The sequence below is a fragment of the Companilactobacillus kimchii DSM 13961 = JCM 10707 genome (assembly GCF_001435445.1).
In the GTDB taxonomy this organism is placed as follows: domain Bacteria; phylum Bacillota; class Bacilli; order Lactobacillales; family Lactobacillaceae; genus Companilactobacillus; species Companilactobacillus kimchii.
This window is the reverse complement of record NZ_AZDH01000009.1, coordinates 115,344-162,552: the sequence shown is the minus strand read 5'-3', so window position 1 is coordinate 162,552 and position 47,209 is coordinate 115,344. Positions and strand designations below refer to the sequence as shown.

The 47,209-nt window shown below is 34.9% G+C and carries 42 protein-coding genes (1 of these 42 running past the window's edge); 7 read left to right on the top strand and 35 right to left on the bottom strand.

Annotated elements, in window-relative coordinates; genetic code table 11:
- Positions 1–68: 68 nt before the first annotated feature.
- From FC97_RS05075 to FC97_RS05015, 13 genes are all read right to left on the bottom strand, one after another.
- Complete coding sequence (locus FC97_RS05075) at positions 69–854, bottom strand: hypothetical protein (RefSeq protein WP_054642899.1); 786 nt, start codon at positions 852–854, stop codon at positions 69–71.
- Positions 855–893: 39 nt separating this feature from the next.
- Positions 894–2,021: an AI-2E family transporter gene (locus FC97_RS05070; protein WP_054642898.1), complete on the bottom strand. Its 1,128-nt coding sequence runs from the start codon at positions 2,019–2,021 to the stop codon at positions 894–896.
- A gap of 78 nt (positions 2,022–2,099) precedes the next feature.
- A complete protein-coding gene (locus FC97_RS05065; protein WP_056967896.1) occupies positions 2,100–2,963 on the bottom strand; it encodes a helix-turn-helix domain-containing protein in 864 nt (287 codons plus the stop codon).
- Positions 2,964–3,183: 220 nt separating this feature from the next.
- Positions 3,184–4,089: a glycine betaine ABC transporter substrate-binding protein gene (locus FC97_RS05060; RefSeq protein ID WP_056967894.1), complete on the bottom strand. Its 906-nt coding sequence runs from the start codon at positions 4,087–4,089 to the stop codon at positions 3,184–3,186.
- 10 nt (positions 4,090–4,099) lie between these two features.
- Positions 4,100–4,963 (bottom strand): ABC transporter permease, encoded by an 864-nt coding sequence (locus FC97_RS05055; RefSeq protein WP_054642896.1) that lies wholly within the window; start codon positions 4,961–4,963, stop codon positions 4,100–4,102.
- Positions 4,956–6,167, bottom strand: a complete 1,212-nt coding sequence (locus tag FC97_RS05050) for a quaternary amine ABC transporter ATP-binding protein (RefSeq protein WP_054642895.1) — start codon at positions 6,165–6,167, stop codon at positions 4,956–4,958. The genes FC97_RS05055 and FC97_RS05050 overlap by 8 nt, the downstream gene beginning before the upstream one ends.
- A gap of 471 nt (positions 6,168–6,638) precedes the next feature.
- Positions 6,639–7,052 carry a MerR family transcriptional regulator gene (locus FC97_RS05045; protein WP_054642908.1) on the bottom strand — a complete coding sequence of 138 codons (414 nt, stop codon included), beginning with the start codon at positions 7,050–7,052 and terminating at the stop codon, positions 6,639–6,641.
- A gap of 104 nt (positions 7,053–7,156) precedes the next feature.
- Positions 7,157–8,419: a D-alanyl-lipoteichoic acid biosynthesis protein DltD gene (gene dltD, locus FC97_RS05040; RefSeq protein WP_054642894.1), complete on the bottom strand. Its 1,263-nt coding sequence runs from the start codon at positions 8,417–8,419 to the stop codon at positions 7,157–7,159.
- Between the two features lie 3 nt (positions 8,420–8,422).
- The gene (dltC, locus tag FC97_RS05035; RefSeq protein ID WP_371125783.1) at positions 8,423–8,662 is read right to left on the bottom strand and encodes a D-alanine--poly(phosphoribitol) ligase subunit DltC; all 240 of its coding nucleotides are present in this window, start codon (positions 8,660–8,662) and stop codon (positions 8,423–8,425) included.
- Between the two features lie 22 nt (positions 8,663–8,684).
- Entirely contained in the window at positions 8,685–9,896 is a 1,212-nt protein-coding gene (gene dltB / locus FC97_RS05030; RefSeq protein WP_056967891.1) for a D-alanyl-lipoteichoic acid biosynthesis protein DltB, read from the bottom strand.
- Positions 9,889–11,409 (bottom strand): D-alanine--poly(phosphoribitol) ligase subunit DltA, encoded by a 1,521-nt coding sequence (dltA, locus tag FC97_RS05025; protein WP_054642893.1) that lies wholly within the window; start codon positions 11,407–11,409, stop codon positions 9,889–9,891. Before dltA ends, dltB begins: the two co-directional genes overlap by 8 nt.
- Positions 11,410–11,427: 18 nt before the next feature.
- Positions 11,428–11,577: a teichoic acid D-Ala incorporation-associated protein DltX gene (locus tag FC97_RS05020; protein WP_025085928.1), complete on the bottom strand. Its 150-nt coding sequence runs from the start codon at positions 11,575–11,577 to the stop codon at positions 11,428–11,430.
- Between the two features lie 700 nt (positions 11,578–12,277).
- Positions 12,278–13,150, bottom strand: a complete 873-nt coding sequence (locus tag FC97_RS05015; protein WP_054642892.1) for an ROK family protein — start codon at positions 13,148–13,150, stop codon at positions 12,278–12,280.
- A 288-nt stretch (positions 13,151–13,438) separates the two neighbouring features.
- Here FC97_RS05015 and FC97_RS05010 point away from each other — a divergent pair, with 288 nt between their 5' ends.
- A complete protein-coding gene (locus tag FC97_RS05010) occupies positions 13,439–14,191 on the top strand; it encodes a WxL domain-containing protein (protein ID WP_054642891.1) in 753 nt (250 codons plus the stop codon).
- Between the two features lie 149 nt (positions 14,192–14,340).
- Here the strand turns inward: FC97_RS05010 and FC97_RS05005 are convergent, their stop codons facing one another.
- The 7 genes from FC97_RS05005 to FC97_RS04975 form a co-directional block, all read right to left on the bottom strand.
- Positions 14,341–15,729, bottom strand: a complete 1,389-nt coding sequence (locus FC97_RS05005) for a glycoside hydrolase family 1 protein (protein ID WP_056967889.1) — start codon at positions 15,727–15,729, stop codon at positions 14,341–14,343.
- 3 nt (positions 15,730–15,732) lie between these two features.
- Entirely contained in the window at positions 15,733–16,620 is an 888-nt protein-coding gene (locus tag FC97_RS05000) for an ROK family protein (RefSeq protein WP_054642890.1), read from the bottom strand.
- Between the two features lie 2 nt (positions 16,621–16,622).
- Positions 16,623–18,107, bottom strand: coding sequence for a sialate O-acetylesterase (locus FC97_RS04995; protein ID WP_054642889.1), 1,485 nt, complete (start codon positions 18,105–18,107; stop codon positions 16,623–16,625).
- Positions 18,100–18,441, bottom strand: a complete 342-nt coding sequence (locus tag FC97_RS04990; RefSeq protein ID WP_054642888.1) for a PTS lactose/cellobiose transporter subunit IIA — start codon at positions 18,439–18,441, stop codon at positions 18,100–18,102. The genes FC97_RS04995 and FC97_RS04990 overlap by 8 nt, the downstream gene beginning before the upstream one ends.
- 14 nt (positions 18,442–18,455) lie before the next feature.
- Positions 18,456–19,886, bottom strand: coding sequence for a PTS sugar transporter subunit IIC (locus tag FC97_RS04985; protein ID WP_054642907.1), 1,431 nt, complete (start codon positions 19,884–19,886; stop codon positions 18,456–18,458).
- A 1-nt stretch (position 19,887) separates the two neighbouring features.
- On the bottom strand, positions 19,888–20,196 hold the full coding sequence (locus FC97_RS04980; protein WP_054642887.1) for a PTS sugar transporter subunit IIB: 309 nt from the start codon (positions 20,194–20,196) through the stop codon (positions 19,888–19,890).
- Positions 20,197–20,443: 247 nt separating this feature from the next.
- A complete protein-coding gene (locus tag FC97_RS04975) occupies positions 20,444–21,139 on the bottom strand; it encodes a GntR family transcriptional regulator (protein ID WP_054642886.1) in 696 nt (231 codons plus the stop codon).
- A 193-nt stretch (positions 21,140–21,332) separates the two neighbouring features.
- On the opposite strand from FC97_RS04975, the gene FC97_RS04970 reads away from it, so the two are divergent.
- Both FC97_RS04970 and FC97_RS04965 read left to right on the top strand, forming a co-directional pair.
- Positions 21,333–22,409 (top strand): GDSL-type esterase/lipase family protein, encoded by a 1,077-nt coding sequence (locus FC97_RS04970; RefSeq protein WP_056967887.1) that lies wholly within the window; start codon positions 21,333–21,335, stop codon positions 22,407–22,409.
- 152 nt (positions 22,410–22,561) lie between these two features.
- Positions 22,562–23,284, top strand: coding sequence for a UTRA domain-containing protein (locus FC97_RS04965; RefSeq protein WP_054642883.1), 723 nt, complete (start codon positions 22,562–22,564; stop codon positions 23,282–23,284).
- 50 nt (positions 23,285–23,334) lie between these two features.
- Here the strand turns inward: FC97_RS04965 and FC97_RS04960 are convergent, their stop codons facing one another.
- The 7 genes from FC97_RS04960 to FC97_RS04930 form a co-directional block, all read right to left on the bottom strand.
- Positions 23,335–24,066, bottom strand: a complete 732-nt coding sequence (locus FC97_RS04960) for a GntR family transcriptional regulator (protein WP_054642882.1) — start codon at positions 24,064–24,066, stop codon at positions 23,335–23,337.
- 62 nt (positions 24,067–24,128) lie between these two features.
- Complete coding sequence (locus tag FC97_RS04955) at positions 24,129–25,778, bottom strand: alpha,alpha-phosphotrehalase (RefSeq protein WP_082397529.1); 1,650 nt, start codon at positions 25,776–25,778, stop codon at positions 24,129–24,131.
- Positions 25,779–26,537: 759 nt separating this feature from the next.
- Positions 26,538–28,268, bottom strand: a complete 1,731-nt coding sequence (locus FC97_RS04950) for an ABC transporter ATP-binding protein (RefSeq protein ID WP_054642881.1) — start codon at positions 28,266–28,268, stop codon at positions 26,538–26,540.
- Positions 28,265–30,031, bottom strand: coding sequence for an ABC transporter ATP-binding protein (locus FC97_RS04945; protein WP_054642880.1), 1,767 nt, complete (start codon positions 30,029–30,031; stop codon positions 28,265–28,267). Before FC97_RS04945 ends, FC97_RS04950 begins: the two co-directional genes overlap by 4 nt.
- Before the next feature lie 45 nt (positions 30,032–30,076).
- The gene (locus FC97_RS04940; RefSeq protein WP_054642879.1) at positions 30,077–30,673 is read right to left on the bottom strand and encodes a MarR family winged helix-turn-helix transcriptional regulator; all 597 of its coding nucleotides are present in this window, start codon (positions 30,671–30,673) and stop codon (positions 30,077–30,079) included.
- Positions 30,674–31,038: 365 nt separating this feature from the next.
- Positions 31,039–31,722, bottom strand: a complete 684-nt coding sequence (locus FC97_RS04935; protein WP_054642905.1) for a GTP pyrophosphokinase — start codon at positions 31,720–31,722, stop codon at positions 31,039–31,041.
- Between the two features lie 74 nt (positions 31,723–31,796).
- Positions 31,797–33,233 carry an MFS transporter gene (locus FC97_RS04930; protein WP_054642878.1) on the bottom strand — a complete coding sequence of 479 codons (1,437 nt, stop codon included), beginning with the start codon at positions 33,231–33,233 and terminating at the stop codon, positions 31,797–31,799.
- Between the two features lie 70 nt (positions 33,234–33,303).
- On the opposite strand from FC97_RS04930, the gene FC97_RS04925 reads away from it, so the two are divergent.
- Entirely contained in the window at positions 33,304–33,834 is a 531-nt protein-coding gene (locus FC97_RS04925) for a PadR family transcriptional regulator (RefSeq protein ID WP_054642877.1), read from the top strand.
- Positions 33,835–34,002: 168 nt separating this feature from the next.
- Here FC97_RS04925 and FC97_RS04920 read toward each other — a convergent pair whose 3' ends face one another.
- Positions 34,003–34,581 (bottom strand): TetR/AcrR family transcriptional regulator, encoded by a 579-nt coding sequence (locus tag FC97_RS04920; RefSeq protein ID WP_054642876.1) that lies wholly within the window; start codon positions 34,579–34,581, stop codon positions 34,003–34,005.
- A gap of 185 nt (positions 34,582–34,766) precedes the next feature.
- On the opposite strand from FC97_RS04920, the gene FC97_RS04915 reads away from it, so the two are divergent.
- Entirely contained in the window at positions 34,767–37,091 is a 2,325-nt protein-coding gene (locus FC97_RS04915; RefSeq protein WP_054642875.1) for an ABC transporter ATP-binding protein/permease, read from the top strand.
- A 97-nt stretch (positions 37,092–37,188) separates the two neighbouring features.
- Here FC97_RS04915 and FC97_RS04910 read toward each other — a convergent pair whose 3' ends face one another.
- The 6 genes from FC97_RS04910 to FC97_RS04885 all read right to left on the bottom strand — a co-directional run bounded on the left by FC97_RS04910 (position 37,189) and on the right by FC97_RS04885 (position 44,981).
- Complete coding sequence (locus tag FC97_RS04910; RefSeq protein WP_054642874.1) at positions 37,189–38,037, bottom strand: DegV family protein; 849 nt, start codon at positions 38,035–38,037, stop codon at positions 37,189–37,191.
- Positions 38,038–38,039: 2 nt separating this feature from the next.
- Entirely contained in the window at positions 38,040–38,576 is a 537-nt protein-coding gene (locus FC97_RS04905; protein WP_054642873.1) for a DUF1836 domain-containing protein, read from the bottom strand.
- Positions 38,577–38,883: 307 nt separating this feature from the next.
- The gene (locus FC97_RS04900) at positions 38,884–40,677 is read right to left on the bottom strand and encodes an ABC transporter permease (RefSeq protein WP_054642872.1); all 1,794 of its coding nucleotides are present in this window, start codon (positions 40,675–40,677) and stop codon (positions 38,884–38,886) included.
- A gap of 78 nt (positions 40,678–40,755) precedes the next feature.
- Positions 40,756–42,384, bottom strand: a complete 1,629-nt coding sequence (locus FC97_RS04895) for an APC family permease (RefSeq protein ID WP_054642871.1) — start codon at positions 42,382–42,384, stop codon at positions 40,756–40,758.
- Positions 42,385–42,696: 312 nt separating this feature from the next.
- On the bottom strand, positions 42,697–44,319 hold the full coding sequence (locus FC97_RS04890) for an APC family permease (RefSeq protein ID WP_054642870.1): 1,623 nt from the start codon (positions 44,317–44,319) through the stop codon (positions 42,697–42,699).
- Between the two features lie 107 nt (positions 44,320–44,426).
- A complete protein-coding gene (locus FC97_RS04885) occupies positions 44,427–44,981 on the bottom strand; it encodes a TetR/AcrR family transcriptional regulator (protein ID WP_054642869.1) in 555 nt (184 codons plus the stop codon).
- 128 nt (positions 44,982–45,109) lie between these two features.
- Between FC97_RS04885 and FC97_RS04880 the strand changes: the two genes are divergently transcribed.
- Positions 45,110–46,162 carry an ABC transporter permease gene (locus FC97_RS04880; protein WP_054642868.1) on the top strand — a complete coding sequence of 351 codons (1,053 nt, stop codon included), beginning with the start codon at positions 45,110–45,112 and terminating at the stop codon, positions 46,160–46,162.
- Positions 46,162–46,830 carry an ABC transporter ATP-binding protein gene (locus FC97_RS04875; protein WP_056967883.1) on the top strand — a complete coding sequence of 223 codons (669 nt, stop codon included), beginning with the start codon at positions 46,162–46,164 and terminating at the stop codon, positions 46,828–46,830. The genes FC97_RS04880 and FC97_RS04875 overlap by 1 nt, the downstream gene beginning before the upstream one ends.
- Positions 46,831–47,147: 317 nt before the next feature.
- Here FC97_RS04875 and FC97_RS04870 read toward each other — a convergent pair whose 3' ends face one another.
- Positions 47,148–47,209: the end of a DUF3021 domain-containing protein gene (locus FC97_RS04870; RefSeq protein WP_054642867.1), read on the bottom strand. 346 nt of this gene lie beyond the right edge of the window; only the last 62 of its 408 coding nucleotides appear in the window; its start codon lies beyond the right edge, outside the window; it ends in the stop codon at positions 47,148–47,150.

Here is a 47,209-nt window from a genome sequence, read left to right as displayed (position 1 = left end):
AAAAGTGCTCCTAAAATTGTTAGATTATGTCTAACAATTTTAGGGCACTTCAAATCGGAAGTCTCTTTTTATATAAATCCCAATATCTTAATAACAACCATAGACAAAACAATACTAACAATAGCATGAAACATAAACAGAATTGAAAATGCTACAAAGTAAATTGCCCCAGTCATAACGACAGTCCTCAAGTTAAACAAATATAATACTGACCCTAAAACTAGTAGAACTACAATCCATGGCAAAATGCCTTTATTGACGGTAATAAAATCATTCTTACTCAAATCATACCCGGTACTGGCTATCATAATAGTCAATAGCACGTACACAAGAATCATCCACCATGAAGCATTAGCAAAGCTTGATTTCATATTATCCAAAACTGAATCAAAAATTACGCTAATGGAAACACTCTTGTTAACATTCAAACTCTGAATCAATGTACTAAAACTAAACTGAGCCTTTAACAAGAACTTCTGTAACAAGTACAATGCCAACGAACACATGTAATACGGTGCCAAGCCGATAAAGAAGTTTCCCAGCATCTGATAAACATTACGATCATTCCACTTATGATCTACAGATCCCAATGAACCTGATTGACGATAATTCAAGTTTAATAATTGAACGTTGGTTACTTTATGTCCAAACAAATAAGCAAAAATAGCATGTCCTAACTCATGGATAATAACGCCTACTCCACCAACAATCAGTTGACTACTATTTCCCAAATTATTAACCAACGTAATTTTTGACAGATGCCCTAACCACGAGGTTATTAGCGACGTTAAATACGGAACTAAAGTAAAGATAGCTACGAAAATTAACACGAAATCAAAATAATTATTCCACAAAACTCATCTCTCCTTAGTGCAATTTTGTAAATTATATAACTATTTTACTTTTTCTATTCCATTTAGCCTGCGATTTGTATCATTCTTAAGCAATTGATAAATAGTTGCGGCTACGGGTACTCCTAATAGCATCCCTACAATGCCACCGAGTCCACCACCAACAGTAATTGAAGCCAAAACCCAAATTCCCGGTAATCCAATTGAGGTTCCAACAACTCGTGGATAGATAACGTTACTTTCAAATTGTTGTAGAACTAATAGAAAAATAATGAAGAAAACAGCTTCAATTGGTGATCTAACAGCAATCAATAGGAATCCAACAATTCCACCTAACCATGCTCCCAGAATAGGAATTAAGGCTGTAATACTAACGAATGCACCGACTGATAAAGCATAAGGAAATCTAAATATTAACATTCCTATCGAACATAAACTTCCCAAAATAATTGCTTCTGTAACTTGTCCAGCAATAAAATGACTGAACATATCATCCGCAATATCAACTACATATTTAACTTTTTTGATATGTTCATTCTTCATATAAGCATGAGCCAACTTTTTAACCTGACAACTTAATTTTTCCTTAGTAGCAAGAATATAAATGGCAAAAGTTAATGCCAAAATGAAATTGACAAAGCCTTTAGTAATACCAGTCAATACCTTAAAGGTTGAACCAAAGACACCACCCATTCCACTAGTCAAATACTTCATAACTTTGCTTTGTACGGATGACCAATCAATGTTCATTGACTCCAGTTGATCAGAGATAACTGAATTATGATTTATTTTTTCTAACAGAGCCGATAAGCCTTCAAAGAATGAAGGAATATTTTTGAAGAAATCAGCTAGAGCATTGAAAAATTGAGGCAAGACTAATCTAAACACTCCCACCATTACCAAAGTCACAATAACCAAAGTAGTCAAAATAACTAGTGCCCGACGACTTTTTTGTAAGATTTTGATCTTAGTATTGGGGAAAAAATATTTTTCCAATTTAACACATAAGATATTTAAGACATATGCCAATACAGCTCCCAGAATCAGCGGCATCGCAACTCCCAAAATATTTAAAAAGATATTATAAATCTCTACTGGATATATCAGGATGAACAACACTAACACTATGATTATTCCATATTGAATCAATTTTTTTCGACTTAGATTCATAGACTACCCCCTAATTTACTTGTCTAATCAATATATCATAAAAGAGGATGCCATAAATACCATGACATCCTCTTTCTTTTAAAGATTATTTGCTTTAACCCATCGCTTGATAACTTCAATCTCTTTTTTGTTACCATTAAACTCTGAAAAGACCAGTGCTTTATCAATGTAACTCTGTACTTTTTCATTATTACCATTAACCCGATTCTCATTCATCGCCAATTGTGCGTAAATTCTAGCAATGTAATATGTAACATGATTCTCAGCACAAACTTTAACGCCATAATTCAATAATGCGTTGGCTGTTTCCAAATCCTGCTTTTCCGAATAGTAAATCGCACAATAGAAAATAATATTAATATAACGCCATATTTTACTTACATCATCAATCGACATTGTATAAATATTATTGAACACCTTGCTGAAGTAGTATTCACTCTTCGAATCGTCACCTTGCTTGGCATAAACCATTCCCATACCTACAAATGATAGGAAGGTAAAAATCGTTTCACCACGAGTATCTAATTCCGATAAAATACGATTGAAATCAAAGACCGCATCAAACAAATCTCCGTCATCCAAAACATTCAAATAACCTCTCAAATAGTAATATTGCATCAAGAGGTTCTTATCATTATTCAAAACGTCCGGATCAATCTTGTTAATAATTGACCAGGCATCATCATATTCTTGAATAATCAAATTGAATTCTGCTTGGCTCATTTCTTTAGCAACTTTTTTACTGCTGCTATCATTTACGCCAATAATACTATCTAAGGATAGACCGAGACGATTACATAATTTAATTAAAATTTTCAATGACGGAATTTTACCATTATTCTCAAACTTGCTTAATGTAGCTTGAGTACAGATACCATTGCTCAATTCCTTTTGTGAGAGTCCTAATTCTTTTCTTTTATCAATAAACGCCTGTATATCCACACCATCGCCCCTGTATAATAAATTTATATATAATTAATATAATTATATACCCATAATTAAAACGTGTCATTGGTATAAAGTTGTCATATTGTCTAGTCCATTGTCAAAAATATTATTTTATATAATTAACACTATGGTGAATAAGTAATTTTATTCCATTAATATATTTAAAAGCTATTTAAAGCAAAAAAAATTGGAATTTCTTCCAATTTTCAGTGAATTATTTATTTTTTAGATCATTAATGGAATTGATATTAGTCATATATTTTGGAACGGCTAAACCAACTTTGGCACCTTCTAGGTTAGCACCGAGATCTTCAAACTTACCTTTGTAATCAGAATAGAACTTAGCTGATGTCTTAGGTAACCAAGCACTGACGGTTGCATCAGCAGCCTTTGTAGAAATAGAAGCCCAAACGGGTTGCATCTCCATAGCCTGAATAGTTACTTTATAACCTTGATCTCTCAATACTTGTGCAATCACATTAGTTGAGGCAATTTCTGAATCCCAAGCAACATATGTAATCTTCAAGGATTGACCATGAACCTTCTTAACGCCCTTAGTCCATTGTTGAACTAATTTAGGGTTGTTCTTAATCCATTGTTTGGCAGCCTTATCAGGATCCATACCACCGTTAACTTTCAACATAACATCTGACATCTGTGAAGGTGTCCAATGGAAACGGTCCAGAATAGTGTATGCTTCAGGCTTATCTTTCTTCAAGCCCTTACGAACAACAGTACTGATATGTTCTGCTTTACCATAAACGTTCTTAGGATCTTTCAAGAACTTTAATTTATATTTTTTGAACATCCAATGTGGTTGCCATCCGGTAATCACAATTGGTTGTTTATTTTTATATGCCTTATCCAAAGTACTTGTCATGGCTGAAGTTGAACTAGGTTGTAATTGCCAATTGTTCTTCTCTAGACCATAATCTTTCAAAGCTGTTTGAGTAGAGGCCATTACACCAGCACCGGCATCAATACCTGTGATCGTGTAATTAATTTGTGGGCCCAACTTTTCCTTACTTTTGTACGGAGCTGTTTGGGAACTACATGCGGAAATAATTGGGATGATTAATATTGCTAACAAGAAAAGTTTAATAAACTTTTGTTTCTTCAAAAAATCCCTCCTAGTTCTTTCTGCGTGTTCTTGTTAATGATTGAGTCAATCTGTCTAAGATAATAGCTAAAATAACAATAGCTAGACCAGCTGAGAAACCATTACCGGCATCGTTTCTACCAACGGCAAAGTATACTTTAGTACCAAGTCCCATTGCACCAATCATAGAAGCAATAACAACCATTGATAGTGAAAGCATCATACTTTGGTTAACACCAGCCATTAAACTAGTTTTAGCAATTGGTAATTCAACCTTAAATAGTTTTTGCCATTCAGTTGAACCGAATGAATCAGCGGCTTCGATCAATTCATCAGGAACTTCACGAATACCCATATTTGTCATACGTACTGTTGGTGGCATAGCGAAAATAACTGAAGCCACAATACCAGGAACCATACCAATACCGAATAAGGCAACAGCTGGAATCAAGTAAACAAAGGCAGGCATTGTCTGCATGAAATCAAGAATTGGTTTCAAAATAATCTCAGCAGTGTGACTCTTTGCCATCAGAATTCCCAATGGAATACCGATAACTAAGGCAATCAAACTTGAAGTTAATACTAAGGTCAAAGTTTGTGTCATATCACGCCAGTAATTTAAGTTCCAAATCAATAAGAGACCTAAGAATTCAAAAATCAATAGACCCCAATTTTGCTGATCTCGATTAACGTAATATGTTAAGGCAATAACTAAAACAATAAAGAGCCAAATAGGAATAATATCAAATACCCATTGAAAGGCATTATTGATTGATCCAATAAAATTAGTGATGGCATTGAAAAATCCAGTAAATTGCACTAACCAATCAACGAAACCATCAATCCAATGTGCCAATGGAACTTCTGGAATACTACCTAATAAAAGACTATTCAAAATCACTCACCTCATTTCCGGCCAAGGCACCTAGAACAGCACCACGAACGATGATTCCCTTTAATTGCTTCCTATCGTTGATAACAGCAAATGGAATTCCTGTTTGGGAAATATCATCCATTAAATCAGAAATTGGTGTATCTTCTTCAGTTGTTGGAACTTTAGTTTGAATAATAGGTGTAATATCCCCTTTCTTCTCACGGACTAGTTTAATAACATCATTGGCATCAACTACTCCAAGTAACTTACGTTCAGCATTGACAATATAAGCAGTTGAAACTTCGTTAGCCTTCATCATCTTCAAGGTCAAACGAGGACCAGCTTTTTCAATATTAACTGTCATTGGACGAATCATTACGTTACCAGCAGTTAAGACCTTACTTCTATCAACATTTTCAATAAATTCTTCAACATATTCATCAGCAGGATGTGTCAAGATATCTTCCGGTGTACCAGTCTGAATAACTCGAGCATCCTTCATGATCATAATACGATCACCTATCTTCAAGGCTTCGTTCAAATCATGACTGATAAAAATAATTGTCTTATGCAATCGCTCTTGGATATCCAAAAGTTGGTCTTGCATATCAGTTCTGTTCAATGGATCAAGAGCCGAGAAAGCCTCATCCATTAGTAAGATTTCTGGATCATTTGCAAGAGCACGAGCTAATCCAACACGTTGTTGCATACCACCTGATAATTGATCAGGATACTCATCGTTGTAACCGGTGATACCAACAGTTTCCAAAGCTTCCTTAGCTTTCTTTTCACGTGTATCTTTATCTACACCTTGAATTTCCAAGCCATATTCAGCATTTTCCAAAATAGTTCGATTAGGTAATAATCCAAAACTTTGGAAAACCATGCTCATTTTCTTACGACGGACTTCACGAAGTTCTTTCTTATCCATCTTCATTAAGTTTTCGCCATCAATCAATATTTCCCCATCAGTAGGGTCGATAAGACGATTGATCATTCTTACCAATGTTGACTTACCACTACCAGACAGACCCATAATAACGAAAATTTCGCCATCATAAATTTTAAAGTTTGCTCGGTCTACACCAAGTGTGGCACCTGTTTCCTTGAGAATTTCCGATTTATCTTTTCCCTGTCTGCTTAACTCTTTAGCCTTATTAATATGCTTACCAAAGATCTTAGTTAAGTTTTTGACTTCTACTTTTGTACTCTTATTAGTACTCATTAAATCCCCCATTCTTGGAATTGAAATAAACATACTTTCCTATGCTCATTAATTAGAAATAAAAAAGCTATTATTTAAAAGTATAAATAACAGCGACCTTTATAACCCTAACAAATATTTCAAGCTTGTGCAAGTATTTGAACTCTTTGTAAGCAGTTTAAACATGTAAAAAGTCCCGAATTCCGGCATTTTTAAGCACCGTTCAATCTCACTTATAGTATAGACTTAAGAGCTTTCACAAAGTCCACAAGATAGTTTATGAAAAAATAATCTAAAGCTTTCAAAAAATTATGATATTTTTTTCATTTAATAATACGAAGTAAGCAATCTTTTTCTTTGATTTTTCACAACTATTGTCAATTTTGAATTCTGTCTGCCACTCAATAAAATAACATCCATTAGAAATGTGAAACATGTTCATTCTGAATGGATGCTATTATTTTTATTTTAAAAATTTAGAAAGAGTCCTCTTTAGGGCCTCTCTAAATGCATTTCTTCTTTAACATACTTTTCTGTGCCATCTTCAGTAGCTTTTCCATAGTACTTACATTTAAAATCAATTGTATTAAGAGTATTTTGCATAGCTTCCATTTGTTTCAAAACAGACACACGCAATTCTTGAAACATCTGATAACGCTTATCCAAACTGGCATCCCCTTCAAGAGTCCATTGCATAAACTGCTTAATATCTCGAATAGGCATACCTGCATTCTTTAAACACTCAATCATTTGTAAAGAACCAACATTTTCATCTGTAAAGCGTCTCACACCAGCTTCATTCTTATTAAGGTTAGGAATTAATCCTTCCTTATCGTAATAACGAATCGTTGGTAAGCTTAATCCAAACTTTTCCGCTACTTCTCCAATTGAATAAGTAGTAATCATCTCTTGCATAACTAAACCTCCATATGCTTAACCTAAAGTTAGGTTTAGGTATTTGAGCTTTATCATAACATCAAAACAAAAAAAGATGCAAAATTCTGCATCTTTTATTTTGTAACATTCTTAGTTTGTGCCCATTCATTAGATAGGAAGTAATCATCCATCTTGTACTGTGTATTTTCAGGGTTTGCCTTCTTATCCTTATAATACCCCTTCAAATGATGATCTAGCATTAACCAACCACGCCAGCCCATATGAATAGTATCTTCGGCAATATAATTAGAATTCTTAACATTAGAAAGATCTACTATATTATTGAAACCTTGAGTTCTCAACTGATACTTAATTTTCTTATCGAAGTTAGTGATCGAACTCTTTGGCATTCCAGTATATTTAACCCAATGCGGATTAATAGGTTGAATTACAAACATTACTTCTACCTTATTTCTAGCAAACATATAAAGTAGTGCTTGGAAATCGTTATACTCTGGTGAACTAGTATATTTAACATGACGGTGAGTATTTTTATAGGTTCTAATTCTCTTTCTCAATTGACGCTTATAGAAAGAATCACCAATTTGCATATCATTATCACGTGAATTATGCTTTGCCATCTTAGTAGCTAATTTATTTAAATCCTTGTAATTATAATTATCAGGCAATTTACTTGCAGCATCATTAATCATATTCTCATGATCATTCATTGATAGTGATCCGAATAGATTATCCTGACTTTGTAAGCTTGAACGTACAAATGTCTCAATATAGAAACGTTGGAAACTAGTAATCTGTTTACCTTCAGAAATACGTTCTAGAGCATCATCTTCGATGGGGCCTTTGCTGACTCCCAAATCAAGAATCCTTCCAGCAACATATTTGTTCATTGCTTTATCACCAGTATTAGATTTCAAAATGAAACCTGTTAATTGTAATGGTGATAGGAAATATTTGAAAGCATCAGCTTGAACACCGGATTTACTAAACCATTGTGGAGAAATAATGAATACAGCCTTATTTCCTTTAAGATTAGACATCCCACCAACGTTCATTGCTTGAGTCAATGAAGCAGTACCAGGATTACCTTGCAAAAATGGTTTATTCTTCCAGTGATATTTTTGTGCCATGGAAGATGGATGGAACGGATCCATTCTAGAAAGTTCTGATGAACCAATAATAGGAATATAGTTTTCCTTTTCAGCAGCGTTCTTCACACTTTCACCCTTCAAAACTCGGATGTCCAATGAAGTAGCGGCCTGTCTAACTTTTTGCGGCGTAACCGTTTTAAAGTTGATTGGCGCCCAAAGAAGAATTAATAAAGCAGCAATGGCAACTATAACAGGTCCAAAAATCATCCATAACTTTTTTTTCATAGTCTATTCCAATTCTTGTACACGTTGAGCAATTTTGTTAACTGTTGACCATTGTGAACGGTCGAATTCTGAAACTGGTACTTGGATTCCGAAATCATCTTGGAGTGTTACTAAAACTTCTACTGTTGCCATTGAATCTAGAACACCATCTTTAAATAGATCCTGATCAGCATCTTGACCGACATTGTCTAGGCCAGTAACATCTTGTAAAATACCTACGATTTTTTCTTTAATATCATCCATAATAAACTCTCCTAAATTTAAATTAAACGAACCATAATTTATCTAAAATACCTGAGAAAATCATAAAACTGAAACATACAACATTGAATGTTAAGAAGATAGCAAATGCTTCTGTAAACTTATTACTTGGAATTTGCTTACGATGCTTCTTCTTATATCTTAACCAAGCATCATTGGTAATCATTGCGCAGGCATGGAAAATACCATAAACAATGTAGTACCAAGTTTCACCGTGCCAGAATCCCATAATCAGGAACAAAGTAATGTAACCAACATTAGCAATTGTGACACGATTCTTTAACCATTTATGTTTGATCACAGTGAACATTAAACGCATGTAGATGAAATCACGGAACCAAAATGATAAAGTGATATGCCATCTATTCCAAAAGTCCTTAATATTGTGAGATTTAAAAGGAGCTCTAAAGTTCATTGGTGTCTTTACACCCATGAAATTACTAATTGCTACAGCGAAGAGTGAGTAACCAGCAAAGTCAAAGAATAAATACATACTATATACATACATGTAGGCTACTAGTGCCCAAGAAAGTCCTAACGGCGTCTGACCTTTATAAGATAAAGTCAAAATCTGAACCTTTGGCAACAATAATGTACCAAAGAAGTATCCGATGATGAATTTATATAACAAGCCTTGCATCAATCTGTTAACACCGCTGTGCAAAAGCTCAACATACTCATCACGACTAGGAACATTCATAACATCTTTTTGGAAACGTCTAAACCTATCAATAGGTCCAGATGAGATGGTTGGGAAGAATAGTAAGAAACGAACAAATTCATATGGCTTAATATCCTTAATAACACCATCACGAATTTCCATAATTATTTCAACAGCTTTAAACGTTAAATAACTGATACCTAAAAAGGCAAATAGTGAAATTGTTTGATTCTTAAGAAGTGGATCTAGCTTTACGAAAACTAGAGGAATAATTGCCAATACAACATAACTGGTAAAAATCCAGAAATTATTGTGTTTTTTACGATACGACAGATACGTAAACACTAATAACATTTCGTAAAGAACATAGAAAATCAATGAGATTCCTTGGGACATATTGCCACCAAAGAATGTGATTATTAAGATAATGACTGTTGCGATAAAATCATAAACTCTGAAACGTTTACCAAACCATAAACCAATCATGATTGGTAACAAGAGCAACATTAGATAGATAAAATAATGTGGACTGCTATAGGGTGTAATGTTATTCATTAATCTGGCCTATTAAAGTCTTTCTATCAATTTTTCCATTTTTGCTAATTGGTAGTTGCTCTACAAACTTCAAGACGTTAGGAATCATATATTCCATTGTCGTTTCTCTTAATGAGTCTTTAATATCAGAATTTAAATCATTCGCATCATTATCTTTAAATTCATCTTCCAAAACGATACAAGCAATCATCTTACTTACTTGTTTCTTATTGTTATACAAAGGAACTGTACATGATTGTTTTACCTGTCTTAGGTTACCAAGCATTGAATCCACTTCTTCTAGTTCAATTCTGTAACCATGCATCTTAATTTGGAAATCAGTTCTACCATGATAGAACAACAAACCATCATCGGCTTCACTGACCATATCGCCAGTATGATAGAACATCTTACCGTCAATTTCTTCAAAAGCCTTTTCAGTTTGAATGGGATTATTGAGATAACCCTTTGATACATCTGGACCACTGACTAGTAATTCACCTGTCATCAAGCCAGTTTTTTCATCGATTGCACCGATAATTTGATGATCCATATTTGATTTCAAATAACCAATTGGTAGACGATCAAATTTCTCTAATGCATCTTGATCAATCTTGATTGATGTAATTGCAACTGTATTTTCAGTTGGACCATAAGTGTTGTAAAGTTCAGCACTAGGGAATTTCTTCAACAATTTTTTAGCAGTTGCATGAGTCAACTCTTCACCACAGAAGATAAACTTGTTCAATTGTGGCATGTGTTCCTCATCGAAACCTCTAAATAACAGACACATTTCAAAAAATGATGGTGTTGAGACCCATGTATTGAAATCTGATTCAATGATGGCCTCTTGCAGTTTACCAAAGTTCTTAGTTGTATCCTTATCGACTACATTTAATGTAGCACCGTTCATCAGGCCTGGATAAATATCGAAAACCGATAAATCGAAGGAAAATGGTGCCTGCAATAACATATTCATTTTATCTGAATAGTTGAACTCCTTCTCAGCCCATTGAACGAAATCTAAAATGTTGTTCGTACTAATTTGTACGCCCTTAGGAGTACCTGTAGTTCCTGAGGTAAAAATGATATAGAAATTATCATCTAATCCAACACTACGATTACTGTCATAAATGTTGTTGTCAGAAGTTAGTACATTGGATATTTCAGCTTTAGTTATTTGTGGAGTGTCTACTCCAAAATCTGTTGTGTCACTCCAATTAAGGATCAAAGAAGGCTTGGCAACCGAATTAATTTGAATGATTCTTTGTGGATCTGAACCATCATCAACTGGAATGTATGCATGTCCGGCTTTGATTGAACCTAAGAACATTACTAACATTTCAAATTGTTGTCCACCGTAAATGATGAGTGGACTTTTAGCAGGAAGAAATTTGTCCTGTATAAAACTTGCTACACGGTCTGATTGTTGCATTAATTCTTGATAAGTATGTGTCTCCGACCCATTCTTGTAGCAAACTTTGTCAGGGTTTTGTAATGCGACGGTGGTTATTTTTTCAATGATTTTATTCATTAATATTACCTTCTCCCGTTAAAATTCGTTGTAAATAAATTTGGCACTACCAACACCGTTATACCCATATATATATAAGAGCACTAAGAAAATAGCGAAAAATACAACTGTCTTAATAACAAAAACCGTTGCTGGCTTTTTTAGGAAAACAAGTAAACTATTTTTCATAATTAACACCTCGTTAAAAAGAGTTTGCTTTATGCGAAAACTATCTAACCATTCAATATAAATGGTGTCAAACCAAGAAATGAACCTAAATAATTGATTATTGTTATTTCTATATCATTTGTATAAACATTATAATAAAATCTTTACTATCATACTGAGGCTTTTTTTATAAAGAAATTTATTACTTTTTGACCAATCGCAACGCCGACATAAGATTACCGGATTATCTGTTTAAACAAATTTATTATAATTGAAATAACTTTAACTTTCCACAATATACGCTTTGTAATCGGCAAGCTTTCTCAATAAAAAACACTTTTCATTCTTCCAAAAATTTCAATAAAGAATTGCTTTACCGTTTTTTATTATGAACAACCCTCATTAAAAGTAAATGAATGATGGTCACAATTACTAAAGTGTTAGTCTCATGTGACATTTTTGTAAGATAAATCGTTTACATTGTAACGATATATTTTTTGCTTTATTTGTTTAAAATAACAAAAATCACAATTATCATATTTCTTTATTTTGGTATTTTTGAAATAAATGACAAACTCATTTCGTTGAACTACTTTAAGAAATTACCTTACTGTGCAAATTTATCGGTCAATAAAAAAGAGATGTTCACAATTAACCAATTAAACTTGGTTGATATGAACATCTCTTCTGTTCTCGGGACGAAAAGGTTATAGATTAAACACTAAATGCTTTGTTTGAAATCAACATAAGCACCAATTAAATTGGCATCATTACGGTACTTACATGCTTTGATCACTGGCATAAATGGAGCAATCTCTACTTTATCTAAAATAATCTGGATTTCTTTTTCAATATTAGGTATTAACGTATCTGATTGGGAAATTCCTCCACCTAATACGATCATCTCCGGATCAAAACCATATTGTAGATTATAAATTGCAACAGCTAAGTGATGATATAAATCATCAGCGTACTCTTGGGCTAACTCATCACCATTTTTAGCCAAATCAAATATATCTTTTCCCGAATAGTTAGTTCCTTTAGCATCATTGTAACGTTTAGCTAGTGACACAGCTGTACCAACGTTGCTTAATGTCTTGTATCCTTCTGCAATGGTGTAACCAAATTCACCACCAAAAAGATGTTTTCCATGATGAACATGTCCATCCATGATAACTGAACCGCCGACTCCTGTACCAATAACGATAAAGATCAAATTCTTTAACCCTTTAGCTACACCACGATCCATTTCTGCCAAAGCGGCACAATTAGCGTCGTTTTCCATACTTACTGGTAGGCCAAAGCGTTTTTCCAATTCAGTTTGTATTTTAAAATTATGAATATAAGGCAAGGCACTGGCACCCTCAATAACACCAGTTTCCTTATTGACTGCTCCTGGAGTACTCATTCCCACTCCCGCTAATTCATGATTAGACTTGAAATTCTTAATTACTTCGGTCAAACCTGCATAGTAACCTGCAAGATCCTTCGGCGTATCAAAAGCACCCTTTTCGACCAATTGATCATTTTTGCTATCCCATAATCCGTATTTAATACTAGTACCACCAACATCTATTAAAGCAACATCTTTCATTTTTCTCTCTCCTAATGCAATCGTTTACATTTAATATCTCTAGATTACCATATCTATTAATAAATCGTTTGAAAGTTTAGAAATAAAGAACTTTTAATATATATAACTGTCTAAACATTGAATACATCCATTTACATTTTTTTATAAAAACGGTCTTATTTTTATTTATAACCATTATTCAATTTAGATAAAAAACATTTATAAATTTAGATACAAACCGTCTGGCTTCTTTTGATAGACTCTAAGTATGAAATAGTTTCATGAATATCACAGTTAGGGGGTTAGCTAATGAAATTCTTAAAAAATATCATTCGTCTATTAGCTTTGACAAGTCTTAGTTTGTCTTTAACTCCCCTAACAACTACTAAGGCTGCCGAAGCTGATGCATTTAGTGTTGATAAATCCGACTCCGTTGTTACTTCATTAGCAGCCAATGATTCAACCATAGCTGATTCAAAGACCTCAACCGTTACTGTGACTGTTCTTTCAGGTTATTTAACACTTGATGCCGTACCTGATTTCAATTTTGGTAATATTGCCTTAGGTACAACAGCTAAATTGAAAAATAACACACCTGATACGACTGGTATGACTAATGCTGTTGAAGATGGTAACAGCAAGGGACTTTTACAGGTCACTGATTCACGTAATTTAACTTCTAAAGAAGATATTCCCGGATTCAATTTATCAGCTAAAATGGGATCTTTAGTTGGAGCCGATAACACATCACTTGATGCTATTTTGGATTTAAGTTCTATGCCTTTATTGGATTCTAATAACAATAACGTATCTAGCAGCTCCGCTTCTCTTTCAACTCAAGCTGCTTCTTTAGCTTCAAACGCTAGCACCACTTCAACTGTTATGGATCTAAAAAAGGGCTCATACAATCCTGGTGTTATTAAAGCTGAATTTAATACACCCGATTCAGCAAGTATGACCCTCCCCAAAAATTCTGACTACAGCTATGACAAATCATCTAAAAACATGAATGCCGTAGTGACTTGGACATTAACTGCAAATCCTACAACAACAACTAAATAGATATCAAAATCCTCTAGTTTGAATATAAACTAGAGGATTTTTCATGATTAATTACAAAAAAACAACCTCCATTAAGTATTCAAGATATATCCTTTACTTGAATCTCTTATATAGAGGTCGTTTTTATTTTACTAGCCTAACCGGCTTCTTTAAAATCCGTTATCAGCACTAATCTTAGCGTACCATTGTCCTGATTTTTTCAATGTCTTCGTTTGCGTATGAATATCATCGCGAATCAAACCGTAGCGATTACGGTAAGCATTCTTCCATGACCAACAGTCAATTGCTGTCCAAACAAAGTAACCGTGACAGTTAGAACCAGCCTCGATACCTTTGTGTAATTGAACCAAATGATCATGAATAAAATTGATTCGATAATCATCCTGAATAACGCCGTCTTTCATGAAACGCTCTTCTCTTGAGACGCCCATACCATTTTCGGAAACGAACCATGGAATGTTTTTATAGTTATCACGAATATTAATTGCAATATCATAAAGTGTCTGTGGATAAATTTCCCATCCCTTATCGACATTCATAACTCGACCAGGCATTTCGTAATTATCAAAGTAAATATCAGGCATCCAATCTTGAAGACTCTTTGGAGAAACGCTGGGTCTCTGGACTCGTTCAGGATGATAGAAATTAACTCCTAAAACATCGACTGTGTTGTCAGCAATTAACTTCAATTCTTCTGGTGTGCTTTGGAAAAGTACACCTGCATCATCTAATATTTGCACTAATTCTTCAGGGAAATGTCCTAAGACAGCTGGATCCAAGAACATATTATCATCCCACATGGTAGCAAACTTAGCAGCCTTAACATCTTCTGGATCGTTTGAAGCCGGATAAGCCGGTGTCAAATTCAGAATTGTTCCAATTTTAGCATCAGAATTATTAGCTGCTTTCCAAGCTCTGAAACGTTTAATAGCTTTAGCAGATGCCAAATTCAAATTATAGGCAACTTGAACAGAAGCTGGTCCATCAACCTTTAATGGGTAGTGAAATTGATATAAGTATTCGCCATCCAAAATAACTTTGGGTTCATTAAATGTAAACCAGTTTTTGACTCGATCACCAAACAACTCGAAACATTTTTCAGCATAATCAGCAAATAAGTCAGTTACATGCTTTGACTCCCAGCCACTAAACTCTTGATAAAGCTGAATCGGCAAATCAAAGTGGAACAAATTGATATATGGCTCAATGCCATTTTCAATCAAACAGTTGATTACATTATTATAAAATTCAGCACCATCTGGATCAACTTCACCAGTATCTAAATTTTTGATTAAACGTGTCCATTGAATTGAAGTTCTTAAAGCTTTGATACCAGCCTTTGCCATTAGCGGAATATCTTTTTGATAGTCGTTATAGAAGTTGGAGGCTTCATCAGGCCCTACCCCATCGTAGAAATCATCCGGTTTCTTTTCAAACCAATAGTCAAAAACATTTTGATTAGGTTTGTGAAAGTTACCTTCTGATTGTGGACCTGAAGTAGCTGCTCCCCAGGCAAAATCATCTGGAAATTTTATCATCGTTTAAGCATTCTCCTTTGGATAAGTTTGGGCAAAATCAACTGCTGCCCCACGTAAATTAGCTTCGTCAGTATAGTGACATGGTACGATTTCAGGTTTAATTGAAGCTATTTTAACAACCTTACGAATCTTTTCGATTTCTTTATTAACTTCAGGAATCAGATGTGGATTGTTAGATACTGCTCCCCCCAGAACAATCAATTCGGGATCAAAACTATATTGCAAGTTATAGATTCCTTTGGCTAAGGAGTAATACATCGTCTGTACTTCTTTTTGTGCGCGTACATCTCCATGATCAGCCAAATCGAAAACTTCTTTACCACTATAATTCGTAACTGGTTTGGAATTGGCATTATATCTTTGAGCCACACCAACTGATGTAGCCAAATTGCTCAAAGTACTTTTATCATCGACTAGTGTAAAACCGAACTCACCACCAAATAAATGTGCGCCGTGCCAAATCTGATGATTGATGATCACCGAACCACCAACACCTGTACCAATAATTAGAAACAGCAAACTTGAAACATCCTTACCGGCTCCTGAATCTAGTTCTGCCAGAGCGGCACAATTAGCATCATTTTCCATGCTAACGGGTAGATCAAAACGTTTACTTAAAGCTTGTTGAATTTCAAAATTATGAATATACGGAATAGCGGAGGCTCCTTCAACTACACCAGTCTTCTTATTAACAGCTCCTGGTGAACTGATACCGACACCTGTAATTTGATATTGTACTTTCATCGAATCCACTTTAGCTGTCAAAACTTGATAAAACTCATCGAGCGTTTGCGGAGTTTTAACTGGTTCTAATTTTTCTAGTTGACCATCCTTCATCACTGCAAACTTGATAGATGTTCCACCAATATCAACCAAACCTAAATTACTCATCTTTATTCAATCTCCATTTCAAAGGGTGCCAGTGGAGCACCAAATTCATTAAATAGGGTACATGTTGGATAATTTGCATAAGCATAACGAATCTTTTCAATATCTTGAGCGTTGCTTATCACGATAACATTACCAACTGCGGAAACTTCTTGTATCGACCACTTACCTGCTTTTCTGACTTCCATTTCAGCCTTGCCACGTTGAACCAAGGCACTTACTGAAGCAACAAATAAAATTAATTGATCACCTACTACTTGTTTTCGATAAACATATGGAGTTGAATTGTAACTTTTATCTGAGAGGATTTTGCCAATTCTAGTTCCTGCTACTCGTTTATGAGTAGGATGAATATTATGTTTTTCGCCTGTGTCAGCAATAGAAACTAAGTGAACATCATTCAAAGTTTGCGTAATTTCTAATTGATGTTGTCGAATAATAGCCCAAGCATCTTGTGGTTCATCATAATAACCTGGCAATTGTACAATGTAAAATGGCAACGATTGATCAGCGAACAATTTACGCCAACTTGAAACTAAACCACGGAGCATAATGGCATACACATCAGGATTGTCGGCATCATTTTCTCCTTGATACCACACAACTTTATTGAAAGAATAATTGCTTACTTGTTCAATCATCGTATGAAACAAGCCATTTGGACGTAAATAAGAAGTCGGAGTCATTGGAGGTGGCCATGGTGTGTGACCAACTTTATCCTTGGCATCACTCAATGAGACCTGAGGATTTTCCTTTTGAAATTTAGCTAAATCAGTATTATGTTTTTCCACTGAGGCATTGTAGTCAGCAAACTCACGATCATAATCAGCCTGAGTCTTACCAGTCGTAGCTTCTTTAAATGGTTCAACATAACGATCAACCAATTCTTGATTACTCTGCAAAACTTCTTCTGGTACCCATGATGATATCGAGGTTCCACCTTTGTAACAGTCAATAATACCGACCACTTGATCAGGATCCAATTTTGATAACTCTTTAGCTATCCAATAACCAATATCGGACATTTCCCAAAGAGTGTCTTTGTCTGCAAGCACCCATTTAGATGTAGTTAAATCTTTGGGTAATCTAATTTCATTATCCTGATATTCTAATTGTGGAACATTGTAGAAGTAAACATTTTGCAAATTCAAATGATCAATTTGTTCCTGATATTCGGCGTCATCTCGAAATTTGAATTCAATATTAGATTGTCCTGTCAGTAAAATAACTTTACCAGTTTTAACGTCTTTTAAGGTTAAAGTCTCATCTAAATTCTTTAACACAATATTGGCAACTGTCTTTTCTGGTAGAGCCGAAATCTTAATTGTCCATAAACCATCGTCATTAGTATTTGTAATAAAAACTCGATCCAATACTTTTGCACTGACGATCGTATTACGAATGGCCCGTCCACTAATCTTAAAAGCCTTATTTTCGGGAACAACCATCTTATCTGTATAGATTCCGTCTACTTGCAAAGTCCTATCCATTTACTTGTTCCTTAGCCTTTAATTGAGAGACTTCATCATGTAAATTAATAACCTTTTCAGCGACAGTCATCATAATGTCAGCCGAAATGAAATGGTCTTGAGAATGGATCAGCATAATTGATTTCTCAACTTTTTCACCATTCATCTCATCAGTCATCCATTTAGTCTGAATGTTGTGTGCTTCGTGTAAAGTCTTTTTGGCATCCTTCAAAGTTGTTCTAGCAGTGTCAATCTCACCTTTTTCTGCTTGATTCATAGCATTGATACACATTGATTTAGCAGTTCCAGCAACTGAGATCAATTCCATTGCGCGTTTTAATTGTTTTTCATCCAAGTTAATGACATCTCCTATGCTTGACTTGTCTTTAATTCCTTTTCTGATTCTTTATGAGCTTCGTTCATTTCTGTTTCTTTAACAATATCTGGGTTCAACTTGTTATCCATCTTAACAAATGGGTAGTAAATGGCTGTCGTAGCGACAACGATAACAGCTTGAACAATTAATCCATTGATTGATCCAGTATACAGTAGTCCTGAAAGCAATGTAGGTACTGTCCATGGAACATTGTTTACGATAGGTCCAATGAAACCAAGTTTTGTAAATAATAGTCCAATGTAGAATGCTAATGGTTGAGCTACTAACCATGGAATGAAGTACAAAGGATTCAAGATAATTGGTAAACCGAAAGTAACAGGTTCAGAAATATTAAAGATTGCGGGCATTAAAGAAATCTTAGAAACCTTCTTTGCAGCAGCTCTCTTTGAAAATAGAATCAAAGCTAAAACAGGTGATACTGAACATGAACCAGCAGCAACAGTTGAGAAGTTCATAAATAATGTAGAGTAAATATGATGTGCTTGACCTAGCATGTTTTGAGTATCATTAATATTCCATGTTAAACCAAAGATTGGTCCCCAAATTGATGTTGGGTGAATACCAAACCATTGAAGCAAACTCCATGTTGTTTGTGATACAAAGGCAAATAACCCAGTACCAGAAATAGCAAGAGCAGGCTTTTGTAAAGCAGTTAAAAGTAATTCAGGCATTGTCTCACCAGTGAATGTTGTACTCAAACCTGTCAAAACAATGAAGACACCCATTGTAATAACACCAGGAATCAACGACTCAAAGCTTCGTGCAACGGCTGGTGGTACTGAATCTGGCATTTTAATAGTAATATTCTTTTCAAGAACCTTGTTATAAATCCAAACGGCAAATCCACTAATTAGTAAAGCAGCGAAAACACCTTTTGTACCAAAGAACGTTGTATCCATGTAATTCAAAACATCGATAGGCTTCTTGGCACCATCAGGTGTGTATTGGAACTTCCATGGCATACAGATAAAGAATGCGCCTAGAGCGTATAGAACGGAAGTCATATGTTCCTTACTCTTTGGGAAATATTTGCGTGAAAATGTATGTGAAAAAATAACAACTAACAGTACAGCAAAGGTATTCAATGAACCATTTGAAATAAGTCCAATCAAATTACCTGTTGTCGTTAAACCTTTGAACAAACCGGACGCAGCCCATGCGGACCATGAACCACTGATCAAACGACCTAAACCTAGACCTTGTTTACCGAAGATCAAACCATTAGTTGGATCAACGAAAACATTTTGAATCATAATAGCAAAACCAGCAATCATTGATGTTGCAGCAACAATGATAAATGAATCACGTAAAGTTAATAACAACTTATTAGCAGCAATTTTACCAGCTACTCTAGTAAAGTTTGCTTGGAAATTTTGTGTTCTGCTTCCTTTGCTCTTCCCCATTTTAGCCAATTCCCTTCTCTTTCAATACATCTACAAGAACTTGTCCATCCATGCTACCGAATTGTTGCATGGTCAATAGAATTACTTTTGTATCTGGATGAGCTTCCTTAGTTTGATCGTATGCCCAACCAATTTGTGGAGCTAGTAGGATGACATCAACGTCATCACCAACTTCATCAACCATACCGAAGTCGTAAGCGTCAACTTTTACATCAGCACCCTCAGCGTCGTAAACCTTTTGCATCTTTGAACCAATTAGACTTGTGGAGAATCCCCCACTACAAAAGATAGCAATCTTTAATTGTTTCATATTGAAACCCCCTTCATTTGTTAACGCTTTCAGTATAAAAGCATATACTTTTGAAGTCAATACCAATTCTAAATTTGTTATAACAAATATTAAATGCACGTTGTCACTTATTAAACTAATATTTGCTCGAACTATTTATAGGATATACGTTAAGAAATGGCTTTCTATCACTATCCTGTATTATTTGGATAAAAAAAAAGCAAACTTGCTTTCGCAAATTTGCACTTTCTGAAATCAAACACTTGTTTTAAACTGATTCATGTAATGAGAATTGTGATGAACGAATGTAAGTATACGCATACTCGAATATTTGCCCATTATCTAGGAATGAACGCTGTTCTACCGTCAATAGAGGTTCAGGTTTTGATAGGTCCAATATTCTAGATGTATCATCATTCGAGATTTCCGAGGAAACTGTTCTGATAGCACTATCAATATTCAAATCCAATTCCTTTTCAATGAAGTCATAAATTGACCCCATTAAGGATCCCATCTGCATTCCCTGAATTATCTTTACGGGCATAAAAATATTTTGTAAAGCAATAATTGTCTTACCATTCATAATCAAACGTTCAATTTCATAGGTCAAATCGAATTGATTAATGTTCATCTGATCCATTACCGTAGGACTAGGTTTGCTTACGCCAAAATTAATTAGCTTTACAGAATACTTATTAAAATCAAATATTTCTAGAGATTGCTTACTTTGAACACCCTCACCTGGTTGATTATCCTTGACGAATGTTCCCGAACCTTGTATTCGATAGATCAGTCCTTCATTTACCAGAATATCTAAAGCCTTTCGAACCGTAATTCGACTGACATTCAGTGACTTAGCTATCGCTGTTTCTTGTGGTAGCTGTTCGTTGATTTGATATTCTTTCTCCAAAATCTGCTGTCTTAAACGATTCGCCACAATCACATATTTGGGCGTCTCTTTCATATACGTGCCTCCGAACTTAACTCAATATTTGTTATAACAAATATTTACTTGAACTATAAGTAATTATAACTCACGGTATAGATAAGTCTAACAAATCATCTATACCATTATTTTTTCAATTTTATCTTTAACTATAACTGTTTAAACATGTTATGATACTACTATACAGGCCCTTAAAAAAGAAGGAATTATTATGATTAAAACTACCACATGGAAACATAATTTCAGCAACTACGATAACCTTGACCATATTAATGCTAACGGTCATCAACATTTAGAAATATTCCAACCTTTTGCCAGCAAAAAAATTCGATTACAACTCAACAATTTATATGGCGAAATGCCACTAGTAATTGAAAACTTAGAAATTTATACTGATTCTAAGAAAAAAGTTGCAGTAACAAAGGATGGTCGAAAATCTTTTGCTGTAGAATCTCGCTTAGTAGAATGGTCTGATTGGATCGATTTCAACTTACCAGCTGAATCTTATCTTTCAATTGATCTAATTTCACCTACTAAAGCCATTCACACGTTAGGTTTAACTATTTCCAATGATTTAATTAGGACTGAGAACTCTGATCCTAAAGAAACCAAATATTTCTTCGGTATTTCAGAAATTCAAATAAAAACCGACCATGCACATAAGAAAATTGGCTTATTTGGTGACTCTTTAACTAATCAGGGCAATTATGCTGCCCCTCTTTCTATCGATTTGGAAAAAGAATTCCATTGTGTCACTGCTAATTACGGTATCTCAGGCAACCGTCTACTTCATCCCGGCCACAGCACATCACAATGGTCTACTAGTTTTGGTGAAGCTGGTTTCACTCGTTTTGACCATATGATTGCAGAATATCAACCTAACATAGTTATATTCATGGAAGGCGTCAATGATTTACTTCACCCTGGTACTGGTGCTCCAGTCAGTGAATTACCTAATGCTAATGCCCTAATCAAGGCCGTTCATGCCTTAAGAAAAAAGTGTAAAAAGCATGGTATTACTTTCGTTCCAATGACCATTACCCCCGCTTATGGCAATATTAATGGTGGTGTCTTCGCTTGGTCAGAAGAAAAAGAAAAAATTCGTCTGGCAGTTAATCATGAATTATTAAAGATGCCACATATTATTGATATTGCTGGTTTCGTTGGTGAAGATAATAAACTTAAATCAGAATTTGACTATGGTGACCATGTCCATCTCTCTAACGAAGGTGGTAAACAAGTTGCTAAGTTTATTGAAGAACAATTAATCCGCAAACGAATGATCTAAAATAATATTCCATGATATATAAAGTACATAGATTTTTGGAATATATCTTTATATTTATAATTAAGTTTTAGGGTAACGTGTTTAAATCATTTTTAATATAATGTAATATGAATAGTATATATTGATCAATTATATTTATTGGAGATTTAATAATGGTTGAAACTACTAACAGTGATATTTATACAATATTAAAAGAGCGTGTCTTAAGCGGACAATACAACATTAAGATGCGTTTGCCAACTGAAGATGCTCTGATTGAAGAATTCAACGTTAGCCGTTACGCAATCAGAAAGGCCATTAAACAGCTGGTTAACGAAGGACTTGTTTACAGTGTCAAAGGTAAAGGCGTGGTTGTTTTAGAACAAACCCCTCAAACTAAAGAAATCAATCTTAGCTTGTCAAAAATAAATGGTCTTCAATCTCTCAATAGTACCCAAAAAATCGATCGAAAAACAATTATCGCAGACTTTCAACAGATCATTGTCGATGAAAAGCTTCATTTAAAAACATCTTTTTCAGTAGGCGTTCCCGTTTATGCTATCAAACGTATTCGTAGAATTAATACTAAAAGTGCTGTTTTGGATATCAATTACTTCAACGCACAAATTGTTCCGGAAATCACACCTGAAATTGCATCAGGTTCAATCTACGACTACATAAAAAAAGATTTACAGATGAAAATTGCCGTAGTTAAACGACAATTACGAATCGAGCACGCTTCCCAAATTGACTACGAACATCTCAATCTAGGAATCAATAATTGTGTTGGCAATATGGTTAGCTTTGCCTTTAATGATGATGGCAAACAATTCGAATATACTGAATCACATTTTATTCCTGATAACTTTATTTTCAATCAAATCATTAAATTCTAATCATAACAAAAAGTGAGTAACCCTTCCGTGGGTACTCACTTTTTTTGTTTCTAATATGATTCAAATCCAACCAATGAGAAATGATTAGGAATATATTTAGTTTCCGTACATTCAAATAAACTTCCCAAATCAGTGTAAACATATTTCTTCAAAACACCGACACAATTAGATTCATCCAAATCCAACAAATCCGTTTCTCTTTCATCCGCTGTTTCTACAGTTGCAACTGAACGAGCAGCAGCAATTTTAAAGAGATTTTCATCACGAATATATTGATAAATAGATTTTTGCGCGTCATTCTCACTCAAATTAGGCATATTTTCTTTTCTAAAATAACTAGTATCTAGAGCCATTGCCTTACCATTTACCATACGCAATCTTTCAACATGATAGGCTATATCACCTAAGCTAAAAGAAGTGTGCTCTGACAATTCACTATCAATTTCGACTTCCTCAAAAGTTAAAACCTTTGTAGCTAGTTCCCTGATTGACTTATTCTGTGGAAAACTAGTCAAATCTTGAAATCCAAAATGATTAGCAGCTGAAAAGACCATTCGATTGTCGGTAACTGGTTCTAGTACAACTACTCCACGTCCCTTAACTGTGTAAACTAGACCCTCAGATTGCAGTTTTTTCAAAGCACGGCGAATCGTGTTTCTAGTTACGCTGAAACGTTCTGATAATTCTTCCTCACCTGGCAAAATTGTTTTTGGTGGATAAACATCACTATCGATTTCACCTTTCAATATGTGATATATATCTGAATATAAATTTTTTGGCATAATTTCTCCTCAATATAATTGCTTAAAAGCAACAACCTCATCTATTCGAAGATACTAAATATCTACTTCTTTTCTAACATGACTGATTCATATGGACGCAAAGTTATCTTTCCACGATTGAGCTGCATATCGCCATAATTCCCCAAAATCAAATCGAAACCAGCAGCTACATCACGTTCTTGAGCTTGCTCAGTAAAATTAGCCATTACTAAAATTTTACGCTTATTATTAAATCTTTCATAGCTATAGACGCTATTATCCTTAGGATTCAGTAACTTGTATTCCCCATCAACAAGTACTGTCTTGTGTTTTCGTAGAAAAATCAATGCACGATAAAAATCGAAGATATTGTTCTTCGTTTTCAACACTTTTTCAACTGAATAGTCATCATGATGTTGTGGTTTTAGCCATGGCTGACCAGTTGTAAACCCGTAATACTTAGTCGAATCCCATTGCATTGGTAGTCGTGAATTCTCACGCGACTTTTGTTGCAAGATTTGAAGTGCTAGATCCTCAGACATCCCATTTTTTAACATTGCATGATAGGCATTGATTGATTCATGATCCTTATATTGCTTGATATCAGTAAAATAAGCATTCTTCATTGCAATTTCATCACCTTGATAAATATAAGGTGTTCCTTGCAATCCAAATTCAACCATTGCCAACAGTTTAGCTGATTGATCACGATATTCATCATCATTAGTAAATCTCGAAATTGCCCGTGGTTGATCGTGATTATTCCAGAATAAAGCATTCCAACCGCCGTGACGTTGCATTTGTGTTTGCCAAGCACTCAAAATACTAGTCAAATCAGTTAATTTATAATGTCCCAAAGTCCATTTCTTGCCATTGGTATAATCAACTTTCACATGATGGAAAGTAAATGCCATCGACAATTCCTGACGTTTAGGGTTAGTATATTTCACAGCTTCAGAAATAGGAGTTGATGATAATTCGCCAACCGTTACAAACTTATTTGGTCCAAAAACTTTCTCGTACATTTCGTGAATATATTCATGAACATGTGGTCCATTGGTATAGAAGTTTCGTCCATCATCCAAAGGCGTATCAAAAGTATCGTTTGGCATATTCTTATCTTTGGAAATATTGTTAATAACATCCAAACGAAAACCATCAATACCCTTATTAGCCCAGTACGTCAACATCTTAAAAATTTCAGCTCGTAAATTTTCATTACGCCAATTCAAATCGGGCATTGTCACATCATACAGATGTAAATAATACTGATCTAATTCAGGTACGTACTTCCAAGCACTACCACTAAACTTTGAAACCCAGTTATTTGGTTCATGTCCATCAACAGGATCACGCCAAATATAGTAATTGTGATACGGATTATCCTTTGATTTTAAAGCTTCCTTAAACCAAGGATTTTCATTTGAGGTATGGTTCAATACCATATCCATAATGATCTTAATATCACGCTTATGTGCTTCTGATAGTAGTTTCTCAAAGTCATCCATTGTTCCAAAAACAGGATCAATCTTGTAATAATCAGCGATATCGTACCCATTATCATTCCCGGGTGAAAGGTACATTGGTGTTAACCAAATCAACCCAATTCCCAGTTTTTGTAAATAATCGAGACGCGAAATAATACCGTTGATATCACCGATACCATCCCCGTTAGAATCTTGAAAACTGCGCGGATAGATCTGATAAACAGTTTCTTTTTGCCATTCCTTCATTTTAATACTCCTCAATATTAAATAGATCCTCACTTAACGACGCAATTTTATAATATGTTTATACATCTGTCAATTGTTCTATACCGGATGGAATAATGGAATATAGTCAAAATGACTATTGTTACACTATTTCCACATGAATTTTAATTTAAAAAATAATATATTTTTTATGAAGATAGTTTATCTAATGTAACTGAAATATGCCGTCGTCCGCAAAAAATCTGTGGGCCACTGGAACGTGGTGGACACGACTTCAAGCTAATAATTCCGCACTTTGTGCGAAATTATGGATCTCGAAGATCGGTCTTATACTAACCTTGCTACGCAAGCTAAGTATAACTGCACCACTGAGGGCCCACGGATTTTTTACTACCGACTAGTTCCCCCTGTTCTATTATTATCGATGTTTTAAAATTTTTAGCTCTACACAATCCAAATAGAAATTTCAAATCAAAAAACAGCCCTATTAAGTATTCAAAATATATATTCTATATATTTTGAGTATCTCTTAATAGAGGCTGTTTTTATTATTCATATTTTACGATAACTGATAAACAAAGCAGGATTTAGTCCGGAGCAACAAGAAAATTGGCTCAGCCATGAGATTCCCTTAGCAATTTATTGCTTAGGGAAAGGTCGAGCTTAGAGATCCATTATTTTGCACGAAGTGTGAAATAATTAGCTCTAAGTCGGCCCATGGCGTTCCAGCCAAATTTTCTTGTTGTGAAGGACGGCAGTCTAAACCCATCTCAGTAATTACTACTCCTTAGTAAATTGACTATTGTACATATTTGTATAGAAACCATTTTGTGTCATCAACTCTTCATGAGTTCCTCGCTCAATGATTTCACCATCCTTAACTACTAAAATCATATCAGCATTCTTAATAGTTGAAAGTCGATGAGCGATAACAAATGATGTCCTTCCTTTCATCAAGACGTCCATCGCTTTTTGAATCTGTTCTTCGGTTCTAGTATCAACTGAACTAGTTGCCTCGTCCAAAATCAACATAGGAGCATTTCTAATCAGAGCCCGCGCAATTGTTAACAATTGTTTTTGTCCCACTGAGAGACTTACAGAATCGTCTAGAACAGTATCATAGCCGTTTGGTAGTGTTTCAATAAAGTGATCCAAATCAACGGCTTTAGTTGCAGCTTTAATTTGTTCATCTGAGATATTCTTTTGATTGTAAACCAAATTATTTCTAACGGTATCTTCAAAAATCCAAGCTTCCTGTAATACCATATCGAATTGATTTCTAACATCAGAACGTGGCATATCTTTAATATCAACACCATCAATCGTAATCTTTCCACTATTTAAATCATAGAAACGCATCAACAGATTAACAGTGGTTGTTTTACCTGATCCCGTCGGACCAACAATGGCAACTTTTTGACCAGCCTTAGCCTTCATTGAGAAATTCTTAATGATCTTCTGGTCAGGTAGATAGCCGAATTCAACATTATCAAATTCAACATTTCCCTTAGTACCAGATAATGTCTGCTTATCATCGTCTGTTTCAACCTCTTTTTCACCGAGAAAATTGAAAACTCGTTTCATAGCTGCCTGAGCCGATTGCAAACTGGTAAAGGCCTGTGTAATCTGTGATAAAGGTTGTGTAAATAGTCGTACATAGATCATGAAAGCTACAATCACACCAATACTGATCTGCCCTTTCAATACTAGAACAGCCCCGACAACACTGACCATCACATAACCAAAGTTACCGATGAAATTCATCAATGGTTGCATTATTCCTGATAGAAATTGTGATTTCCAGACATTTGTTTGTAAATCATCATTCAACTGTGTGAATTCTTGTCTAGCCTGGTTCGTATAGTTATAAGTCTTTACAACATCATGTCCAGCATAAATTTCTTCTAAGTAACCGGAAACGTCAGCTAGTTTATTCTGTTGATTGTAAAAGTATCTCTGTGATTTCGAAATTAATAGAATTGTTAAAGCAAATCCTACTAATACTGATAAAACAGCCGTCGTTCCTAATTTAATGTTAGTAGTAAACATCATAACGATACTACCTAGAAGCAATGTTACAGCTGAAACTAATAATCCTAAACTTTGATTTAATGATTGACCAACAGTATCCAAGTCATTAGTTACTCGACTTAATGTATCACCCTCATTGTGAGTATCAAAGTATTGTAATGGTAGATTATTGATTTTTTCAGTTATTTTAGTTCTTAACTTTTGAGTAAAACGTTGTGTGATCGTCGCCATAATGTAGCCTTGACCATATGACAAGATTGCAGCAGCTACATAAATAGCAGCCAAGATTACCACAATATGCATAACTTGTGTTAAATTAATTTTTCCAAATAAGCCTTTACTGATCAAATCAGTGATCTTGCTTAATTGACTGGGTCCCACAATTGTGAAGATACTACCTGCCATAGCAAAGACAATTGCTATAATTAACGGTCTGATATATTCAGCGCCATACTTCTTAATTCCATCAATTACTTTCATTCAGCCAATTCCTCCTTTGACAATTGTGAGTAGGCTATCTCTTGATAAACCTGATTATTCTTGAGTAGTTCTTGATGTGTGCCTTGTCCGGCAACTTTTCCGTTATCGAGCACAATGATTTGATCGGCATCCATAATGGTACTAATTCTTTGAGCAATAATAACTTTTGTTGTTTTAGCAGCTTTTTCTTTCAAAGCTGTACGTAATCTCTTATCAGTCTCATAATCCAAGGCTGAGAATGAATCGTCGAAAAGTAAGATTTCTGGTTTTCTAGCGATAGCACGTGCAACAGCTAAACGTTGTTTTTGGCCACCAGAGAAATTGTCACCGTGTTGAGCAACCTTGCTATCAAGTTGATCCTTTTTTTGATCAACAAAATCACGTGATTGAGCAATTTCCAAAGCTTGATTGATCTGTTCATCTGATTTCTTAGCAGTAACATTGGTCTGTCCAAAATCAAGGTTCGAGCGAATTGAACCACTGAATAAAACAGCCTTCTGAGGAATGTATCCTAAACGATTATTCAAGTCTTCAGTAGCAAATTTTTTCACATCTACCCCATCAACTAAAATTTGTCCTTGAGTAGCATCATATAATCTAGGAATCAAATTCATAACAGTTGATTTACCACTACCAGTAGAACCAATAATCGCAATAGTTTGACCTTGTTTCGCCTTAAAACTCAAATCATGAATAGCATCGGCTTCAGCATGTGGATATCTAAAACTAACATCTTTAAATTCTAGGGTTCCCATCTGTTCAACATCTTCAGTTGTTTCCTTTTCACTAACGATAGATGGTTTCACATCCAAAACTTGATTGATTCTGGATGCAGAAACTGTCACACGTGGCAAAAGGATGAAAATAATTGATAATAATAAGAATCCTAAAATAACTTGCATGGCATATGAAGAGAAAACAATCATATTACTGAACAAAGTCAATCTTGTAGCACTAGCGGTTGCTTGATTGATTATGATGGCTCCAATTGCATAAACTGATAAAGTTAGAGTACTTGAAATAAAACTCATTCCTGGGTTCATCAAGGCTAAAACTCGGTTAGCAAAAAGATTAGTCTCGGTTAGATCCTTATTGGCTTGATTGAATTTATCATTTTGATAATCTTCTGCATTATATGCATGGACTACTCTGATACCCGATAAATTTTCTCTAGTCACTAAATTTAAACGATCAGTTAAACTCTGAACCATCTTAAACTTGGGTTGAACCATAACAAGAATGAAGGTCAACATCACGATCAAAACAATAACGGCTACGGCTGTAGCGGTTGTCCACTGCCAACCTTTATTAGCAATCTTAGTTATTGCCCAAACAGCTGTAATTGGAGCTTTAATAATAACTTGTAGTCCCATTGCAATAAATTGTTGTAGCTGGGTTAAGTCATTTGTCGAACGTGTCAATAAACTTGAAACAGAGAATTTTTTAATATCCTGTGTCGAATAATCCATAACTTGGTTAAAAATTTGACCTCTTAAGCGAGCTGTAAATCCTGCGGCTACGTGGGCTGCCAGATAACCAACAACGATTGAAGCAATGACACTGAAAATTGATAAGAGAATCATCATCATCCCTGGTTGTAAAATTTGATTAATAGTTGTTCCTTGTTTTTCCAGTCTTTCCGTAATAGTCGACATATAACTAGGAATTTCTAATTCCAAGCCAACTTGTAATATGATGAAAATCAAACTAACGAAAATCATTAAATATTCTTTTTTATTAATTCTTTTAAATAGTTTTATCATTAAGTCCTCCTATGGTTCGCATACGAACTATAACTGTAAATTTTTTTATTTCGTATTCTCCCTTATTTGATCGATAACTTTAAAAAAGGTCGCTAAATCTTCTGGAGAAATACCTTGCTGTAATCGTCGTTCTGTATCTTCAGCTTGACTGTTAATTTCAGACATAGTATTCTTTGCATAAGTTGTTAAATTAAGACATTTAACTCTAGCATCATCAGGCGAGGGCGTTGTGTAGATCAAACCATTTTTAACCATACGTTGAACCAGCCCACTAGCGGTTGACTTACTGATAGACATTCCTTTTTCTAAATCTTTTTGAATAACCTGTCTATCTTGATGAGTATATAGATACCCTGCTGTCATACCTTGCAATCGGGAAATACGTTCACTTGAGTGAGTGGCAAACACACTTTCACCCACCTTTTTTTCATCATTGTTTTGAATATAATGGGAAATATGATTCGATAAATCTCTAATATTGTAAACAATCGTCTTTTTAAAATTAAGCATCTTAATTCCCTCTTTTGTTCGTATGCGAACTATATTAGACTTTAAAAAATACAAAGTCAATAATTTTTTCTTTATTTTTACTAGTGACTTCTCAATGCTATCCTCCACAGCAAGAAAACTTGGTTGAGTCATTTTTCTTGTTGTGGAGGACTAAATCCTGCTTTGTTTATCAGTTATTGTAAAATACGAATAATAAAAACAGCCTCTATTAAGAGATACTCAAGTATATAGAACATATGTCTTGAATACTTAATGAGGCTGTTTTTTGATTTAAAATTTCTATTTGAATTATATAGAACTAAGAATTTTAAAACACTGATAATATTAGAACCTGGGAATTAGTCGGTAGTAAAAAATCTGTGGGCCCTCAGTGGTGATATTATACTTAGCTTGAAGTCTTGTCCATCACGTTCCAGCGGCCCACAGATTTTTTACGGACGACAGCATACTTCAGTTACATTTGTTAGTATTACAACAAATATCATACCTTCTTTATTCTAAATCAAATCTTTATGAATATCTTGCATGCCACGTTCAATATCTTCTAACTCGTCAGCGTAGCCCTTCAAACGATCGCCATACTTATCGACTAAATTACTGTCACTATCCGTTTTATAACGTAATTTGTGTTCCAAACTGGCCCACATATCCATACCAACAGTTCTAATTTGAATCTCTACTGGGACATCAATTGGCCCTTTAGATTGAAAAACTGGTACCTTAACAACAATATGCAAACTACGATATCCACTTGCCTTTGGATGTTTCAAATAATCTTTACGTCTCAACAATGTAACGTCAGTTTGACTAGTTAATAATTTCTCAATTTTGTAAATGTCATCAATATAATTAGTTACGACTCTAATACCGGCAATATCATAAATGTTTTTCTGAATACTTTCGGCTGTTAAATCATAGCCTTTACGTTGAGCCTTTTCGAGCAAACTTTGAATCTTCTTCATACGTGATTCCATATGATGAATTGGATTGTAATCGTAATTAACTTGAAATTCTGAATCCAAATTTTCCAATTTAGTACTGATTTCTTTTTGACCAGCCTGATAAAGTTGATACATTTTTATCATTTTAGATAGTTCCTGTACATCCGGTCGGTTATCCAAATCCCCTAATTGTGACTTTAATTCCCGCAAATTAATAGTATTGGATCTTTCTAGTATCATACTTTCCATCCTTTTAAAATTAATAATTATCAAAAAAGCAGCCATAGTGGCTGCCCTAATTTTAACTCTAATTATTATAATTTTAATGATGGATTTTCTTTTGATACTTTGCGATGCCATAAATAAATTCCAACTAACAACAAAACACTGATTGTACATGATAACCCAAAAGTCATATGCATCCCATCAATAAATAATTGTGGATCACTTGGTATATAAGAAGTAACTCTAGAACCCTTTAAAATAGACATTGATCCAAACAACAACGTTGTCGACATTGCTGAACCAACTACCATCCCAACCGTTCTAGCTAAACTGTAAACACTACCAGCTGAACCATAATCTTTTTCTTCGACCGTACTCATAACCAAAACATTATTTGGCGAATGGAATAATCCGTTACCCAATCCAGCCATCGCGGCTCCGAAAGCAAAAATCAGAACGGTATTCTGCAATCCACTGAGGACATAAAATATTTGGCCAAAACTGATAATGGCTAATCCCACCAAAGTAATTTTAAATGGGTCATGCTTATCTGCCAAGCTTCCGGAAATAGGGGCAACAAACAATTGCACAACTGGGAAAATCAATAAGAAGAAGCCACTGAACAGTGGACTGAATTCTCGTGCATTTTGTAAATAGAATGGTGCAATTACATCAAAAAAGAAATCAATGATAAAGACCATAAAGCAAGTCAATAATTGTACAGAGAACCACTTATTTTTAAATAAAGTTACTGGCAAAATCGGTTCAGCTTGCTTAGTTTCATAACGATACAATAACGCTAATAGAATCACTCCAACAATTGTTAACGTCAAGATACGCCAGTCGCTCCAACCTAATTGTTGACTCAGAAGAATCCCGACAAACATACTAGTGAAGCCTACAATCAATAATGCTGAACCAAACAAATCAAATTTAGCACTAGTAAATGTTTTATCCAAACTGCTAGGCAAGTACTTAAATAAAATAAAAATAGCAATAAATCCAATTGGTACATTTAACCAAAAAATGATGTGCCATGGGAAGAAGTTCAAAAAAATTCCACCTAAACTTGGTCCAATAATACCTCCTAGTGAAACGAATGATCCCATCCATCCTAAGGCCTGACCTCGACGATCATCCGGAAAAATTTCAACGATAATTCCGTTCGATGTGGCCATTGTCATGGCAGCTCCAATCGCTTGCAAACTTCTGGCAATAATTAAAGTCAACCAACTAACCGATAAAGCACATAATGCAGAACTGATTACGAAAATCAAAGTTCCCCATTGGAAAAATTTAATTTTTCCATACTTATCTCCTAATTTACCAAAGATCATTAAAGTACTACTCATCACAATCAGATACATTGTCACGACCCAATTGATCAAACTCATATTGGTATGAAGTGCCTTACTCAAGACTGGTAGCGCCACAGTGACAATGCTACTATCAAGTGTAGACATAAAAATAACGATTCCGACACCAATCAGAATCATCGTTAAATTCTTTCTTTGAACTGTTTCCATAATTATCCTCTAAACTATATATTAATATATATAGTTTAATACATAGCAAAAATTTGTAAAGGAGTCCCTCATGGCACGTTCTAATACACTTCAATATATGATCCTAGGTTTACTAACTCGTCAGCCAATGACCGGTTATGACATCAAACAGATTTTCGACAAAGAAAAAGCTGAATTCTGGACCGCACCCTTCAGTCAAATTTATCCCGAACTGAATCGGCTTTTGAATAAAGAATTGATTAGCTTAGTTGAATCCACTGAAATCAATTCTCGGAGAAAAGTTTATCAATTAACCAAATTAGGAACTGATACTTTCATGGATTGGCTAAAGCTACCATTGTCACCGGAAATAACCCAATTAAACAATGATGATTTCATTTTACGCTTACACTTTTTAGGTAAAGAACAGATTGATATTTTGAAAGCATTATTAGAAATGAGAGAGCGAACCCTGAAGTTAGAGCTAGCTGAATTGGAACTAGAATTATCAGAAGTCGTTCACCACCCCGAACAATTTGGGCGTGAGTTGATTATTCAAAAAGAGCTCTCCAATAAGAAGTCAGATCTGAAACTCTGGCGTTCTGAATTAAAAAATCTATAACACTAAAAAATGGCCTCTATTAAACATTCAAGACATACATGTATGCTTGAATCACTTAATAGAGGTCATTATTATTTATTATCTAATTCAAACGTATACAAATAATAGAACAGAATACTAGTCTGGAACACTATGGAAGACGGCAATTTAAGTCTATCCTCATTTCAGCTAAGCTTCCGAAAAATCAGTCTGTTCCTCTTTAACTTCATGTAAATCAAAAAGAGCCTTTTTATCCCGCAATTCTTCGGCGAAAACAACTTTAACAATGATATTCGTCAACATCTCCGGTGACTCTTTCATACCATTTTTGACCCAACGTTTCATAATGCCTTGAACTCCTAGCATGATATAAGTGGCTTCATATTCATCCATCGTTGTCTTAACTAATTCAGCATGATCATGAAAATGACTCATCCGATCAAGCAATTTGGTTTTACCTTCTACAAAGACTAGATTACTTAAAGCTGGGTTTTTGTAGAATTCCCCAAGCATAATCTTCAATCCGTCGATCATTGAAGTGCCCTGAGGGATTTTTAAATTATCCAAAAAATCAGTTTCGATACTATCGACACACGAATATACATCATCATAATAACGATAAAAAGTTGTTCGATTAACGTCAGCAGCTTTGCAAATTTCCGTTACAGTTATAGAATCAATCGATTCTTTTTGTAAAAGTGATAAAACTGTCTCTTTAATAATCTTTCTGGTATATTGTGCCCGACGATTATTTTTTATTCCGACCATGGTTTCTCCTTAAATGCAACAAATGAATTATTTTTGTTTAATTAATGACACTTTGTCTCAAATTGATGATTGAAAATTCATTAAATTGTTTTTATTATATGAAACATAGTGTTGCAATAATGACATTCTAACAGAAATTTTATTAGAAGCCATTAAAAATTTGAAGATTAGAGAGAGTTCAATTAATGCTGGAATTAAAACACATAAAAAAATACTATTATGTCGGCGATTCTGTTACTAAAGCCTTAGACGATGTATCTGTCTCCTTTAGAAAACAAGAATTCGTCGCTATTCTGGGACCTAGTGGTTCCGGTAAAACTACTATGCTAAACGGTATCGGTGGTTTGGACATTTATGATTCTGGTGACTTGGTCATCAATGGTAAATCTACTAAAGATTTTTCCGAATCCGATTGGGACGCCTATCGTAATAATTCCGTTGGTTTCATTTTCCAAAGTTACAATATTATCGGTCATTTAAGTATCATCGATAACGTTGAATTGGGAATGACACTTAGTGGTGTCAATGCCGATGAGAAGAAGCGTAAAGCCCGTGAAGCATTGGAAAGAGTTGGTTTGGGTCCTCACATCAATAAGAAACCCAATCAATTATCTGGTGGTCAACTTCAACGTGTTGCCATTGCCCGTGCGATTGCTAACGATCCTGAGATTCTCCTTTGCGATGAGCCAACTGGTGCCCTAGATACTGAAACCAGCGAAGAAATCATGAAATTGATCAAGGAATTGTCAAAAGAACGCCTTGTCATCATGGTTACTCATAATCCTACTTTGGCCAAAGAATATGCCGATAGAATTATCAACTTCGCCGATGGTAAAATTTTAAACGATTCTAATCCTTTTGTTGACGATGCCACTAAGGATAACTTTGAACTTAAGAAAACTAAGATGACTTTCTGGACTGCTTTGAAACTGTCCTTTACCAACTTGAAAACAAAGAAGGCTCGAACGGCTTTGACAGCCTTTGCCTCCAGTATTGGTATCATCAGTATTGCCATCGTTTTGGCCTTATCATCTGGTTTCCAAAAACAAATTGATAAGACTCAAGGAAACACTTTGGCACAGTTCCCTGTCACAATTTCACAAACAGCTTCTAAACAAACTGCTCCTGACACCAAGGTTAAGAGTTCCAGTTCTAAAAAGGTAACTGCTAAACTTAGCCAACAGGAAAAATCGACACACACAAACAAATTGAACAAGAACTACGTTAACTACATTAAAAAACTTGATCCTGAATTGAGTAAGGACATCACTTATAATTACTCAACTGGAATGAATCTTTTGAGTAAAGTTGATGGCAAAGTTAAGACAGCTCAATTCTCAAATACAAGTAGTTCTAATTCACTAAGTAGTATGTCAGCCGCTATGGCTTCATCTACAGGTGTTGGTAGCTCAGTCTATCCTTCATCAAATAACAACGGAACTAACTTCTTAAAGAAACACTACAAAGTTATCTCCGGTTCACTTCCTAAGAATGAAAATGAAGTTGTTTTGATTGTTGACCGTGATAATTCTACTAACATCAACGCATTAAAGAACATTGGTATGAAAGTTAAAGACAATCAAAAATTAGATTTCAATAAAATTGTTGGACAAGAATTCAAAGTTGTTTCTAACAATAATTACTACAAACAAGTAACAGCTGGTCTCTTCACACCAAACACTGATCTTGCCAGTCTTTACAACAATTCCGATAACAAGACTTTGAAGATCTCAGGTATCTTAAAAGTTAAATCTAAATCATCAGAAAATATCCTTTCATCAGGTATCGCATATAGCGACAAACTAACTAAGGATATCGTTAATACCAATAAGAACTCTGATATCGTTACTGCCCAAAAGAACAGTGATACAAACGTTCTAACAGGTGCCAGTGTCGATGATGCAACTACTAAAGAGAGCTTGGTTAGCTACTTAGGCGGTTCCGCTACACCATCAAGTATTCTAATTTACCCAAGTACTTTTAAAACTAAAGATAAAGTATTAAATTATCTTGATAAGTACAACAAGGGGAAGAAAGCCTCTGACAAAGTCATTTACACTGACCTAGCCGGACAAGTTTCAAATCTTACAGGTGGTTTAATGGATGCTATCACCTATGTCTTAGTTGCCTTTGCCGGTATCTCATTAGTAACAAGTATGATCATGATCGGTATTATCACATACACTTCAGTTCTTGAAAGAACCAAAGAAATTGGTATTTTGAAAGCTTTGGGTGCTAGAAAGAAAGACGTTACCCGTGTCTTCGATGCTGAAACAACCATCTTAGGAGTTTCCTCAGGTGTGTTAGGTATCTTAATTGCTTGGTTAGCAACCTTCCCTATCAATGCCGTATTAAAAGGACTAACCGATCTAAGCGGAGTAGCCCAACTGAACCCAGTTCATGCGATAGTCTTGATTATTATCAGTACTATTTTGACAGTAATCGGTGGACACATCCCAGCTCGAATGGCAGCAAGAAAAGATGCAGCCACAGCCTTAAGATCAGAATAGAGAGCGAAGCAGGCCTACGTAGCTCGTTTTCACTATAAAATATAGAACAAAGGATCAGTACTCAAATTCTGAGTACTGGTCCTTTTATGTCTATAAACTAAATTTTAACTACCGCAACCCCAATCAATCCAGGTCCGGTGTGAACACCCAAAGCTGGTCCAACTTGTTCAGTAAATTCTTGTTGGCCTTTGATGCCATTATCGTGTAACAAATCTAGCATATTCTTACCACCAGCCTCATCGGCACCTTGTCCTATACCGATTAGATAATTTTTATCTTCACCGATAAATTTTTGGGCAAAGTCTAACATCATCTTTTGGCCCTTTTTCATACCTCGTGCCTTAGCGGCAATAGTATATGAACCGTCTTCTTTACAAGTGATAATAGGTGCTAATTTTAGCATCCCACCAACTACAGAAGCGGCGGCACTGATTCTACCACCAGCTCTTAAATAAGTCAGTGTTGGAATGCAGAAGTAAACAACAGCATGTTTAATCATAGTCTCCACTTTAGAAGCGACTCCATCAAAGCTCTTTCCTGCATCTATCAAATTCTTAGCACCAATTGCAATCAAACCTGAGGCTATTGCTACTTGCTTAGTATCAAAATATCTCGTTGTGAAACGATCATCATCATCTAAAAACACTTTGAGAAAATTAAAGGTTCCACTCAATCCTGAAGAAACAGAAATTGAAATGATATGAGTATATCCAGCTTCGGCGATTTCATTCAAAGCCTTTTCGATTGATTCTCCCGAAGGCAATGAAGTCTTAGGAATTTCAACCGGAAGATGTTCATAAACTTCTTCAGCTGAAATGTCGACACGATCAAGATAAGTCTTGTCATGATAAGCAATTTGCATTGGTAACTCATAAACGCCATTTTTGTCACGGTATTCTTTTGGTAAATCACAGCAGGAATCTACCAACACAGCAATCTTTTCCATTTTTATTCGCTCTTTTCGTCTTGATTATTACTTTCAATCATTAATATTTTCTTAGTTATTAATTTTGTTGCAAAAGACATTGTGGCCATTTCAACCATTAAGTAGGCCGACGACTGATTCTTCTCTGAGAGGATTTGTCCCTCTTCACGATGATTTAACATTTTTAAAGCCAGCTCTTGCTTATCACAGAAGAAATCAAAGGCCTTAGCAATTCCACCATTTAAATTGGTTTGAACTTCTAATCCTGCTTGAATCTCATTGATCGATACTACTTGCTTTAAAAAAGTTATCGCAATTAGATATGCCAAATGTTCGCGTGTGTAACGTTTCTTGATGGGATGTGGCAATAGTCCATTTTTTACGTAATTATTGACCATCGATGTTGTTACTACCGGTCCGTCCTCCAACCAAATTGGTCCAATATATTTATCAACTAAAGTTAAAAGTTGATCACGATACAGATCTAATTCAGGTAGATCTTCAAACCTAGGTAAACGATAATTTTCTAATTTGTCTAACCATTCTTGTAACTCATCCATGAACACGCACTCCTTTTATAATTACAAATATAATTTATCATAATTATTAATACTATTCAATCTAGTTTTAAAAACTAGATAGTTTAGTAAAGACAAATTTGTATTACCATCCTTCACGACAAGAAAATTTGATTGAAATGCCATGAATCAATTTCTTGTTGCTTTAAACTAAATGGTAATTCGATTGTTCGCTTTGAACAAATATTTTAATTCCGTATTTTCGTATCAAAAAAACGTCCGTATCAACCTTATATAGGTCAATATGAACGTTTCCTTAGTACTTAAAATTTTTTCTTGTAACAATTTTTTACTTATCGTCTAATCCACTAATCGCTACTGATGATGAGATATTAACTGTATTTTCTGATACCGACCCTGAGAATTTCACGTTGTCGCCGTCTCTCACAAAGACATTTTTAGGATCATTCTTACTTGAAGCATAGAAAACTTTATCGCTATTATTCAATAGGAAAATAATATTGTCGCCATCAATAACTGCTCGTTTGACTGTCCCACTAAATACTTTTTCAACACTTGTATCGGATGAACTAGCTGTGGTCAGTCCATTGGAAACTAATGCACGATATTTTGTCAAAGTAGTCTTGGCATCGTTGCCTACAGAAACACTACTTTGAGTTCCGTTACCATTCGCTAAAAGATAAACGTATGACATAAATGCTCCATTTGAATCTATCATTGAAACGATCCAAGTTGGTTTGCCATCAATTCTATAAAGTAACGGCATACTTGCCTTCCATTGAGTCTGCTTCATTCTATTTTCAGCGAGGCTCTTTGCTCTATTAGGTGTCATTGCATCTTCTTTTTCACGATAGAAATAAGTTTTACCGTTTCTGGCATTAACATAAATATACCCTAATACAGAAGTTTGCTTCTTATTCTTACTTGTCATTGAAGCAAAATAATATACCTGACCTTTATAAGAAATCGGTGTAAATTCTTTATTTATTCCTTCTGTTCCCACGTCATCAACAGCTTCCATAACACCGGTTCTTGAGCCACCGATTCCATGAGCATTCCACCAACCATTTCTGTCGCTGCTAAAGGATTCAACTTTACTTGAGGCAATACCAGGATCAAATGTCACATCTAACCATTTAGGAGCGTTCTTTTGTTCAATGATTCGTGTCTTTCCTGTTTCTGCATCAACCATCCCTAACCATGTTTTTTTATAGTTAGGCGATCTGGTGATTCCATAGGTTTTGTAAAGTGTTTTTACATAGTATGGCTTCCCTTTTTCATCGATCTCTAGTTGTGCATCTCCACCTGTAAGCACTAGGTTGGAACCTTTAATTGCTGAATAAATACGTCTGTTAACATCATGTCCAAAATATGCTGATGGAGTATAAGCCATATCTTTCTTTACAAATTTTGGATGAGAATTCTTTGAGGTCGCGTCGACAATAAAATATCCAGGTACTTTTTTATAGTGTACATATCTAAAGAAATCACCTTCAAAATCCAATGGCGCAATATAAACTAATTTTCCATGATAAAACTGAACTCTTAAATGATTCAAGCTATAAACGTTTGAATTTTTAACATTGGAAAGAGAATTTTGCAGCTGGCTGCTGACAGTTTTGTTCGAATTAACAACCGGAACTTCCTTCTTGCTGGAGCTAATTACCGGCATCGGTGCATCTTTTACTTGTTGTGACTGTTGGACGTTTGTTGTCTTAGAGATTGCTTTAGCAAAAGGTCCCATGTTAACAATGATTCCCAATGCAACCACAATAACTAATGCCAAAATAATACCGAATCCTGGTTTAGCAATATATTTGAGATTCAAACTAGATCCACCATGCGCACTTCTAACACTAAACTTACTAGGGCTAAAAATTAAGAATAGTATTCCAAAGATAATTGTACATAGCAACAGATTAATAAGATTGTAAAAAATCACATTATACAAATAGGTCCCCGGTAAGAATATAAACACATACAGATATTGAATCAAAAAAATGACTAACTGTAAGCCCACATAAAAAACTGTATGTTTCTTATCAAAAACTATTGCCAAAATCATTGGCAAGAATGATAATATTCCAAATTTCAGCGTCAAAATCAAAAAATCATAAAACACAATAATCCCCTCCCTATTAGTCATAGAATATCATATTTTGATTAGGGACTATTGGATTATAAAAAAAAGCCTTGAACATTACTCAAGACTTTCTTTAAGATTATATTCACGCCAACCAAAAGCAACAGTCATAATGATGCCAATTGCTGTCAATAAGACGATATAACCAATATTACTACTGAAATTAGTATCTCCCAGATACAAATCACCAAGCAAAGTTGCTAAGACAGTTACCCAAATTCCAATTCTTTGAGCTCTGGTAAAGGCTGTACCCGTCTGGCTTCTCTTTTCTCTCTTTGTTATGTATGGTAATACAAAACCTAAGCCGATTAAAACAAATATGGCTACAAAATTAATAACTAATTCATACCACCACATTGAAGATCCGAAAGCAACATCCTGTGGACCGACTGCAGCAATCGTCGCTACACCTGTCAGACCTAGACACCACCAGCCAACAATCAATGACATGGTTTTATTCTTAATATAAACATATCCTGATGAATAGATATCATCTCTCATTCTAACTTTAATAAAGGACCAGAAGATCCAACATGTAACTCCTGGTGAGATGATTCCATTCAGATTCAATAACCAATTGAAGATATCCTTCATATTGGGTAGCAAAATACCTAAAAACATAATAAAGGCACTTAAACCAACAGTCAGTAAGTAACCATTGATTGGCAAGCCAGCCGAGTTAGTTTTTCTTAAAAATTCTGGCATATATTTGTTGCCAGTATCGGAAATCAACATTCTAGTCATGGCGTTCAATAATACTGCTAGAAGAGCCGCTAAATAAAATATTTCCGTAAAAGCAAACAGGTACATCAACGTATTACCCATATGAAATTTATTTCCTAGAGCTTGAAAAGCATAATAGGAGCCATTGATCTTCAAATCATCTGGTAGATGATAGGCGTTAAAGAAAACACCTAAAGAGAATGACCCAAAGATTGTCAAAAAGCCTGTCATAACAGATAACATAATCATAGCCTTAGGAAAATCTTTATTAGGGTTACGCATTTTCGTTACAAATGGAGCAATTCTTTCAGCTCCGTTAATGGCAAAAATCAAAAATCCTAAAGTTGTTAAATAGTGGAGATTGAACGAAGGCACAATCGTATGGAAAGTTAATGGCTTAGTCGCAATATGACCACCCATCATTAGAGCTGTAACAGTCATTATTACAAAGAGAACCGTCATTCCAAACATGGCAATTCCACCAATTGTACTCAGCACTTCCAACGAATGCTCAAATCGTGATTGAATGATAATGAAGAAAATAAAAATTAATAATGTAAATAGTGCAAAATGACTGTTCGACATTTGTGATTGCATTCTATCATTACCATTCACGACCCAGCCCATAGCTACGGCAATTGTATTTGCCGTATCAACGACATAAGGAATCGACGCAGCCCAATACGTCCAAGCCGCGAAGTATCCTAAAAATTCTCCACTAGTTTCTCTGACCCACGATGTTAATCCACCACCATCATCGTCAAAAGTTGAACCTAATTGGCCCACCATCAATGAATATGGAATAACATACAGTAAAATCATGATGATCCAGGACGTAATGACGCCCATTCCTTGATTTTGAAAATTGTAGGTTAAATCATCGAATCCAACTACAGTTACAAAATCCATTAAAGCTAGCACTGGCCAGCTAATATACTTCTTCTTTGTTCCTAAATCTGTCATGGCGTTTTCCTCAGTGAAAATAAATCATACTTTCTTAATTTACTCACCAAACGGTTACTTAAAATATACAATATTTTTTGCTAAATAAATTAAAAAATGATTCGAAAATATAAAAAAATTTAAGCGCTTACTTCCCCGACATGACCGCAACAGCAACTGTTGCCTATTTTGTGTACAATTTGGAAAGTTAGCAGCTCGAAATATTCTACCATAAAAGCAACGAACTGGATATATAAAAATTTTTTATCATATACAAAAAAATGTCCCACTAACATATGCATACGTTAGCAGAACATCCTTTAATTTATAATTTTATGCTTCTTTTAGATTGTATTCCTTCCAACCAAAAGCGACAACCAGAGCAAGTCCGATTACACTGATAAGTACGATTGAAACGATGTTGTGTTCATAGTTAGAACCACCTAGAGCCAAATCACCAACAATTGTTAGGAACAAAGCAGCAAGGATTCCTGTCCATTGTAAACGAGTAAAGGCTGAACCAGTTGTACTTCTACCCTCACGACGTGTTACATATGGCAAGAGAACACCTAAACCAATCAAGACGATAATGGCAACGAAGTTAATTACTAATTCGTACCACCATGTTGAAGAAGCAAACTTAACATCTTGAGGTCCGATACCAAAGATTGTAGCTACGGCAGTGATGATCAAGCACCACCAACCGACAGCTAGAGCTAATTTATCATTTTTAATATAGACATAATCTGAAGGGAATTTTTGACTGTCTTGTCTGATCTTAATGAAAGCAAAGAAGATCCAGCAAGTAACACCTGGTGAAATGATTCCGTTCAAGTTTAGTAGCCAATTAAAGATATCATTCATACTTGGTAAGAAAATACCTAGTAACATGATGAAAGCACTCAAGCCACAAGTTAATAAGTAACCATTAACTGGTAGACCATTGGAATTAGTTTTACGTAAGACCTTAGGCATGTACTTAGCACCTGTATCAGAAATCAACATTCTTGTCATAGCGTCCAATAGAACTGCTAGTAAGGCCGCTAGGTAAAATACCTCAGTCCAAGCAAAGATATACATCAAAGTATTACCCATATGATATTGCTTACCTAAGGCTTGGAATGCATAGTAAGAACCATTCATCTTCAAGTCATTTGGTAAGTTGAATCCATCAAAGAACACACCTAATGAGAATGAACCAAAGATAGTCAAGAAGGCCGTCATAACGGCTAACATAATCATAGCTTTAGGGAATTCACGCTTAGGATGACGCATCTTTGTAACGAAAGGTGCGATAAGTTCGGCACCATTAACCGCATAAATCAACAAACCAATCGTTGTTAGATAATGAAGATCAAACTTAGGTACGATTGTATGAAGATTCATTGGTTGTGTTGCAATATGACCACCAGCAGCAAGTCCGGCAAAAGTCATCAATACAAACAATACAGTCATTCCAAACATGGCAATACCACCAATAGTACTCAAAACTTCAAGTGAGCGTTTGAAACGAGATTGTACAAAAATAAAGACAATAAAAGTTACTAATGTCCAAAAAGCAAACCAGCCGTTTGACATTTGGCTTTGCATCTTGGCATTACCGTTGTAAGCCCATCCGAGTCCAACAACGATTGAATTAGCAGTATCAACAACATAAGGAATTGAAGCTGCCCAGTAAGTCCACGCAGTAAAGTAACCTAGAAATTCGCCACTAGTACCACGAACCCATGAAGTAAGTCCCCCACCTTCATGATTGAAAACTGATCCCAATTGACCAACCATTAATGAATATGGAATAACATATAGAAATAACATGATAACCCAAGAAGTGATAACACCCATACCTTGGTTTTGGAAGTTATAAGTTAAATCATCAAAACCAATTACGGTAACGAAATCCATTAAGGCAAGAATAGGCCAGCTTATATAGTTCTTTTTTGGTTCTAAATCTTCCATAATAAGCTCCTATAAATTTATATACATATTAAGCACAATTTTATATTCTACACTTTTGAATTTATATACATAGAGCCTAAAAACGTTTTCTTTAATTAAATTATTTATTATTTATCAATTTCAATCGTCGATATTAACAATTTATCTGCTAAATTCGACAATCTAGTGATATCAAAATCTTTTTTACGCATCGCCGTGTGCAAAACTCCTACCATTCCCCAACAACAATAATTCAAAATATATTCAGCTTCTTCTTGATTTGAAAAAGGAATCACCTGCTGACCATTAGTAACAGTCAGCTGAATTAATTTTTGCATTAATTCTGAATCAGGGTTACGGCACAAGACACCAATCATTTTTTGATTATCTTCAATGTAAGACATGACGACCTTAAAGAATTGCGGCCCTATATCACTTTCTTCATTGGGAGGTTCGAAATCCTTCAGTATTTCACCAAAACGATTCATGACAAAATCTTCGGTCTTATGAAGTAAATCATAAATATCTTCATAATGAAGATAAAAAGTACGACGATTAATATCAGCTTTATCGGTAAGTTTTTGAATCGTTATTTCTTCAATTGGCATAACTGACATCAAATCAATGAAATTATCGCGGATCGATCTTTGTGTTCGTCTAGTTCGACGATCATTCTCGTTCAACTTGTCCCCTCCTTTACTACACAACTTTCCTACTTTCGTGTATTAAGACACGAAAATAATAACTTTGTTTATTGTTCACAAAGCATCTTCTTAATATTATATAGCCATTAGTCAAGGAGGTACATATCATGTATTTAACTTTAAGGGAACTTAGACACGATAAATGGAAATTTAGTGCATTAGGATTAATCATCTTTTTGATTGTTTTCCTCGTTCTCTTCATTACGGGACTAGCCAATGGTTTGGCTAACGACAGTGGTTCAGCCATTAAAGATACTCCTGCCGAAACTTTTGTCTTACAAAAAGGATCACAGGCTCGATTAAACCGCTCTAAATTAACTGAACAAGATTGGCAAAATTTCCAAAATAAATATCATAACGACGTTACAAAATTAAGTGTTGCTCAAATGACTATTCAGAAACAGAACAATGCTAGCAAGAAAACAGACATTGCTTACTTCGTCATAAATCAGGACAGTTTTCTTGCTCCCAAATCTATTAAAAAGACTGATAGCAACCAAGTCTATGTCAGTCGTAAATTAGAATCTGACGGTTACAAAGTCGGTGACAGTTTCAAGGACTCAAACAGTGGTAAAACTTTCAAAATTGCTGGTTTCACTAATACTGAGTCTTACTCACACTCACCTGTTATCTATCTAAACAATCGACAAGCAAAAAATATTCTACCCGACTCCAACAGTTTCAACGCTATCGCAGTAAAAAAGAATTTAACTAAGAAATCTGGTTACCAAGTTATTAGTAAACAGACTTTAATTAACAATATTCCTGGTTATTCAGCCGAACAGAGTTCACTTTACTTGATGATTGGTTTCCTATATCTCATTTCATTGTTTGTTCTGGCCGTTTTCTTCTATATTATTAATCTACAAAAAATCAGCGACTTTGGGACACTCAAAGCCTTGGGAACAAAGACCGGCTACTTAGTCAGACATATCTTAACCGAAATGGGACTATTGTCCGTAAGTGGAATTCTTGTCTCATTCTTGGTAACTTATCTGATCAAACTTAAAATGCCCGCTTCAATGCCATTTAGTCTCAGTCTAACGACTCTATTAGGGACTGGACTACTATTTCTCATCATTGCCCTCTTGAGTGCACTTCTCTCACTCATCAAAGTTGTCAAAATCGACCCTATCAACGCTATCGGAGGTAACAATTAATGTCAGTTTTAGAATTGAAAAATATTATCAAAAATTATCCCGATGGGGAAAATGTTAATGAGGTTTTAAAAGATATTTCCTTTCAAGTCAAAAAAGGTGAATTTGCGGCAATTATGGGACCTAGTGGTGCTGGTAAAAGTACCTTGCTTACAATCATGGGTGCCTTGCTTTCACCTAGTTCTGGAACCGTTTTGTTGAACAATCAAGATATTAGTCATTTTTCGAAAAATCAACAGATTCAACTTCGTTTAAACGAAATTGGTTTTATTTTCCAAAACTCTGATTTGATTCCTTATTTAAAAATTTCTGAGCAACTACAATTCATCCAAAAAATTTCTGACAAGAAGCCAACTGATGCTATTGCTATTCTCAAACAATTAGGATTAGGACATCGTTTAAACAGTTATCCCAATGCCCTTTCTGGTGGTGAAAAACAACGTGTCGCTATTGCTAGAGCCTTTATCAATCAACCTGATTTGATCTTAGCTGACGAACCTACAGCCAGTCTGGATTCAAAACGTGGTCGTGAAGTTGTACAGATTATCCAAGAAACCGTCCACCAACAAAACAAAGCTGCCGTGATGGTGACACACGATGAACGTATTCTTGATTTAGTTGATTCCATTTGGCAAATTGAAGATGGCAAACTTAAAAAAGTAAATAAGTAGCTTGAAAGGTATAAATTATGCGACCAACTTGACTGTTCTTATTCAAATTCGGTTAAAGTGTGAACGTGCTTAGATTCCCGTCTTCCGCAAGAATTGGAAATGTGTTGGAACGCTATGGGCATGACTTGGAGATCAGCCTTATTGTAAGCGGCAAAGCCGCTAACAATAACGTCATAGCTGAACACATTTACAATTCTTACTCCAGACTAAATAATATTTCAATTATTTTTCTTGAGCTAAGTATGTTTAATACGTAATTTTGTAAAATAAAAACGACCTCTATTAAGAGATTCAAGTAACAGATATATCTTGAATACTTAATTGAGGCCGTTCTTTTTATTACGAATTTTTACTAACTTAGTTAGTTTTTTTGCATCGA

Excerpts from the sequence above, each read along its gene's own strand:
- FC97_RS05070 (WP_054642898.1), bottom strand. The coding sequence starts at position 2,021 with ATGAATCTAAGTCGAAAAAAATTGATTCAATATGGAATAATCATAGTG.
- FC97_RS05050 (WP_054642895.1), bottom strand. The coding sequence starts at position 6,167 with ATGAGTACTAATAAGAGTACAAAAGTAGAAGTCAAAAACTTAACTAAG.
- FC97_RS05045 (WP_054642908.1), bottom strand. The coding sequence starts at position 7,052 with ATGATTACTACTTATTCAATTGGAGAAGTAGCGGAAAAGTTTGGATTA.
- dltD (WP_054642894.1), bottom strand. The coding sequence starts at position 8,419 with ATGAAAAAAAAGTTATGGATGATTTTTGGACCTGTTATAGTTGCCATT.
- dltC (WP_371125783.1), bottom strand. The coding sequence starts at position 8,662 with ATGGATGATATTAAAGAAAAAATCGTAGGTATTTTACAAGATGTTACT.
- dltB (WP_056967891.1), bottom strand. The coding sequence starts at position 9,896 with ATGAATAACATTACACCCTATAGCAGTCCACATTATTTTATCTATCTA.
- dltA (WP_054642893.1), bottom strand. The coding sequence starts at position 11,409 with ATGAATAAAATCATTGAAAAAATAACCACCGTCGCATTACAAAACCCT.
- FC97_RS05020 (WP_025085928.1), bottom strand. The coding sequence starts at position 11,577 with ATGAAAAATAGTTTACTTGTTTTCCTAAAAAAGCCAGCAACGGTTTTT.
- FC97_RS05015 (WP_054642892.1), bottom strand. The coding sequence starts at position 13,150 with ATGAAAGATGTTGCTTTAATAGATGTTGGTGGTACTAGTATTAAATAC.
- FC97_RS05010 (WP_054642891.1), top strand. The coding sequence starts at position 13,439 with ATGAAATTCTTAAAAAATATCATTCGTCTATTAGCTTTGACAAGTCTT.
- FC97_RS05005 (WP_056967889.1), bottom strand. The coding sequence starts at position 15,729 with ATGATAAAATTTCCAGATGATTTTGCCTGGGGAGCAGCTACTTCAGGT.
- FC97_RS05000 (WP_054642890.1), bottom strand. The coding sequence starts at position 16,620 with ATGAGTAATTTAGGTTTGGTTGATATTGGTGGAACATCTATCAAGTTT.
- FC97_RS04995 (WP_054642889.1), bottom strand. The coding sequence starts at position 18,107 with ATGGATAGGACTTTGCAAGTAGACGGAATCTATACAGATAAGATGGTT.
- FC97_RS04985 (WP_054642907.1), bottom strand. The coding sequence starts at position 19,886 with ATGGGGAAGAGCAAAGGAAGCAGAACACAAAATTTCCAAGCAAACTTT.
- FC97_RS04980 (WP_054642887.1), bottom strand. The coding sequence starts at position 20,196 with ATGAAACAATTAAAGATTGCTATCTTTTGTAGTGGGGGATTCTCCACA.
- FC97_RS04975 (WP_054642886.1), bottom strand. The coding sequence starts at position 21,139 with ATGAAAGAGACGCCCAAATATGTGATTGTGGCGAATCGTTTAAGACAG.
- FC97_RS04970 (WP_056967887.1), top strand. The coding sequence starts at position 21,333 with ATGATTAAAACTACCACATGGAAACATAATTTCAGCAACTACGATAAC.
- FC97_RS04965 (WP_054642883.1), top strand. The coding sequence starts at position 22,562 with ATGGTTGAAACTACTAACAGTGATATTTATACAATATTAAAAGAGCGT.
- FC97_RS04960 (WP_054642882.1), bottom strand. The coding sequence starts at position 24,066 with ATGCCAAAAAATTTATATTCAGATATATATCACATATTGAAAGGTGAA.
- FC97_RS04955 (WP_082397529.1), bottom strand. The coding sequence starts at position 25,778 with ATGAAGGAATGGCAAAAAGAAACTGTTTATCAGATCTATCCGCGCAGT.
- FC97_RS04950 (WP_054642881.1), bottom strand. The coding sequence starts at position 28,268 with ATGAAAGTAATTGATGGAATTAAGAAGTATGGCGCTGAATATATCAGA.
- FC97_RS04945 (WP_054642880.1), bottom strand. The coding sequence starts at position 30,031 with ATGATAAAACTATTTAAAAGAATTAATAAAAAAGAATATTTAATGATT.
- FC97_RS04940 (WP_054642879.1), bottom strand. The coding sequence starts at position 30,673 with ATGACTCAACCAAGTTTTCTTGCTGTGGAGGATAGCATTGAGAAGTCA.
- FC97_RS04935 (WP_054642905.1), bottom strand. The coding sequence starts at position 31,722 with ATGATACTAGAAAGATCCAATACTATTAATTTGCGGGAATTAAAGTCA.
- FC97_RS04930 (WP_054642878.1), bottom strand. The coding sequence starts at position 33,233 with ATGGAAACAGTTCAAAGAAAGAATTTAACGATGATTCTGATTGGTGTC.
- FC97_RS04925 (WP_054642877.1), top strand. The coding sequence starts at position 33,304 with ATGGCACGTTCTAATACACTTCAATATATGATCCTAGGTTTACTAACT.
- FC97_RS04920 (WP_054642876.1), bottom strand. The coding sequence starts at position 34,581 with ATGGTCGGAATAAAAAATAATCGTCGGGCACAATATACCAGAAAGATT.
- FC97_RS04915 (WP_054642875.1), top strand. The coding sequence starts at position 34,767 with ATGCTGGAATTAAAACACATAAAAAAATACTATTATGTCGGCGATTCT.
- FC97_RS04910 (WP_054642874.1), bottom strand. The coding sequence starts at position 38,037 with ATGGAAAAGATTGCTGTGTTGGTAGATTCCTGCTGTGATTTACCAAAA.
- FC97_RS04905 (WP_054642873.1), bottom strand. The coding sequence starts at position 38,576 with ATGGATGAGTTACAAGAATGGTTAGACAAATTAGAAAATTATCGTTTA.
- FC97_RS04895 (WP_054642871.1), bottom strand. The coding sequence starts at position 42,384 with ATGACAGATTTAGGAACAAAGAAGAAGTATATTAGCTGGCCAGTGCTA.
- FC97_RS04890 (WP_054642870.1), bottom strand. The coding sequence starts at position 44,319 with ATGGAAGATTTAGAACCAAAAAAGAACTATATAAGCTGGCCTATTCTT.
- FC97_RS04880 (WP_054642868.1), top strand. The coding sequence starts at position 45,110 with ATGTATTTAACTTTAAGGGAACTTAGACACGATAAATGGAAATTTAGT.
- FC97_RS04875 (WP_056967883.1), top strand. The coding sequence starts at position 46,162 with ATGTCAGTTTTAGAATTGAAAAATATTATCAAAAATTATCCCGATGGG.